Consider the following 53,176-nt stretch of genomic DNA (forward strand, 5'->3'; position numbering starts at 1 on the left):
GCGCGGAACCACTATCATGAGCAACACAAACGAGATACAGGAAGAATGGACGGAGATGGTAGCGGAGATGAACGACGCGGTCGCCGACTCGATGGAGCAGAACATGAAGGCACAGGCCGCCTTCGTCGAGTCCTGGGCTGACGCAGTCGAAGACACGATTCCCGAGGAGGACGAACTCGCCGAGGGCATGGACGGCTACAACCGCGCCTACGAGGAGTGGATCGACGCCGCCGAGCGGATGGTCGAGCGCTCGACCGACGCCGCTCAGGGCGAGGACGTCGATCCCGCCGAGTTCCGCGACATCTGGCTCCAGTCCGCCAACGAGGCGTTCAAGCACGTCATGGGCACGTCGGCGTTCGCGGCGGCCAACGGCCAGCTCGTCGAGTCGATGATGGAGATGCAACAGGAGGCCGACGACATGAGCCAGGACACGCTCGCACAGCTCGGCTTCCCCACGCGCGACGACGTGACCGAGGTCGGCGAGCGCCTCATCGAACTGGAGCGCCGCCAGCACGCGGTCGAACAGAAGCTCGACCGCATCCTCGAACAGTTAGAAGAGTAAGCCATGTCCAGTAACCCCTTCAACCCCTTCGCGGCCGCGCTCAACTGGCAGTCGAACACGCTGGAGGCGATGACCGAGGCCACCGAGACCGCACAGGTGGCCGACGAGCGCCTCGAACTCATCGAGTCGGTCGAGGTCGGTCAGACGCCGAGCGAGGTCGTCTACGAGGAGAACAAGCTGGAACTGCTACACTACGACGCCGAGGCCGCCGGCATCGAGGTCGCCGAAGAGGACAGGGAAGCGGTCCCCATCCTCATCGTCTACGCGCTCATCAACCGTCCGTACATCCTCGACCTGCAGGAGGAGCGGTCGGTCGTGCGCCGCCTGCTCGAAGCGGGCCACGACGTGTACCTCATCGACTGGAACGAGCCCTCGCGGCTGGACCAGCACCTCACGCTCGACGACTACGTCAACCGCTACATGGACAACTGCGTCGACGTGGTCCGCGAGCGCTCCGGCCAGGACGCCATCAACGTCCTCGGGTACTGCATGGGCGGCACCATGTCGGTCATGTACACCGCGCTCCACCCCGAGAAGGTCAACGCGCTCGGGCTGATGGCCGCCGGGCTATGCTTCGACCACACCGGCGGCGTCCTCGAAGAGTGGGGCTCCGACGAGTACTACGAGCCGAGCGACGTGACCGACACCTACGGGAACGTCCCCGCGGACATGCTCGACATCGGCTTCGCGCTGATGGACCCCGTCGAGAACTACGTTTCGAAGTACATCCGCCTCGCGGAGAACCTGGAGAACGAGGGCTTCGTCGAGAACTTCGGCCGGATGGAGAAGTGGCTCGGCGACGGCATCGACGTGGCCGGCGAGGCCTACGTCCAGTTCCTCGAAGACGTCTATCAGGACAACAAGCTCTACAAGAACGAACTGGAGCTGAACGGCAAGCACGTCGACCTGAACGAGATCGACATGCCCGTCCTCCAGCTCATGGGCGAGTACGACCACCTCATCCCGCCGGAGGCCTCCAAGCCGTTCAACGACGTGATCGCGAGCGAGGACACGAAGACCATCGAGTTCTCGACTGGCCACATCGGCCTCTCGGTGTCCTCGTCGACTCACGCGGATCTCTGGCCCGAGGTCGCCGAGTGGTACAGCGAGCGCAACGAGAACGGCGAGGTCGACATCGAGGTCGAGTCGCCCGAATCCGAGTCGGAGGACGACGCGGAGAACAGCGAGCAGTCCGAAATCACGGACGCGGTCGAGGAGAGCGACGAGGACGATGTCGACGTCGATGCGACCGGAGACACCGACGGCGCGGCCGGCGTCGAGACCGTCGACGGCATCGGCCCGACCTACGCGGATCGCCTGCGGGAGGCCGGCGTCGAGACCGTCGACGACCTCGCCGACCGCGACGCCGCCGAACTGGCCGACATCGCACAGACCAGCGAGTCCCGCGCGCAGGACTGGCTCGACCAGCTGTAACCGCGACCGTTTTTCTCCGTTCCGGCCGAACCGGGGGCATGCGCGTCTCCGTCATCGGCGGGTCGACAGTCACCGACGAACAGTACCGACAGGCACGCGAGGTGGGCCGCCGCCTCGCCGAGCACGACCACACGGTCGTCTGCGGCGGTCTGACCGGCGTGATGGAAGCCGCCTGCGCCGGCGCGAGCGAGGCCGGCGGCCACACCATCGGCATCCTCCCCGGCAAACGCCGGGCCGCCGCGAACGACCACGTCGAGACGGCAATCGCCACGGGCCTGGGCAGCGCCCGCAACGTCCTCGTCGTGCTGAACGGAGCGGCGGTCGTCGCCGTCGACGGCGGCCCCGGCACGCTCTCGGAACTCGGCCACGCCCTCGACGAGGGGCGACCCGTCGCCGGCCTCGGCACCCACCGGATCGACGGCGAGACTGGCGAGCGGATCGAACACGTCGAGACGCCCGCCGACGCCGTCGCGTACGTGGAGTCGGCCGTCGAGTGATGGCACCGCTCGCCCGGGACGAGGCTGCGATGGCAACAGAAACCATATACCGGGCCCGAAAGCTATCGTCACCGTATGCAGCCCTCCAGACGAGCCGCGATCAGGCTCATCGCCGCGGTTCCGCTCAGCATCGCGGCCGGATGCGTAACGCGCGACCGGGGTAGTGCCGAGACAGCAGTCCCGACGGCGGCTGGCGGTACGGAGACCCAGATCCCGACGACGGCGGACGAGTCGGTCGTCGAGGCACGACTGCACGGTCCCGAGCGGACTCGGTTCCTGTTCGACGGCAGTGACATCGAATCGGTCGGGCCGGTCACCGAGAACCGGGTCACGGTCTCACTCAGCGACGCCGCGACGACCGACGTGGCAGCGACGTTCCGGTCGGCCGGTGTCCCCGAGAACACCGACGACTTCGAAATCGTCCAGCGTCACGACGGTCGCGAAATCGGGCGCTTCGGCGTCACCCAGTCGCTCGCGTCGGCGATTGCCGACGGGGAATGGGACGGGCAACTCCAGATGCGCCTCGTGGACGCCGAGCGAGCGGCCGAGGTCAGGTCGGCGCTCACCGACGCCGTGACCGACACCGCCGAGTCGTGACGGGCAGGGCTGCCCGGAGCACGGTGCAACCGAGACAGAGCCACAACTCCGCAGTGGTTCAAAACGGATAGAGAGAAAGTCAGTCAGTTACGGTGCGGCGTCGGCGGACGGCAATCGAACCGCGCGATTGCCCTGCTCGCGGGCCAATGGCCCGCTCGCTAGTCGAGGGCCCTCACTTCGTTCGGCCCCTCGCTTACATCATGCCGCCCATGCCGCCGCCCATGCCGCCCATGCCGCCGCCCATACCGCCGGGCGCGCCGCCGGGGCCGCCGGGTCCGCCTTCGTCCTCGTCGTCGTCGCCCTGGCCACCCTTCAGGTCGCCAGCGGCGATGACGTCGTCGATGCGCAGGATCATCACGGCCGCCTCGGTGGCGGATTCGATGGCCTGCGTCTTGACGCGGAGGGGTTCGACGACGCCGTCCTCTTCCATGTCGACGACCTCGCCGGTGTAGGCGTCGAGGCCGGAGGTGACGGCACCGCCGTCGTGCTTGCTACGGAGATCGACCAGCGAGTCGATCGGGTCGTGACCCGCGTTCTCTGCGAGCGTGCGCGGGATGACGTCGATGGCGTCGGCGAAGGCCTCGACGGCGAGCTGCTCGCGCCCGCCGACGGAGTCGGCGTGGTCGCGCAGGCCGAGGGCCAGTTCGGTCTCGGGGGCACCGCCGCCGGGCAGGACCTTGCCGTCCTCCAGCGTGGCGGCGACGACGCCGAGCGAGTCCTCGATGGCGCGCTCGACTTCGTCGACGACGTGTTCGGTGCCGCCGCGGAGGATCATCGTGACGGCCTTCGCGTCCTCGACGTCCTCGACGAAGATGCGCTCGTCGCCAGCGATGTCCTTCTGGGCGACGGAGCCGGCGAAGCCGAGGTCGTCGGCCTCGATGTCGTCGATGTTGGAGATGATGCGCGCGCCGGTCGAGCGCGAGAGCGCCTCGATGTCGGACTTCTTGGCGCGCCGAACGGCCAGGATGCCTTCCTGGGCGAGGTAGTGCTGGGCCATGTCGTCGATGCCCTTCTGGCAGAAGACGACGTCAGCGCCGGCCTCGGCGAGCTTGTCGACGTACTCCTTGAGCTGGGCCTCTTCCTGGTCGAGGAACTGCTGGAGCTGGTCGGGGTCCGTGACGTTGACCTCGGTGTCGAGTTCGGTCTCCGGGACCTCGATGGCGGTGTCCAGCAGGGCGATGTCGGCGTCCTCGACGGCGAAGGGCATGTTGTCGTGGACGCGCTCCTTGTCCACGATGACGCCCTCGACGAGTTCGGACTCGTCGGTCGCGCCGCCGACGACGGTCTCGATCTGGATGTTGTCCGTGTCGACGGTGTTGCCGTCGGCGACGGACTGGACGGCGCGGACGACGAGCTCCGAGAGGACGTCCTTGGAGGACTCCGCGCCCTTGCCGGTCATCGCGGTGGCGGCGACCTTCTCGAGGGTCTCGGTGTCGTCGGCGTCGACGTCGATGGCGTTCTCGTTGAGGATCTCCTTTGCTTCCTCGGCGGCCTGGCGGTACCCCTGGGCCAGGATGCTGGCGTGGATGTCCTGGTCGAGGAGTTCCTCGGCCTTCGAGAGGAGTTCGCCGGCCATGACGACCGCCGTCGTCGTGCCGTCGCCGACCTCGTCTTCCTGGGTCTGGGCGACCTCGACGATCATGTTGGCCGCGGGATGCTCGATGTCCATCTCGTCGAGGATGGTGACGCCGTCGTTCGTGACGACGACGGACCCGGAGTTGTCGACGAGCATCTTGTCCATACCCTTCGGGCCGAGCGTGGTCCGAACGGCCTCGGCGACGGCCGTCCCGGCCGTGATGTTCATCGACTGCGCGTCTTTCCCGGATGTCCGCTGGGACTCCTCGGAAAGTACGATCATGGGCTGGTTGCCCATCTGCTGTTGAGCCATAGTCAAACGATGATTGAATGTGATTCTATATAAAGCTTGTTGTGCCGGCCGATATATCTCGACACTGCGACCCACACACGACGGTGTGACAGGCAGTAACGAGCATGGTTTATATACCGTCCGAGGGACGCTCAGCGGCCCATTCCGAAGCGACGGTGGCGGAGTTCTGGGGTGATCTGGATGCGCGAGACGTCCTGGCCCGTCCGGTACCAGACGAACGCCGCCCGCGTGAACAGTTCGCGACACTCGATGCGGACCTCTCGGGGGTTGCCATCGGTCCGCTCGTGGAGGTCTTCGATGGCGGCGCGGGTGAAGAGGTCCGGTGACTGGCCCTCGTAGGGTTCGCCACGGAAGTACGCCAGCGACCGAGCGATGTACTCGGCGATGTCGTCGGCCGAGAACGGATCGATGTTCTCGTAGTAGCGCAGCCGCGAGTCGAGCGTCCCGCGGATCTCGGCGACGCGGCGCTTCCCCTCGGGCGTCCCGGTGAGAAAGAGGCGGACGCCGGCGTCGCCGGCCACCTGCAGCGGCGACAGCAGGTCTACCTCGAGCACCTCGATCTCGTCGACGACCAGCAACAGCGTCTTTCCGTCCTCGCGCACGCGGCGGACCATCTCGTGGACGGCGTCCTTGGCCTCCGCAGTCGCCCACGGGATGCCGTTGCGGACCTGCGAGTAGTTGGCCTGGTCGACGGAGTAACCCGCCGCGTAGCCCGCGGTCAGCACCGTCTGGTACAGTTTCCGCGGCGTCGTCTCGCGAGGGTTGTCGAGGTGCGTGATGACGAATCCCTCGTGATTCGAGAGGTCACGCAGGACGATTTCACGGAACGCCGTCTTGCCCGTCCCGTAGGGGCTGACCAGCCCGATGTGCTGGTCCTGCAGCAGCCACGAGGTGACCTGATTCAGCATCTCCGTGTCGTGACGGACGTACAGCGGTTCGGGCATGTGGTCCAGCCCCGCCTCCTCGGTGAACGGCAGGTCGGTCACGGTGTCGGCCGTGCCGCCGAGGGCCTCCCCGAAGGCGAGGAGTCGCTGTTCGACCTCTTGAAGCTGGTCCAGCAACACGCCGGCGGACGCGCTCTCGGCGCGCTCTTCCTCCGCCGACCGGAGCGCTTCGAGCCGGTCCATCACGTCCGAGACCGACTGGCCCGTTTCGCCCGAGTTCGCCCGTTCTGTGTCGTCCACCACGGCTATCTCTCTCAGCGTAACCGGTCTGTCGCGTTATATGTTACGCCCGTCGTGGCCAAGGTTCGAGCCGCCTCAGAAGGGCAGCGGGAACGGGACGGAGCCGTGGGAGAAGCCCTCGACCGTCCCGTCCGGTCGGGCGCGGAAGACGACGGTCGGCGAGTAGCCCACGTCAGGCGCTTCGCCGGAGACGCGGCGCCACTCGTCGTCGCGGAAGGAGCTACAGTCGACGACGAGGACGGCCCCGGGGTGAGCCGCCAGCTGGTCGCGCGTCTTGGCGTCGCCGGAGACCTTCACCGCGCCGACGGCCGTATCGACCTGCCGGCGCGACGGCGGTCGGGGCCGCGTGACCTCGACCAGCGTGTCCTCGACGCGGAAGTCGACGGAGTGGCCCGAGTCCAGTTCGACCTCCGGTTCGATGTCGTTGCCGGCGTCCAGCAGGAGCTTCGCGACGTTGAACTCGCCCATCGTCGCCCGCATCCGCGAGAGGTCGAACCCCTGACTGGTCCCGAGCTTGCTCGCCATCGTGTAGCGGTAGTCGTCCAGCGCGCCGGTCGCGAGGAAGTCGTCGTAGAACGCCAGCCCCGCCTCCCGGTCGGCGTCGGGGAAGCCGCCGGCGTGATCCCGGAAGAACCTCCGCGTGGAGTCCCGGCCGTCCTTCGAGAGGAAGACGGGGAGGAAGAAGTGCGCGAGGTGCTCGTAGTCGGTGAGCCAGCCGTCCTCCACGTCGAGCTGGGCGAGCAGTTCGCGCTCGACCCACTCGCTGATGTCGTCCGGTGCCTCGTCGAACGTCACCTTGTTCGTCCGCCACAGCGGTTCGGGCGTCTCGGTGTTTCCGACCCAGTAGGCCCGCTGCCCGTTCCAGCAGAACAGCGCGATGTCGCCGTTGTCCATCTCCAGCCGCCGCGCGGCCCACCCCTCCGGCGGGGCGAACCAGGGACCGTTCAGTTCCGCGCCGAACGAGTTCTGGAGCGGAGTCAGCAGATCGCTGCGGACCCGGTCCTCGCTCCAGCGCTCGTTCGACTGTCGTATGCGTAAGGGACCTGCCACGGGTCACCGTAGTCGGTCAGCCGCCTTGTGCGTTCCGCTGGTGGAGCGACCGGAGGATGCCGCTTCTCAGCGCCGTTCGGCCCGCTCGAAGCGGTCGTCCGTGAGGTACACGTCACCGTCGCGGACCGAGACGGAGATTCCGTCGAGGACGTCGCCGGCGCAGGGCCCGTGCGTGCAGACGCCGTCCTCGCGCTCGAACTGCGCGCCGTGCTTGTGACACACCAGCCGGTCGCCGCGGACGGTCGCGCCGCGGCCCCTGTCCAGCGGGACCTCCGGTTGGTGCGGACAGGCGTTCTTCCAGGCGACGACGGCGTCGCCCGCGCGGTGGAGGATGCACTCGACGCCCCGTCGACCGTCGCGAGCCTCGAAAACGAGCGTGCTGTCGGACGGGACGGCGTCGAGGGCAGCGATGTGGCGCGGGTCCGCGTCGCCGGCATCGTTTCTGTCCGCCTCGTCCGCGGCGTCGTCCGAGCCGCCGGCAGAGAAACTGAACCGAACCGTCGCGTCGCCCGCTTCCACCTCGCCGTCGTCGTCGTGCACTCGGACGGACGACGACTCGTCGTCGGTGTCGACGGTCACGTCCACGGGGTCGCTCATGCCGTCCGCTCGACGGGTCAGTCACATAGCCGTGTCGGAACGACACGCGAGTGCCGCTTGCACAACGGAAATATGTCAGCCGTCCTGACTGGGTGTATGGATCGAGACGACGTAACCGTCGACGTGGAGGTAGAGGTCGAAGTGGACACAGCGGAACTGGAAGCGGAAGTCGAAGACGCCGCCGAGTTCGAGGCGGAACTGGAAGGCAACGGCATCGAAATCGAACTGGAGGCCGAGGTCGAATTCGCCGGACACGACGAGTCCGAGGACGGTGACGACGAGTCCGAGGACGAACTGACCGACGACACCGAGGACGAACTCGAAGCCGCTGCAGACGAAGACGAGGAGGAGTAACGCTACGCGTCCGGGGAGTCGTCGACGTAGAGCCCGTAGCGGTACAGCGACTTATTGTACCACAGCAACCGGCCGTTCGCCGCCGTCTCGACGCCGTCCAGTCCGAGACGGTCGAGCAGCGTGTCGAACGACTCCGACAGCGGCGTCCGCTCGGCGTACTGCCCGCGGCCGATGGCGTGGTCGAGCGTCGAGCGCACGCCCTCTGGGAGTGTCGCCGGCGCGAGTTCGGCGTCGATTCGCGAGCCGAAGACCACCTCCCGGAACGCCTCGCGCGAGTCCGCGACTTCCAGCGCCAGCGTGGCGTACTCCGTCTCTGTAATCGAGCGCGTCACCGTCTCGATGCGGTAGTTCCACGGTCCGCCGGCCTTCATCACGACGACGCGGCCGTCGAGGTCGCCGGTCGCGAGCTGGCTCTCTAGTTCGGCGGGCCTGCGGAGGACGTACGCGCCGTCCCTGAGCAGGTCCGCACTTGCGCCCTGGCCGTCCGACTGGGCGTCGCTGTGCAGGATCTTTACCACGCGGGCGCTCGGCCGGTCCAGCGCGTCGACCTGAACCGCGTCGTCGGGAACGGTCGCATCGTCCGGGAGCGGCGACGCGCTGACGAGCGTGCGCTCGACCGACTGTCGCCCGGTGACGACCGTCTCCGTCTGGTAGTATCGGCCGTCGTGTTCGAGATAGGCGTCCTCGGGGAGCGGTTCGTAGCCGTAGGTCGTGTGCCGACCCTCGGGGAGGATGTCCGAGCGGGCCGCCCGCGCCGGGTCACCGAACAGCGCGCCGTCGTTCGGTTCGTACAGTGCGTGCTCGACGGGCGAGGCGTCGACCGAGTCAACCGTGAGCGTGTACTCCGCGGCGGAGTCCGCTGAGCCGAGCGCGTCCAGCGCGGTACAGCCCGCAAGCGCGGCGGTCGCGGTCGCGCCGACGGTCTGGAGGAGCCGGCGTCGACTGGTGGAGGGGACCATAGCGGAACCAACCGGGGCTGCCGACGAAAGCCCTGTGCTCTGCGTCGGGTGACCACGATTTTACAGGTACCGTCGAGGGCAATCACGCGGTCGGAGCCGACCACGGACGACCGCTCACTCGAACCAGTCGACGAAGGTGCCGTCCAGCAGGTTCTCCTCCTGCCGGCGGATGTAGGTGGCCTGCATCCCCCAGATGGCCTCGGCCAGCGGGACGTTCTCCTCGACGCGGCGGCGGACGTAGTCGTGTTTCCACCGCGCGGGCGTGAGCCGCCGGTCGACGCGCTCTCGCAGCGGCCGGATGTACCCGTGGGCCTCCTCGGTCGAGAGCCCGCGCTGTTCGAGCCCCTCGCGCGCGTGCTCGAACAGTTCGCCGTAGATTTCGTCGGTACTGGTCGTCGTCGCGCCGTCGGCCGTGATCCACTCGATCTTCGCCTGGAGCCCGTTCCGCGCAGCGGTGTAGAAGTTCTTCTTCGCGGTCTCCCAGTCCTGGGACCGGATTGGGTGTTCCAGGCGTGGCAGGCTCTCCATCAGACCGGCGAAGACGGCCGCGAAGCCGACGGCGTCGTCGACGGTCGGTTGGGCCGCGAGCGGACGGAACTCGATGCGTGCGTTAGCCGCCGAGCGGGTCGCCCCCTCGAACACCGGCCTGACCCACCGCCAGTAGGAGCCGTGCTTGTGGCGGAGATGGATGAAGTCGTCGTCGAATCGGGTCCCCGGCTGGAGGTCCATCGGAACGATGGTGTCGTCCTCGACGATGTCGTCGATGGCCTCCTCGACGGTCTCGAAGTCCGGCGGGAAACACACCTTCGGCGGCGTCGGGTCGCTCTCGGGCGGATTGAGGACCGACTCGAAGACGCCGATGCGGTTCTCCATGTGCGCGCCGGCGACGATTTCCGAATCCGGCGTGTCGTCGTAGAGGTCGGGTGGAAAGAACGGCGAGTTGACGCCCAGCGCCAACAGCGGCGCGGCGACGCGCAGGGCGTAGCTGAAGTACTCCGGCATATCCGGCGCGTGCGGGACCTGATAGTGGGGCTGGATAGACGTGATGAGCGCCTCGGGCATCACCGTCTCGGCCTGTAGTGAGACGTTCGGGGCGTCGAGTTCGAACGCCGAAGGGTAGTCGGCGTTGGCCATCGTGTGGTACCGGACCGAGTCGGACATGTTCGTCCCGATGCGCACGCCGTCCTGCTCGACGGCGTCACAGAGGTACTCCCGGGCCGTCTCACCGGTCGGCGGCACGGTCCACATCCCGTCGGAGACGAGGCGAATGCCCTCGTTTCGCACCCGCTGCTGGGCCGGCATCAGCGACGCCTTCAGTTCGTTGCGCTGGGCGGCCAGCCCGTGGGTGTTGAGCGGCTGGGGACTGGTCTGCATCTCCGCGTTGTGCAGCCCCAGTTCCTTCTCGAAGCCGATGAGTTCCAGCAGTTGGCGGGGGACGCGCTGGAGCGCGTCGGTCCGGTCGTCGACCGCGTACAGCTCCAGTTCCATCCCGACGATGGCCTCCGTGTTGTCGAAGGTCCCGGCACGCACCTCCTCTTTGAGTCGCTCCGCCTCCTCGCGCGCCCGCTCGTTGAACTCCTCGCCGTCGACGGTCAGCGCCTCGGCCACCCGTCGGGCCAGTTCCGAAGCCGACATACGCGCGGGTTTGCGTTCCCCGGTGTTAAGGATGCCCCAGCGGAGACGAGCGGTACAGAACGTCTCACACGCTCTCCCTCACAGTAGCTCGCCGACGTCGCTCACTCGCCACGTCGCCGAGCGTTCTTCAATCTCCCACTCACAGTAGCTCGCCAACGTCGCTCACTCGCCACGTTGCCGAGCGTTCCTCGACCCATCACTCACAGTAGCTCGCCAACGTCGCTCATCGTCTCCCCCAGCGGATCACACTCCTCGGTCGCCAGTGCGCCCTCGACGGCATCGCGCGCCTCGGGCAGTGGTTCGTGGGTCTCGACGTAGGCCGCCAGCGCGAACGACCGCTCGGAGACGCCGGTGAGCGCGATGGCGTCGCTCCGTGAGAGGTCCCCCGCGAGCCAGTCGCGGACCATCTCGCGGCCCCGCGGTCCGACGGGTGACACCTGCTCGCCGACGAGATGGAGGGACTTGGCGGCGGTAACGGGCGCAACGCCGGCGGCTCGGCCGGCGTCCCCGACACTCTTGCCGGCCGCGTAGGCCTCGACGACCGTGGCCGCCGCAGACGGCGAACACGGCAGGTCGTCGCCGACGATCGAGAGTCGCTCGGCCAGCGGGGCGTCCGTGCCGTCGACGGCAGCGACGCCGCGGTCGTGCTGCTCTGCGGTGACTTCGAGCCCGGCAGCGATGTCCGACAGCGCCATTGATATTTCGTTTCTTTCGTCGTAATTTAATGCTGTCGATATCCCGAGAGTTATTCGATTTCATGGCGGCGGCCACCAACCGGTTACCGGTCGGTGAATTCTGGTTAAAACACCGCTTCACCGGCCGAAGCATCGCCTTTTTAACCTTCACCCCGGCCGTAGATCGAACCATGAGCGCGACAGCAACTGACTGTCCGGAATGTGATGGGTCGGTCGAACAGCAGGGCTGTGAATCGGTGTGTGCCCACTGCGGCCTGGTGGTCGGCGAGGACGCGATCGACCCCGGACCGGAGTGGCGGTCCTTCGAGGACGGCGACACCAATCGAGCACGTACGGGCGCGCCGCTGACGCGCTCGCGTCACGACAGGGGCCTCTCCACGGAGATCGGTCGGTCGACGCGGCTGAAGGGGCGCAAGCGCCGCCAGATTTCGCGACTCCGGCGCGAGCATAACCGGGCCCAGATCAGTTCGAAGCGCGAGCGCAATCAGGTGTACGCCTTCACCGAGATCCGCCGCATCGTCAGCGCGCTCGGGCTCTCGGAGGCCATCCGCGACCGGGCCTGCGTGCTGTTCGAATCCGCACAGAACGAGTCGCTCCTCCAGGGCCGCACGCTGGAGGGGTTCGCCGTCGCGGCCGTCTACGCCACCTGTCGGACCGACGGCGTCGCCAGGACCGTCGACGAACTCTGTGCCGTCGCTCGCGCGGACCGAGCGGAGCTTCGGGCGGCCTACGACGCGCTGAACAGGGATCTCGGGCTGCCGACGGGGCCGATCGACCCGCGCGAGTACGTCCCCCGGTTCGCGACGACGCTGGACCTCTCGACCGAGGTCCGACGGCGCGCGGAAGAACTGGTCGACGAGGCCAGCGAGCGCGGCCTCGTCAGTGGGCGCAACCCCGCGGGCGTCGCGGCGGCCTGCCTGTACACGGCGGCGAGGGAACTGGACGCGGCGCTGACACAGGCCGAGGCAGCGGACGTGGCCGACGTGACGCCGGCCACGCTCCGCGGGACCTACACCGAGCTACAGGACTGAACGGCGGCGGCGAGTTCTCGCAGTGACTTGCGAGCGGGGGACTCGGGGGCCGTTTCGCTGAGCGGCCGCCCTTGCGACTGTGCGGCGGCGAGTGCGTCGCTCTCCGGGACGGCGACCGCCGGCGCACCGAAGCGGTCGGCGACGGCGTCGGTCGCCGGCGTCGGGCCGGCGCGATTGAGAACGACGCGACAGAGGCCGGCGTCGAGTTCGCGGGCGAGCGCCCTGACCCGGAGCGCATCGGCCAGCGCCGCTCGCTCGGGGGTCGTCACCAGCACCGCGGCGTCGGCGGCCGAAAGGGGCAGTCCCACGTCCGCGTGGAGGCCGGCGGGCGAGTCGACGACGACCCAGCGGTGCGACCGCTCCAGGGCGGCGAACACGTCGGGCAGGCCGCGCAAATCGGCGCTTCGTGCGCCAGCGAGCGTCCGGCCGCAGGGAACGACCGTGACCGGCCCGTCCGTGCGGACAGCCTCGACTGGGTCGGCGCGCCCCGCGAGCACGTCGTGCAGATCGGGGCCGCGTCCCCCCGGCAAGTCCGCCATCGCGAGATCCCCGTCGACGACGACGCTGCCGGACTGCCCGCCTGTCGCTCGGCCGCCGTCAGGTCCCCGCGCGACCGCGTCGAGTTCCGCCGCGAGGTTGTAGGCGACCGTCGACTTGCCGACGCCGCCCTTGCCGCCGGTGACGGCCAGAATCATGCGAGTCGGACCAGCGTCTCGACCGGAACCGTCGCGGCGGCCCGTCGATCCGCGAGACGGTCGGCCCGGCGCGCCAGTGCCCGGAGGCACCGTTCGTCAACCGGCCCGCGAGCGGCGACGGTTCGAACGCCGGCCAGTCCGTCGACGGCCCGGACCGCCTCGGCCGCCTCGTCGAGCGAGTCGGCGGCGGCGAGATTTTCGGCGCGGTCGACCCGCCGAGAGACGGTATCGAGCCAGCGAGACACGTCGTCAGGAAGCGGCTGTGTCGCCGTTTCCGGGCGGTCGGCAGGTGAAGTCGGCGATGGGCCGGCGGCCGTCGGTTCGGCGCTCGGAGTCGCGTCCGTATCGCTCGTCGGTTCGGCACTCGGAGGCGCGTCCCCGTCGCCCTCCGGGACGGCGTCGGCGGGCGGTGACGGGTCGCCGAGTTCACGGATGAGCGCCTCGTCGGAGTCCAGTCGGTCGTCTGTCGGTGAATCGGAAACGGGTTCTGCCGACAGCAGTTCGGCCGGCGGGTCGGCCGCGGGCGCGGGCGTCGCGTACCCCAACGCACACGTCCCCGGTCCGACGACGCCCTCGAAGCCGTCGTCGGTCCAGCCGGCTTCCGGCACGCCCTGCCGACGGGGTGGGTGGACAGGGCCGTCGAGGCGGTTGGCGACGGTGAGACGCGTCGGTTCGGTGACGCCGGAGACGACGGCGGTCACGAGCGTGACCCCGTCCAGCCGTTCGGCGCGACAGTCGAAGCTAACCATACCGCAACTGGCCGCGCATTCGGATTTAAACGTCAGCAGCGGACGACCGGCGCGTCGAGCGCCTCGGACGCCGCCGTCGGCGACGAGAAGCGGTCGACTTCGAGCACGACCGGCGCGGGCGTCTCTGCGATCCGGAGGACGGCGAGCGCGGCCGTGACCGGCGACGCGTCGAAGGGATCGTCCGGCGTCGGTCCCGGAACGGCCGCGACAGCGGCGGCGAACTCGTCCGTGAACCGGTCCACGAGTGTCGCTCTGGCAGCCCGCCGGGCGTTCGCGAGGGCGTCGGCCACCTGTCGACGCCGCTCCAGTCGGTCGCGGTGGGCGCGCGCCGCCTCGCGGCGAAGTTCTCGGGTCTCCCTGGCCGCGGCCCGCCGTGTCTCCCGCTCGCTGAGGGCCGTCGCGGCGTCCCGGAGGTCGGCCCGCGCGTCGTCAGCGTCCTCGCCGACGGCGCGGCGTGCCGTGATCCGACCACGATGGGACGCAACGGTCTCCCGCAGATCGGCGATCTCCGCGTCCGGGACCGGATCGGCGGCCTCGACGAGATCGGGTGGCGACGGGTCGAATTCGGCCAGTTCCTCGCAGCGGGCGGCGATCTCGGCATCGTGTGGCGTCTCTTCGCCGCGTGTCCGAGCAGCGGCGGCCAGCGCCGTCCGCGTCCGGAGTCCCATCGTCGGGTGGACTCGGCCGGCGTACTCGTAGACGGCGGTCGGCGACGCGCAGGCGACGACCGGCAGGCACCGCTCGCCGCGGACGCTCGCGGCGACGGCGGCCCCAGAGACGCGACGACCGCGGAGGTCGACGACGGCCCCCTCGTACGTCGTCGCGCCGACCTGTACCCTCACAGGTCCGCTCCGCACATCTCGTCGGGGTCCGGCAGGTCGCGACCCGCCGCGAACTGCCGATACGGGGTCGACGGTTCGTCGCGGTCCTCGTAGCGCCGGGCGGCCTCGCGGAGGTGACTCGGCGCGTCCGCCGGCTCGAACGGCTCCACACGTCCCAGCTGGATGTCCAGGCCGTGCTTCTCGTGGAGCCGCAGCGCCTGAAACGCGCCGAACTCGGTCGCGGAGAACAGGGCGGCCCGCCCGAACTGCCGGACGACGCAGTCCTCGTGGGACCGGCAGACGTTCCGCAGGTCCCTGCGTCCAGCCCGCGAGTGCGCGACGACCAGTATCACTGAGTAGTCGTACTACATTCAGTGTATAAAATTTATCGGATAGAGTCTGTATTTTTAATCCGCGAGCCACGGCACCGAGAGGCAGAACACGGCAAAAGCTCACCGCTCACTCGACGGGTGCGACAGAGAACTCGCCGGGGTCGTCGACGAGGTCGCGGACGCGCTGGCGGGCAACCGACTCAGACGGCGCGAGGACGACGAGGCCGTCCGCGGCGGCCGCTCCGCTGGCCCGGTAGGCGCGCAGGTCGCCCTCGAACTCCGTGGCGTACGTTCGGAGGATCCCGCGCACGTCCCGTTCGAGGTCGGCCAGTGAGTGCTCGCCGTCCTCGAAGGCGGCCAGCGCCTCCTCGACGTTCCGGAGCGCGGAGATGCGGTCCATCGTCAGGTCGTCCGGAGGTGGTCGGTGCGGGGTTCGTACACCTCGCCTTTCTGTTTCAGCTTCTCGATCTCGTGTTCGGCCTTCGACTCGTCGATGCCGACCTCCTCGGCACGTTCGACCACCACGTCGACCGGCGCGCCCTCGTCGTACTCGTCCTCGATGTCGGCGATGATTCCCTTGATGTTCTGGATGCGGTCGCGCTGGCTCTTGGAGGTCCCCGTCTCGACCACGTCGGCGTCGAACTCGCCGGTCTCGGGGTCGACGCCGATCTCTTTCAGGCAGTAGTGGGCGATGTCGACCGCCCGGTCGGCGTCGGCCTCTTCGACGGTATCGGACAGGCGGATACGCGCGGAGGCCTCGGCCAGGCGGACCAGCGCCTCCAGTTTCCGGGCGGTTACCGGCACCGGTGCGTCTTCGTCCTGCCCCTTGAGTCGCAGGTCGACGTAGAAGTCCTCGATGCGGGATTTCGCCTCCTCGGTCATCGTCGGGAAGCAGTTGCGCTTCGCGTAGGCGACGTACTTGCGGAGGAGGTCCGGTTCGATGGTCGGGGCCACTTCCTCGGTGACCGTGTCGACCTCCTCCTCGCTGAAGTTCGAGGTGGGATTCTGCGTCCGGTGGGTGTGGAGTTCGCCGGCGTAGTTGGTCTGGATGATGTGCTCGGCGAGGTTGCGGTCGTCCTCCTCGTTGGGCTTGTCGGTGACGGTGAAGATGAGGTCGAACCGCGAGATGAGCGCCGGTTCGAGGTCGATCTGTTCCCCGATGGGTTCGTACTGGTCGAAGCGGCCGTACTTGGGGTTGGCCGCCCCGAGCAGCGAGCAGCGCGACTTGAGCGTGGCGTTGATCCCGGCCTTCGAGACGCTGATGCGCTGCTGTTCGAGCGCCTCGTGCATCGCCGATCGGTCCTCCGGGCTCATCTTGTCGAGTTCGTCCACCGCCGCGATGCCCTGGTCGGCGAGGACGAGCGCACCCGCTTCGAGCGTCCACTGCTGGCCGTCACCGAAGTCGTCGCGGACGGCGGCGGCCGTCAGTCCAGCCGAACTCGACCCCTTTCCGGAGGTGTACACCGAGCGCGGCGCTATTTCTCGGATATATGATAACATCTGCGAGTTGTGCGAGACGACGCCGTTGGTGAGATAATTGTGCGTCCCCTCGATTTCCAGATCGTAGACCCACTCTTCGTCCGGTTCGACGGCCTCGATACACTCGATCTTGTCCCAGGCTAGATCACCGTCAGCGAGCGAGCGAAGCCCGTCGATATCCCTGCGGAGACTATCGAGACTACCACCGTCTGTGACTGCATCCGATGTATCGGTAGCCGCTCCGTCAAGTTCAGAGAGACGGGCGTCGAACGCATTTACGACCGTTTTGAGACTTTCTCGGCTCGGATTTCGACTGCCACGTTCGTAATGCTGATACGTCGAACGCGGGAGTCCGCAATCCGACTGCGTGAGTCCGAGTGAATCGCGAATCCGTCGGAGTACGACGCCAACATCCGGGACAACATCGAGATTCGGATTCCCGTCAATCCCGTCGAAGGTATCCGCAGCCACCGTCTTCCGGTCCGTGACGAACCCAATACAGTTAACGTACGTTCTGAACGCCTCTCCGGAGATTCGCAGGCGATAGCTCCCGTTTGCGCGCGGCTGAAGCTGTGAGGGGATTCCGAGCGAGAGCAGCATCGTTCGAACGTCCTCCAGTAACTGCTCGCTCATCGAAGCCACAGTTATCTCGCGCTGCGATGCAGAGACGTGGCCCTCACCCTCGATGTATCCCTTCAGGAAGCCAGCAGTGACGTCATCGCTACCGCCCATCAGTTCCTGCGGAACGCGTCGGTTCGCCGAGGAAGACAGCAGCGACTCGTCGAGAGAGCGGAGGAAACTGACGAATTCGCCGGCAGAGCACATCAATTCTCGGGCGTCTTTCCCTTCGTGAGATTCGCGCACCGTGACGTTGAGATTGAGCGACTCCAGAATCTCGGTCGTGTCGTCGAGGACCTCGTCGTCGTTGTTCGTGATCGAGACGAAACCGGTGTTGTCCGACCGCTGTTCGACGTACCCTTCAGCGACGATGTATCCGAGGAGGCGAGCGAGAGCCGGCGTCCACACCGACGGTAACTGGAGGTCGATCCGGTTGTGGGCGTTCGACGTTCGAAACGAGACATCCAGCTCGTCGTTGCCCTCAGTCGGGAGGGTTCGCGGCACTCCGATGAACGTTCCCTCGCCAAGGTTCTCGGCCCGTTTCGCCTGGAATCCCCCGTCGGACTGGACGAACAGCGGATGGGACGGCGTGACTTCGAGTTCGCGACCCGTGGCGGTCTGTATCCGATACAGGACATCCGGTGACCCGCGCTTCCAGACCTTCGTCGCCCGTTGGGGCGCTATCGTCCCGTCGGTCGCTAGCGACGGGACCTCGAAGTCGACGCTGTCCCAGACCCCGTCGTCTATCGGTTTCGGGTCGTCGAGATTCGATTCGACGAGATCACGAATGGCCACGTCACGGCCGTCCGCGAGCGTTACGCGGGTGTCGCCGTGGACGCACTTCCCTGTACCGGGGTCCCCGATCAGCAACATATGGAGGTCCCCACGTATCCGAGATCCGTCAGGAAGGTCCTTGGTCACGCCCGAGAACAGCTGGAGCATCATCGCGAGCTTCTCCTTCTCGTAGCCGTAGATCGAGGGCGCGATTGCGCCGACCATCTTGTCGTAGATGTCGGACTCGTTGGAGAGCTCGACGATCTCCTTCTTGTCGGCGTCGGTGATCTCCATGTCCTCGAACTGCTCGTCTTCGATCTCGACGCTGACGCCCTCCATGTAGATGTCGAACATCGGGGACTTCTCGTTGTCCGATCCCCGCTGGTCGAGCTTGAGGACGCCGGTCACGCGGACGTGGTCGCCGGCGGTCACGTGGCCGGTGATGTCGTCCTCGATGTTCACGTCGATGGACTGGGGCGTCTCGCCGCCGCGCAGTCCCTCCGGGGACTCCTGGACGCGGATCTTCTGGGCGTCGATGAACTGGGACTGCTCGGTGTTGAGCCGGAACGGACCCTGGCGCTCACAGCCCTGGCAGTCGTGGGGTTCCTGGAAGTCCCCGGCGGTCTGCGGGATGCGGGTGAGCGTCCCGCAGCGCTGGCACTCGAAGGCCGCCTCGACGACCTTCGGGCGCACGTCGGTCGCCTTGCGGACGATGCCCTGGACGGCGATGAGGTTGCCGTGGTGCTCGTGGCGGATGTCGCGGATGTCCTCCGCGTCGGGGAGGTTCTGGACGCGGACGTGGGCCTGGCCGAGCGACACGTCCACGGGGAGGTCGTACAGCCGGAGCGCTTCCTCGGCGTACTCCTGGAGCTGTTCGGGCTTCGTTCGGTAGTCGTCGGCCAGGTCGGGGTCGAAGCGGTAGAGGTCGTCCCAGTCGACGTAGAGAGACTTCTGGTCGTTTGGGTACTTCTGGGCGAGCTCACCGATCTCGTTGCGGTAGTAGTTGCGGTAGAACTCCTCGAAGCGGTCGATGAGTTCGGTGTTCTCGGCGGTCGCCATCTGAGTGGACAGTGGTTGTTCCCACTCGCCTAAGAAGGTTCGCAAAGGTCGGTGAAAGTGACCGATAGGCGGACGAAAGCCGGAATCACTACCGAACAGCGGGCGGAGTACTCGGCTGTCTCGAACCGCTCTCGGGCGTCACGCACCGAGGCTTCGAATCGCCTCGTAGCACGCGCCGATGGGGTGGTAGCCCGGTTCGACCGCCGGGCCGTCGCCGGTGGGATACGCCTCGTTGTCGGCGTCGACGCGTTCGTACCAGGCGCCGGTCGGCGCGACCAGCGTCTCGACGGCGTAGTCCCAGAAGCGGTCGTACCACTCTCGGTACGTCTCGTCGCCAGTGCGTTCCGCGAGCGCGGCGGCGGCACCGATTGCCTCCGCGACTGCCCAGCCGTACCTGTCGTCGACCACCGGGGCATCGCTCTCGTCGAGAGTGTAGGAGAAGCCGCCGCGGTCGTCGTCCCAGCCGTCGAGTGCGATGTCGAACAGTTCGGTGGCGCGCTCGGCCGGCCAATCGGCGTCGTGGTGGCGGTCCAGAATCGAGAGGGGTTTCGCCCACTCGGCGTGGTGGCCGGGCTGGTAGCCCCACGGCCGGAACTGGTGAGCCGGGTCGTCGCGGTTGTATCCGAAGTCCGGCGTCCAGTCGGCGTCGTAGTGCTCCCAGAGTCGGCCGTCGGACTCGCCCGCCAGATCGACGCATATCGACTCCGCGACGGTCGCCGCGCGGTCGAGGTACCGGTCCTCGCCGGTGACCTCGTGGGCGACTAGCGCCGCCTCGCAGGCGTGCATGTTCGCGTTCTGGCCGCGGTAGGGCTCCGACTCGCGCCAGTCGGCGTCGTACGCGCTCCGGTACAGGCCGTGGTCGGGCTCGTAGAAGTGGTCGTCCAGCAGCGCCCAGCTTTCGTCGAGATACCGCTCGGCGTTCGGCACGCCCGCTTCGGAAGCGCGTGCGTACGCGAGGACGACGAAGGCGTGGCCGTAACAGACGCGCCGCGACTCGACCGGTGCGGTCCCCGAGAGCAGCCAGTGGTACCCGCCGCGGTCGGCGTCTCGAAACTCCTCGCGGAGGAACGCCACGCCGCGCGCCGCGGCCTCGGACCACCGATCGTCGCCGAATAGCTCGCTCGCCAGCGCGAAGTTTCGCGTGAAGCGCGCCGTCGCCACCAGGTGCTTGCTGTCGCGGTCGTACACCGCTCCCGTCTCGGCGTCCAGTTGCGCGACGAACCCGCCGTGACGGTCGTCGAGACAGGTCGGGTAGTAGCAGTCGAGAACGTCACGGATTCGCTCGCGGAGCCACGCGCTGTCGGCGTAGTCTGCCATATCGGTGCCTCGACGCACGGGAGTACCAAGTTTGGGGCGGTCGCTCTCGGGGCGGTCGACAGAACAGATGGGATCGCTCGGATTTGAACCGAGGGTACGGGCACCCAAGGCCCGAAGGTTACCAAGCTACCCCACGATCCCGTGCCCTATATCGTCTCGACAGTGAGTAAAGGGTTTCGTTGCCGAGCGACTGTGTCACGCGGGCGCGAGGCCCCAGAAGTACGCGATCCCGAGCGTCGTGACGACCGCGAAGACGGCCTGGAGCGGCGCGCCGGCGCGCAGGTAGTCGCTGAAGCGGTAGCCACCGGGCCCGTAGACGAGGAGGTTCGTCTGGTAGCCGACGGGCGTCATGAACGCCGTCGACGCGGCGAAGGTCACGGCCAGCACGAACGCGAAGGCGTTCGCGTTCAGTTGCCGAGCGGCCTCAACGGCGACGGGGATCATCAGGACGACGGAGGCGTTGTTGGAGATGACGTTGGTCAATAGCGCCGTGACGACGTACATGAGGCCGAGCACGACCAGCGCGGGCAGGCCCGGCGCGGCGAGGACGAAGAGTTCGGCGAGCAGGTCCGCGCCGCCGGTCTCCTGGAGCGCGATGCCCAGTGGGATGACGCCGGCGAGCAGGAAGATCACGTCCCACTGGACGGCGTCGTAGAGTTCCTGCGGGCGGAGACAGCCGGTCAGTAGCATCGCGAGCGCGCCGGCGAGCGCGGAGACGACGATGTGGATCGGCGTCAGCGCCGCGGCACCGACTACGGCGGCGACGATGCCGACGGCCACAGGAATCTTCGACCGGCGGAAGTCGGGGCGCTGGACCTCCTGAGCGACGATGAAGTCGTTGTTGCGGTTGAGGCGGTCGATGCTGTCGGCCGTCGCCTGGACGAGCAGCGTGTCCCCGATGCGGAGGCCGACCCGGTCCATGCGCTGGCGGTACAGTTCCTGCCCGTGGCGCAACGCGAGCACCGTCGCGTCGTAGCGCTGGCGGAAGTTCGAGGAGGCGAGCGTCTCGCCGATGAGCGAGGAGCCGGGCGCGATGACGACCTCGACGAGGTTCTGGCGCTCGCTGGCGGACTCGAGTTCCGCGTCGTCGACCTCCACGTCGGGGAGCAGGTCCAGCCCCTCGGCGTCCAGGAGTTCGACGAGCGTGTCGCGGTCGGTCCGGACCGCGAACACGTCGCCGCCCCGGATGGCCTTCTGACCGAACGGTTCGAGGAACGTGCGTTTGTCGCGAACCAACTGGACGATGTCCACGTCGAACTCCGACAGTCTGAGCGCCTCCTCGACGGTCTGACCGACGAGCGGGGAGTCCTCGCGGACGACGACCTCGGTGAGGTACTCGCCCATCTCGAACTCGTCGGTGAGGTCCTCGTCGGCGGGGATACGGGCCGGGACGAGGTAGCGCCCGACGGTGAGGAGGTAGACGGTGCCGACGACGGTCACGACGATCCCGAGCTTCGTGAACTCGAACATCCCGAAGGGGTGGCCGAGCAGTTCCGCCGACAGCTGGGAGGCGAGGATGTTCGTCGACGTGCCGATGAGCGTGAGCATCCCGCCGAACATCGAGGCGTACGACAGCGGGAGGAGGAGTTTCGAGGGCGAGAGCTTCCCGGAGTGGGCGATGTCGGAGACCATCGGCAGGAGGATTGCGACGGCGGCGGTGTTGTTGATGAACCCGGAGATGGGTGCGACCAGCCCGACCGTCGCGCCCAGTTGCCGCGACTCGCTCGTTCCGGTCAGGGAGGCGATCTTCGCGCCGAGGATCTGGACGATGCCGGTCCGCTGGACGCCGTCAGAGAGGATGAACATCGCGAGCACGGTGATCGTCGCCGTCGAGGCGAATCCGGAGAGCCCGCGGTCGAGCGGCGAGACGCCGTCGCCGGGCTGGTGAAGGACGTAGACGGGGTCGGCGAGCAGACCCGCGTCGGCCGCCACCGTCGTCACCGGTTCGGCGAGCATCAGCGCGACCATGACGCCGATGGCGGTCACGTCGACGGGCAGCGCCTCCGTCGCGAACAGCGCCAGCGCCGCGACGATGACGGCGAATACGAACAACATCCCCGGCGTGATCGGTGGCAGCGGCACGTCTGTGGCGTACGCAGCCAGCGGGAAAAGGGTGTGCTGTTTCCGCCAGAGACGAGACGCAACCCGAGGGCGCCCGACGTTTATCCCCGTCCGTCCCGAACGGTCACGAATGGGACTGTTCAACGATCTGGGACGAAAAGTCGAGGAGCTGAAACGGGAGGTCGAGAGCGCGTCTGACGACGAGGCGACACACCGCTGTGACGCCTGTGAAACGCTCCTCTACACGGACCACGACGAGTGCCCGGAGTGCGGCGAGTCGTCGGTTTCGCCTATCGAGACGGCGTGACCAACCGGCGGTGCTCTGCGGTGGCAAGGAGCACCTATCGCGTCGGCCCGTCGCGCCCGAGGTCGGAGAGCAGCGCGTCGTAGCTCCGTCCGAATACCGGTCGTTGCCGGAGCGACGTGATCGCCACGTCGTAGACCGGCACCGCGAACCGGCCCTCGGTCCCGCGGACGACGACGGCCGCGTCGTGGTCCGTGTCCGCGGTCCACTCGCCGTCGAGGTGGCGGACGAGCACCTCGCCGAAGTAGCTCCCGAGTTCGGTGACGACGCTCGTGAACGCCCGATCGTCGAAGGAATCTTCGCTCCCGAGCGTCGTCTCGGCGAAGCGCTCGTCGTCCCACTCCTCGGCGACGAGGTCGTCGAGTCGCGACAGGGAGTCCGGCGAGAAGTCGAGGTCGTGCTCGCCCCAGAACTCGGCGAAGTCGACGGCCGTCTCGGCGTGCTCTGTGCGGACACCGTCCCACGAGCCGTCGGACGGGGCTGACTCGGCGGCGCTCGAAGCGACGGCGTCCTCGCCTTGGCCGTCGTCGGTGGCTGCTGGCGAGCCGTCCGACGCCGCGTCGGCTTCCGATTCCGTTCCTTCAGGGCTCCGGTCCGCTTCTTGGCCGGGGTTCGGGTCTGTCTCGGTCTCTGACTCCGAGGCCGTCTCGGCTTCGGGCTCCGAGGCCGTCTCGGTCTCCGGCTCCGGGGCCGTCTCGGTCTCAGGCTCCGGGGCCGTCTCGGTCTCAGGCTCCGGGGCCGTCTCGATCTCCGACTCCGATGCGTCGACACCATTATCGACTGTCTCGGAGCCCGCGGGCGAGTCCGGTGACTGCCGGTCCGGTGACAGCTCTTCGTCGGCCGATTCAGCGGGCGTTGCGTCCGCTTCGGTGGCCGGCGCGTCCGCCTCGCCGGACCCACCCGAGCGTGTCTGCGCCGTCTCGCTCGGGTAGTCAGGGTCGTCGTCTGTCTCGGAAAGATCGTCGTCGGCACCGGGTGCGTCCACATCGGCCTCGCCGGGCTTCGACTCGGATTCCCCTCCCGCAGACTCGGCCTCGTTGTCGACGAGCCGTGTCGGCTTCGTGACGGCGTCAGCCACGTCGCTCTCGTCGGCGTCTGCCGCGTCATTCTCAACGGTGTCAGCCGGGTCACTCTCATCGGCGTCTTCCGCCGCCTCACTCTCATCCGAGTCCTCCGGCGCGTCACTCTCCTCGGTGTCGTCAGCCGCGTCACTCTCAGCGGTCGGCTCGCGCTCCTCCGCCGATTCGGGTTCGAAAGTCCCGTCCCCATCGTCGCCGGACTCGCTCGCGTCGAGGTCGAGCGTCGATTCGAGGCGCTCTATGAGCGCCGCGAACACGGGTTCGTCGCTAAACGAGCGGACGGCCACGTCGAAGACGGGAACGGTCACCTCGTCGTCCGCGCCCGAAACGACGACGCCCCAGCGCCCGTCGGTGTCGACCCACTCGGCGTCGTAGGCCCGGACGAGCACCTCGCCGAGGTAGCTCCCGAAGCGGACGGTGTTCTCGGTGTAGGCCGTCTCGCCGGCGTCCGGGCCGGCAGTCCGACCCTCGTAGTTCTCCGCGATCGCCGCGTCGAGTCGGGCGAGCGCGTCCGTCGAGAAGTCGAGCGGGGCAGCGTTCTCGACAACGGTGTCGGCGTGCTCGCGAAACGCCGCGGGGTCCATCTCGCGCGTGTCGAGCACGGTCGGCCCGTCATCGGAACTGTCGCCGGCGGACGCGCCGTCGGACGCCTGCCCGCCACCGTCAGCCACGTCGTCGGTCCCGACGGCGCGACGAATCGTATCGAACAGACCCATGGGCACCGGAAGCACGCGCCGCTACAAGAAGGTACGGCGAAAGGATACTCGGTCGACAGGTCCCGACGGCGGGATCAGTGCTCGTCTCGCAGTTCCATCTCGGCGACGATGTCGTAGGGATCGTGCCCCTTGCGGATGCCGTCGAGTAGCTGGAACGCCTCGTCGGGCGCGAGGAAGTGCCGCGTCACCGCCCGGCCGAGCGGCGTCGGGTCGAGACCGTCGATGAACTCGTATTCGAGCAGTTTGCCGAGCGCGTGCTTCGTCGGAATCTCGCCGACCATCCGGTCGTTGAGGCGCTTGGCCTGCGTGCCGGCGACGGTGACGTTGGCGAGCGTCTCCTCGACGGCCGCGCCCTCGTCGTAGCGGGTGACGACCGGTTCCATCTCGCCTTTCAGCAGCTTGAACGCCACCTCGTCCTCGGTCATCTCCATGCTGTTGTGATACGAGCAGTCCGGTTCGACCAGCAGGTAGACCGTCCCCTTGTCGTGGTAGTCCGGGCGGCCGGCGCGGCCGAGCATCTGGTGGAACTCCTGAACCGTGAGCCACTCGATGCCCATCGCCAGCGAGTCGAAGATGACCTGCGAGGCCGGGAAGTCGACCCCCGCCGCGAGCGCCGCCGTCGTCACGACGGCCGCGAGGTCCTGGTCGGCGAACTGCCGCTCGACGCGCTGGCGCTTCCGGTTGTCCAGCCCGGCGTGGTACGGCGCGGAACTGTACTCCAGCTTCCGCGAGATCTCGTGACAGCGACGCCGCGAATTGGTGAAGATGATGGTCTGGCCGCGGTAGCCCTTGCTGGATTTGTTGTCGAAGGCCCGCTTGACGAGCTTCTTTTCCGTCTCGATCTTCTCGCGGCCGTCGGCGAAGGTGACGTGGCGCTCGATGGGGACCGGGCGCTCCTCGAACTCGATGAGCGTGGCCCGGAGCTTCTCGGCCAGTTGGCCGGGGTTGCCGACGGTCGCAGAGAGGTAGATCCACTGCGTGTCGCCGCTGTCGGGCGAGCCGCCGGTTTCACAATAGTACTTCAGCCGCGAGATGAGCCCGTCCAGCCGGTGACCGCGCTCGTCCTCGCCGAGCGTGTGGACCTCGTCGATGACGACGGTTCCGACGTTGCCCAGGTCCTTGCCCGTTCGGAGCGCGTGATCGATGCCCTCGTAGGTTCCGACGATCACGTCGGCCTGGGGGTCGAAGCGGCCGCCCTCGTCGGCGATGCGGCTCGCGCCCACCCGGAGTGACACGTCGACCATGTCGCCGTAGCGGTCCCGGAACTGCTCGTACTTCTGGTTCGCGAGCGCGACCAGCGGGACGAGAAACAGCATCTTCCCCTTGTTGTTGAGCACGCGGTCGATGCCGGCCATCTCGCCGACGAGGGTCTTGCCCGTCGCCGTCGCGCTCACGACGAGCTGGTCCTGTCCCGCCGTCGCGCCGTGTTCGACCGCGAGGCTCTGGACCGGCAGCAGCGTGTCGAAGCGCGATTCGAGGTGCTGTTGCATCCCCGGGTGGAGATTCAGCGAGTCCACCGGGACCGGGTCGACCTCGTCGACGGTCGCCGAAATCTCGTCGAACTTCGTCAGATCCGGGTCGAGCTGTCCCGAAAGGAGGTTCGTGATGCGTTCGAGGTCCTGGACCTCCAGCAGGAGGTCTTCCAGTCGCTCGCGGGCGTCGGCGCTGATCGACCCCTTGAACGCGAGTTCGCGGTCCAGTTGCTCGCGGGCGCAGTCCGGGCAGATTGTCTCGTCGTCGCTCTCGATGGCCGTTTCGCTCGTTATCGGCGAGTAGCGGCCGTCGGACGCACAGAGCCGGCAGGTCCGGACGACCTTGGCGTCGAGCTGGTACCCGTCGAGCATCTCGCGGACGCGGTCGCGGGCCGGCTGACTCGTCTGCTGGGAGATGCGGATGCGGGCCGCGCGGCGGGCGAGGTCCACGAACTGGTCGGGCGAGCGCAGTTCCTCGTCCGCACCGTCCTTGACCCGGAGGCGACGCGGGCGGGGGCCGGCGTCGGTCGCTTTCAGTTCGAGGACGGCGTGGAACAGCCGGTCGCCGTCGCGCTGGGCGACGACGCGGAACTCCTCGCCGTGTTCGTGCAGGAACAGCGTCTCCACCTGCGCGGCCTGCTGTGACACAGCCGTATCGAGGGGCCTGCGCTACTTGAGCGGTTCGGACTGGTGCGGACTGCCGTCCCCGGGTCGCGCGGTGACCGGCCTGAATCGGGCCGCCGTCTCACTCCGCCAGCCGAATCTCGTCGTCGTCGCCGGTCGGGACCGCACAGATGAACGCGCCCTCCTCGTCGCCGTCGTTTCGGTACCAGTGGACGGCTCCGGCGGGGATGTGGAGGCTGTCGCCCGCCTCGACCTCGTACTCCTCGCCCTCGATGCCGACGGTGTAGCGTCCCGAGAGGACGTACTGCTCGTGTTCGACCTCGTTCGTGTGCCTCGGGACGCTGCCGCCGGGGGCGAGCGTGAAGCGCCTGATCGCCAGGTTCGGTGCGCCGTGTTCGGCTCCAACGAGAACGCCCTTCGACAGTCCCTCGGCCGCGTCGACGGCCTCGTACTCGACGTCTTCGGCTCGGCGAACGAGTGGGTCGCTCATAGACGGCGGGAGGCGGGCCGCGCGGAAAGCGGTGTCGGCGCGCCCGGAGCCGCAAGGGGGCTTAAGGCCGTCCCCCGCCAACTGTTTCGCATGCGTCGGTTTCGTATCGGGAGCGTGTTCGGGATCCCCATTCAGCTGGACCTGACCTTCCTCCTCGTGTTGCCGCTGTTCGCCTGGATCATCGGCACGCAGGTCGAACAGACGACGGAGCTGTTGAACGGGACGCTGAACGCCGGCCTGGACCCGTCGGTCCTCACCGGCGGCTCGCTGGTCTGGGTGCTCGGAATCGGCGCCGCCGTCGGGCTGTTCGCCGGCGTCGTCCTCCACGAGCTCGGCCACTCGCTCGTCGCCATCCGCTATGGCTACCCCATCGACTCCATCACGCTCTGGCTGTTCGGCGGCATCGCCCAGCTCACCGAGATGCCGGAGGACTGGAAGCAGGAGCTCGTCATCGCCATCGCCGGTCCCATCGTCAGCGTCGTCCTCGGGGCGCTGTGCTACGTCGGCTTCCTGGTCATTCCGAACACCACCACGACGGCCGTCACAGCCGTCGCCTCCGCGCGGTTCATCCTCGGCTATCTCGCCGTGATGAACCTCGCGCTCGCGGCATTCAACATGCTCCCCGGCTTCCCGATGGACGGCGGCCGCGTCCTGCGCGCGCTGCTCGCGCGCCGTCGCCCCTACGCTCGCGCGACGAAGATTGCCGCCGAGGTCGGCAAGCTCTTCGCCGTCTTCCTCGGGCTCACCGGCATCTTCGTCGTCGGCAACCTCTTTCTCGCCGGCCTCGCCTTCTTCATCTACATCGGCGCGGAGGGCGAGTCCCGACAGACGACGATGCGCGCGGCCTTCGAGGGCGTCACCGTCGCGGACGTGATGACGCCCGCCGACCGCGTGACGACCGTCTCCGAGGACGTGTCCGTCCGCGAGCTCATTCAGACGATGTTCCGGGAGCGCCACACCGGCTACCCCGTCGAGCGCGACGGCGAGGTCGTCGGCCTCGTCACGCTCGAAGACGCCCGCGCCGTCCGGGAGGTCGAGCGCGACGCCTACACCGTCGGCGACGTGATGACGACCGAGATCATCACGATCAGCCCCGACACCGACGCAATGGACGCGCTGACGACGCTGCAGGGCAACTCCGTCGGTCGCCTGCTCGTCACCGACGCCGACGGGCAGTTCCAGGGCCTGCTCACGCGCTCGGACATCATGACCGCCCTCTCCATCATCAAGTCCAGCAGCGACTACGCCGCCGTGGGCGAGGCGGAACCGGAGACCGTCCGGCCGGACTCGCGCATCGAGCGCTGAGACGGACCACCGCCTCAGCCCGCGAGGTACGACCGCGCGTTCTCGTCTGAGACCTGATCGAAACGCTCGTAGAACTGCCCGACGGCGCGAAACGAGGACGGCGTTTCGAGACAGACGACCTCCTCGACCAGCGATTCGAGTTCGGTAATCGTCCGCGGTGAGCCGACCGGCACCGCGAGGACGATTCTTGCTGGGTCTTCGCCCCGGATACGCTCGATACAGGCCCGCACCGTCGCGCCCGTCGCCACGCCGTCGTCGACGAGACACACCCGCTTGCCGCGCAGTTCCGGGGGCGACCGCGACCCGCGATACGTCGCTTCCTTTTGCCGGGCTGCTTCGGCCGTCTCCAATCGCGTCCGCTCGACGTACTCCCGACTGACGCCGCGGCCGTCGATCGCCTCGTCGTTCAGCCAGACCGACCCGTCCGAGGCGACCGCGCCGACGGCGAACTCCGGGTTGTCCGGCGCGCCCATCTTCTGTGCCACCGCGATGTCGAGCGGGACGGAGAGCGCGTCGGCGACGGCGCGACCGAGCGGCAGCCCGCCCCGCGGGATCGCGAGCACGATGTCGATGCCGAGGTCGCGCTCGCGCAGCGCCGTACCGAGCCGTTTCCCGGCGTCCTCCCTGTCCGCGAACCGGACCGGCTGGCGGTTGCTGTCCACCATATCCTGTCGTACGCTACCACGGGACAAATAGTTCCGTACCTGGGCTCTCGCTCGACCCGACACGCCCCCGTCGCGACTCGACAGCCCCGTTACTCGTCCCGGAGCGCCGCCGCGACGGCTTCGAGTTCCGCCTTCCGGAACGCGTTCGCGCTCGCCTCGGGGTCGACCTCGTCACGCTCGCCGATCCGCCAGAGGATGCCGGCCCGCATCTCCGGCTTCGACGGGAGGCCGTTCGACCCGATGTCGTACCCCACCTCCTCGCAAATCGCGGCGAGCGCCTCCTTCGTGAAGGCGGTCGACTCGACGCGTTCGTACCGGCCCACTGCCTCGCGAATCTCGTTTCGCAGGTCGTCGACGGTCGGTGACATACCCGCACTGGGGGCGGGCGGCGTCCTGTAAGTTCCGGTCAGGCCGGCGTCCCGCCGGTCGTCGAATCGAGGGGGCCGGCACGCCACCGCAACGCCGCCCGCGAGACGTGCCCGAACTCGGCCCGGCGATGACAGCCGGGACACAGCGACACGACGTTGTCCATCGTGTGTGCATCCCGGACGGTGAGCGCCGGCACCGCGGCGAACAACCGCACGGGAAGGATGTGGTGCACGTCCGGATTCCGCCCCAGGTCGTCCGCGTCGGTGCCACACAGGACGCAGGCGTGGCCGTCGCGTTCGAGCGCTCTCTCGCGGACCGCCTTCCATCCCGGCCCGTAGTCGCCGACGCCGCCACCGCGCCAGTTCGGATGCCCGTCACCGGTGAACGCCTCCGAGAGCCACTCGGCGTGGCAGTCGCGGCTGCAGAGGACGATTTCGCTCTGGATCTGACTGGGGTACCGTTCGACGTGGGAGTCACAGTTGTCACAGGAAAAGGATAGTTTGCCGCCCTTCCAAGCGGGATGGGAAGCACCGGTCTGTTGCGGCGGGTCGCGCCAACTGCGATGTTCGACGCACTCAGAACAGTATCGACCCGACTTGTTCGATGGATAATAGTCGAAGGGTGCCTGACAGATGTCGCACGTCGTCTGCTCCATCGCGTCGGAGTAGTTCGGATTCGCCGCGCCTTCGTATGTTACGGCGTCATCGTGGCACGATTGCGAACAGTACGCCCGGTCGTAGTCACAGTAAAACTCGTCTCCGCAGTGATTACATTCCCTGTTCGGTAATCGCCGGTCGTGAACCCGGCTATGATGGACTCCCAATCCGCGACGGCTATCGAATGTCCGTCCACAGGTGGGGCAATTATGTTCAGACATACCCCAGAGTCCATCCCGATATCGAGTAAAACTGAGCCCCCCGAACTGAAAGTGAAAGTGACGCCGCTACGATATCACAGAAGATGTTAGAATTATTATACAGTCCGGGTGCGGGAATTGAACCCACGTCTCAGCCACCACAAGGCTGAAGGATACCACTACCCCAACCCGGACGCGCCTGCTGAAGCAGTCATAGCTATTCCGCTGGAACGGAAATACGTTACGAATCTGGGGGCGGTGTGCCGTGAGAGCGCGTGACAGCGGTGGAACGCGCGGGGAGCCGCCGCGGTGACCAAGCGCTTCGAGACGCTTTTGGGCGGGCGGCCCGTACGACGCGATACGCGTGGCCATCACGGACAAGATCTACGTCAAGAACCACCAGCAGCTCGCCTCCCAGCTGGAGACGAGCTTCCCGAAGGGGGCGTTCAAGGGGGCGACGCTGGACATCCTCTTTCAGGGCGAGGGGCTGGCAAAGCTCGACGAGGCCTCCCGAGATCGAGTGCTCGACTTCGCCGAGGACTTCCTCGACTGCGACTGCGAGGCCAACCCCCACTGTGGCTGTGCCGAGCGGAAGTTCATCGCCTATCTGCTGGAACTGCGCGAGCAGGGCATGGGTCCCGACGCCATCGTGGACGTGATGAGCGACGAGTACATGCTATACGCGTATCCTGGCGACGTGCTCTCGTTTCTCGACAACTCCGTGCGGACGCTCGAAGCGGTCGAGACGCTGGCCGACGTCGACGGGCGCGACGACGTGGCCGAAACAGTCCAGCGGCGGCGAAACCACCTGATGTAACGGCCTCGAAGGAAGCGGCCGAACGTTCTGGAGACCGTCACTCGCGCCGAACGAGCGAATCGTCGGCGAGGTATCGCTGTAGCACGTGCGCGTCTTCTTCCAGCGTCTTGAGATGGCCACGCAGGAGTTCGCTCGTGGCCTTGTCGCGAGCCTGCTCGGCCAGTTCGACGTGTTCGCGCAGCTGGACGGCGAGCGTCGCGTAGCCGTCGAGGTCCCGTTCGAGCGACGACCGCACGTCGAAGCGGTGGGGCGTCTCGATGGTCATCGGGGCGTGCTGGCGGACGCCCATCGGCCCACAGACCGGCACGCCGCCGAGCGCGTGGACGCGAATCGCGACGTCGTCGGTCATCTCGGCGATGCGGTCGGCGGCCGCTTCGAGGAACGCGGCGACGTCGCCGAACTCGGCCCCCTCGACGGTCCAGGCGTGTTTCCTGACCTGATTGAACAGGAGGTAGAACCCCGAGAGATCGGCGTTCAGGGCCGTCACCAGTTCTTCCGCCGCGGCCCGAGTCATCCGCAGTTCGTTCTCGCTGACGGTTCCCCACGCCTGTCGGAGGTGCTCGTCGTCGGGCTTCCGAAGGTGTGGTCGACTCGTCATGGTCGGTCGACCTCCTCGGGCCGGGCGAGCGCGTCGTCTTCGAGGAACTGCTCCAGCACGTGCGCGTCGTCTTCGAGCGTGGTCAGGTGGTCCCGCAGGCGCTCCGTCGTCCCCGAGTCGCCCACGTCCGCGGCGACGTCGACGTGTTCGCGCATGCCCGCGACCAGCGTCGCGTAGCCGTCGAGGTCGCCCGCGAGCGAGCGCCGGAGGTCGTACAGACCCTCCGCCTCCAGGTGGACCTCGGCGTACTCCTGTATCGTCGGGGGCGTGTTCGGCGGGATGCCGCCGAGTTCCACGATGCGGACCGCGAGGTCGTCGTTGATATCGCGGACGCGCTTGTAGGCGTCCTCGAGGAACGCGGCGACGTCGCCGAACTCGGCACCCTCGGCCGTCCAGTAGTGCTTTCGCAGCAGGTAGAAGAGATTGAACGATCCCGCGTAGTCGACGGTGAGGGCCTCCACGACCGCTTCGGCGTCGGCACGGTCGAGTCGCTGGCCGGTTTCCTCGACCGTGCCCCACTCTTGGCGGCGGTCGCCGCGTTCCGGCTCGCGGATGATTCCGAGTTGGTCCTCCGTCATCCGTGCACCTCACCCACCGCTCCCGTGAAACTCACAGTCATGTGTCGACCTTGGTGAGCGCGCCAGATAAGTATTGTCAGCACGGCAATGGTTTAGGGCAGCCCAAAGTGCGAGACTGGAGGGAGGGGATAAACCGCCTTGGTGGTCGTTCGTTCGCTACGCTACTGGTAGTGAGATTCGATACAGGAGAAATAGTCAATATAGCTAGAGGAATCGCGGGCGACGCGGTGGGCGACCGTGTTCAGGTGTCGTCGAAGCTACCGATTCGGTACGAGGCGTCCTCGTCTTCGCTCTGGTCGAGGTCTTCGAGGTGGATGACCTCGTCCTGGTCCATCTCGTCCAGTTGCTGGCGGAGCTTCGTGACGTAGCGCTTGTGCTCTTCGAGCTGTTCACGGAGGTGTTCGGCTTCGAGTTCGAGCCGTTCGTGCTCGCGGACGAAGCTCTTCGGGACTTCGACCTTCGGCGGGAAGCTCTCGGCGCTGCGCTCCGTGCTCTCGTCGTCGAACTCGTGTTCCGGCGCGACTTTCACCTGGCCGTCGTGGGAGACGAGCGTGTCGACGTAGTCTCGAAAGACCGCGGACAGCGAGATGTCCCGCTCCTCGGCGATCTCGCGGAGGGTCTCGAACTTGTCCTCGCTGACGCGAAAGGAGATGGTCTTGTTTTTGTTACCCATAGTTGTGTGATATTCACCGAGCATCGTATTTAATCGTTTGTCAGACATTCACCCTATCGCCGGTCGGCGGACCGACGCAGTTTATGTGGACGGGGTTCGGGGACCCCGACAGACATGGCGACAGATTTCGACGCGACCGCGCACCACCACGGCCTGATCGTGAGCGACCTCGACCGAGCGATCGAATTCTACCGAGACGTCCTCGGTCTCGACGTGCTGACGCGCTTTACCGTCGGCGACGAGGCGTTCGGGACCGCCGTCGGTATCGACGGTGCCAGCGCCGAAATCGTCCACCTGGACGCCGGCGGCGCTCGGCTGGAACTGGCGACCTACGAGCCGGAGGGGGAGGCGATAGACCCGGCGCTCAATCAGCCCGGATCGACCCACTTCGGACTCGCGGTCGACGACCTCGACGCGGTCGCCGCGTCGCTTCCGGACGACGTCGAGACGATCAGCGGCCCGCAGACCACCGAGAGCGGGACGACGATCATGTTCCTCGCGGACCCGGAGGGGAACCTGGTCGAACTGCTAGAAACGTGAGAAAATCGCCGGCCGGTCAGTCGGCGCTGGCTTCGGCCTGCTCGTCCTGCAGGCTTTCGAGCGCGCCGACGACGGACTGCCGGTAGTTCTCGATCGAGAGCTGGTCGTACTCCTCGTCGGCCATCGCGATGTACTCGTCGACGGCCGGGTCCTCGAGGTCGGCGTCGCCGTAGCGCTGGATGCGGTCGAGCGTCCGCTCTGCCGTCTCGACGACCCAGCGGTCACGCGTCGCCTCGTCGACCTCCGAGATGGACTCGGGGCGGATGGAGACGTTCACGTCGCCCTCGTCGGTCTCGTAGGTCCGCGGTTTGCCCACGACGGCGACGTACGCCGGCGGCTCCAGTTCGCGCAGCATCGAGGCCGCGTCGGGCTGGTACTGCCCGGCGTACATGAAGAACGTGTCGCCGTTGGGGTCGACGACCCGTCCCTGCCAGTACTCGCTGTCCTCGCCCACGTCCTCGGTCTCGGTGAGCGTGCCGACGACGAAGACGCGGTTCGCCCGCTGTCCGGTCGGCAGGAGGACGTACACCGGCGCGCGGTCGTCGTCCGACTCCTTGAACGTGTAGCTCGCGTCGTTGAACTCGCGTGCGAAGACGCGCCGGGCGACTTCGCGGGTGGGTGTGCTCGCCATCTAGATCGACCTCGCTTTGATGAGAATCTCGTCTGCATCCACCGGCCCGGTGAGGCGCTCCTGCTCGTCGGCGAGCAGGTAGCGGCCGAACGTCGGCCCGCGGACGCGGTAGTACCGCCCCATGATCTTCTGTCGCATCTCGTCGGCGACGACGGTCGTGTCGAGCGCGTCCATCGCCATCTCCTTGCCCTCTTCGAGCGAGATGCCGGTCAGTTCCTCGGTCGCCTCCTCGTCGAAGATGACCTCGGTGACGTCCTCGCCGTCGTCCAGGACGCCCTTGATGCGGAGGTCGAACTCGCCTTCGACCTCACCGTGTTCGCTACAGCGGCCGTTCTGGAGGACGCGGGTGCACTCGTCCTCGGGGCAGCGCTTGATCAGGCCGGACCCGGACTGGATGTCGACCAGCGCGCCCTCGGCCTCGACGCTGTCGTCGCCGACCTCGATCGCCTCGTCGAGTTCCTCGATGGTCGTCGTCCGGTTGAGCTTCACGGAGAAGCGGCCCTGGTACTCGTCGGTGACGACGTTGCGAAGGGCGTAGGATTTCCCCTCTTCGAGCGAGGGGAGGTCGGACTTCGACCACTTGGTGAACTTGATCGTCCCCGTCTCGTCGCCCAGCAGGCCGACCTGAGCGACCGCGTCGGCGCGGGGGTCCCAGAGCTCGACCACGGTGACGCGCATGTCGACCCACTCCTCGGGGGCGTCGACGTCAGCGACGTTCACCTGCTCGTTCCCGCCGCCACCGCCGCCGAGCTGGTCGCGGTCCATGCCGGCCTCGTCTAAGTACGTGTTGACGACGCTCCGGCGGGCCTCGCTGATCGGGACCTGGTAGTCGTTGACCAGCGTGTCGAGCCTGTCGACGACGTCGTCGACATCGATCTCGAGCTGGTCGGAAAACTGCTCGTGTATCTCTTCCGCGTGTGTACGCAAATCTGACTCAGTCATTGGCTGTCACTGTCTCCGCCTGGTTTTCGTTGGGAGACAGGTGACGGTTGGTCGGCTTCGGTTATAAACACTCGGCTGGCGGGGTGAAAGTGAAACCGATCCAGGGAGTGGGGCCGAGCCGCCGAGCCTCGCGCGAACGGTGTAGAGAGGGGATCTATGTGCGAAAATTAATACTCATGCGACAGTATTCAGACACGTGGTGGGTTCATGACCGAGACGGGCGGCCGGATTCAGGTGCTGCACGTGGACGACGAACCGGACTTCGCGGAGACGGTCGCCGCCGTCATCGAGCGCGAGAACGAGCGCTTCAGCGTCGCGACCGCGACGAACGCTCGCGAGGGACTGTCCCGGCTCGCCGAGGGCGGCGTCGACTGCGTCGTCTCCGACTACGACATGCCCGAGATGGACGGCATCGAATTCCTCAGGACGGTCCGCGACGAGTATCCAGAGCTCCCGTTCATCCTGTTCACTGGCAGGGGGAGCGAGGCGGTCGCGAGCGAGGCCATCTCGGCCGGCGTCACCGACTACCTCCAGAAGGAGCGCGGGCTCGAACAGTACTCGCTGCTCGCCAACGACATCGAGAACGCCGTCGAGCGAGCGCGCGCCGAGCGAGCGCGCGAACGGCACCTCGAAGCGATCGAGACCGCGCGAGAGGGCATCAGCATCCTCGACGAGAACGGCACGTTTCGGTACGTCAACGAAGCGTACGCGGATCTCTACGGGTACACGCCCGAGGAGATGCACGGTGAACACTGGGCGCTCATCTATCCGGACGACGAAGTCCACCTCGCGACCGAGGAGATCCTCCCGGCGGTCGCCGAGGAGGGGTACTGGCACGGCGAGAGCACGGGCCTGCGGGCCGACGGGAGCACGTTCACCGAGGACCACGTCGTCTCCCAGACGGCGAGCGGCGACCTGGTCTGTACGGTTCGGGACCTCACGGACCGACGCGAGCGCGAGGACGCACTCCAGCAGCGGACGCGAATGTTGGAGGAAGCCCCCGTCGGCATCACGCTCAGTGACCCCTCACGCGAGGACAACCCGCTCGTGTACGCCAACGAGCGGTTCGAGGAGCTGACGGGCTACGACGCCGAGACAGTCCGGGGCCGCAACTGCCGGTTCCTGCAGGGCGAGGACACGGCTCCCGAGACGGTCGCGGAACTGCGCGCGGGCATCGCCGACCGGGAGCGCGTCACGGTCGAACTCCGAAACTACCGCGCGGACGGCTCGGAGTTCTGGAACCGGGTCACGGTCGCACCCCTCAGAGACGCGTCCGGCGAGGTCACGAACTTCGTCGGCTTCCAGGAGGACGTCACCGAGCGCAAGCGCCACGAACGACGGCTCGAAGCGAAGACGGAACGGCTCGAACGGCTGGCCAGCGCCTTCAGCCACGACCTGCGCAATCCGCTGGACGTCGCCCGCGGCAACCTGCGGCTGGCGCGGGCGGAGTGCGACAGCGACGCCCTCGACGACGTCGAGCGCGCTCACGAGCGGATGGCCGCGCTGATAGACGACCTGCTGACGGTCGCCCGCGGCGGCGACCCGGTCGACGACGGGGACCAACTTGACCTCGGCGCGCTCGTCGCCGAGTGCTGGCAGGGCGTCGCGACGAAGGACGCGACCCTCGACATCCAGGCCGACCGGACGGTCGAGGCCGATCGGAGCCGCCTGCGCCAGTTGATCGAGAACCTCCTGCGGAACGCCGTCGAACACGGCGGCGAGGGCGTGACGGTGACCGTCGGCGACCTCGAAGGCGGCTGGTACGTCGAGGACGACGGGCCGGGCATCCCCCCGGGCCATCGCGAGGAGGTGTTCGAGGCCGACTTCTCGACGGGAGAGACGGGGACGGGATTCGGCCTGCGGATCGTCGAACAGGTGGCAGGCGAACACGGCTGGTCCGTCCGGGTGACCGAGTCCGATGCCGGCGGTGCGCGCTTCGAGATTACGGGCGTGACGGGCGAGGAGTGACCGTGCGGCGGCCCGCGCGAGAAGATTGATTTGTCGCCGGGCACAACGGACAGTATGGCCGACGACGAACGCCTCGGGCGGTTTATCAAGAGCACGCTCCAGTCGGCCGGCCGGCAGCTCTCGGACGCCAAGCGCGCCTACCGGAACGGGAAGCGCTCGGCCCGGGCCGGTCTCCCACGGGACGACGAAGGGCGGGCGCGAATCGTCTGTCGCCGCCACGCCGAGTACCGAGCCACCGCGATGGACGAGGAGTCCCGGCCCGTCTGTTTCGACGCCGATCACCCGGACTGTCAGGGCTGCGTCGAGGACATCCGCGACGGGACGATCGAGACCTGGTGATCGGGTCCGGGAGCTGTCGAGGGGCGGGACCCGCGACGGAACCGCCTAGCTCCGCATCGCGCCGCCGTCGACCGGGATGGCCGTCCCGGTGACGTACGACGAACGCGCCGAGGAGAGGTACGCCACCACGTCGCCGAGTTCCTCGGGCTGACCGACGCGTTCGAGCGGCGCGTCCGACCACGACTCGATGCCCTCCTCGTAGGAGTCGTACTCGCCGCGCTCGACGGCGGCCTCGACCAGTTCCTCGATCCGCGGCGTCTCGTGTGCGCCCGGCAGGACGGCGTTGACGCGGACCTCCGGCGCGAACTCCCGGGACTGGGTCTTCATCAGGCCGATGACGGCCCGCCGGACGGCGTTCGACAGCACGAGGTCGTCGATGACCTCCCGCACCGACCGGGACGTGATGTTGACGATGGTCCCGGCGTCGGAGTCGCGGAGGTGCGGGTAGGCGGTCCGCGTGGTCCAGACGGCGCTCATCACCAGCAGGTCGTAGGCACTGTACCACTCGCGCTCGGTCGTCTCCATGAACGGGCCGGGGGCCGGGCCGCCGGCGCTGGTGACGACGTGGTCGAGGCCGCCGAAGGTGTCGACGGTCTGCTCGACGAGCGCCTCGATCTGATCGGGGTCTGTGATGTCCGCCTCGACGGCCAGCACGTCGCCGTCGCCGACCGATTCGAGTCTGTCGCGGGCCGCGTCGACGTGGTCCGGCGTCCGGCCGCAGATCGCCACGTTCGCGCCCTCGGCGGCGAGGGCTTCGGCGCTCGCGAGTCCGAGTCCGCTCGTCGCGGCGGTACACAGCGCTGCGTTGCCTTCGAGTTCGAAGTCCATACCCGCAGAAAGAACCGACTGTCCCAAAGGTCTCCCGGCTAGCGCTTAGCTTCCCCAGAAGTTGTCCCGGCTCCCCAGCCGGCGGTCGTCCTCCTCGTCTTCGCCGTCCGCCGTCGACGCCTCGGGCTCGTCGTCTTCGGCGTCGTCCTCGTCCAGTTCCAGGCGCTCGATTTCGTCGGCGCGCGCGTGGTTCGAGTGGACGTTCGTGACCTTGACCAGCGACCGCGCCGGTGGGAGCACGCCGTCGACCATGATGATGAAGCCGTCTTCGGTCCGACCGACGCCGGCGCCGCTCTCGTGGATGTCCTCGACCGTGACCTCGACCTCCTCGCCGATCTTGACCGGCTGGCTCTTGAGGTCGGAAATTGGCTGGTTGTAGTGGTTGCACCACTCGGCACCACCCCGGTCGCCGTAGTGCGTACAGCCCATCCCCTCGATCCGTTCGGTGAAGCTGGGACAGTCGTCTGCGAGCGGACAATCGGGCATGACTCAGCGTAGAGTGGCCGCTGGCAAAACGCTTGCGACCCCGCGTTCCCGGCGCTCACCGCAGTATTACGTTTGATATTTTTGCCGACACACACTTTACGCCGAGCGGCTGGGTGTCGCGTAGGAACCCGACGAGACATGAACTCCCGGCCGCTGACAGCACTGTGGTGCCTGTTTCTCATCTGTAGCGCCGCCGCCGGGACGGCCCAGGGCGCACCCGCACCGCAGTTCGCAGACCCCGACACGAGGACGATCGACGCTCGGTACACGGTCGACCGGCTCCCGGACCGACCCGGCCTCGTCCGCGTGACCGCCCGGATCGACCGGCCCCGACAGGTGACGACGCTCTCGGTCCGTCCGCCGTCGAGTGCGACCATCGAGCGCGCGACCGGGCTCGACCCTGACGGAGCCCGGTGGCAGTTCACCGGCGAGACCGATTCCGCACGGCTGGTCTACACCGTCCCGGTCGGCCTGACGACGACGTTCGGCCGCCGGACCGCCGACACGGCCAACTGGACGCTGCTGGCCCGCCAGGAGGTGTCCCTGCGCGCCCGGTGGCGCTGGCACCTCGGGCCACGGCCCGTGTGGAACGAGACGCTCGCGCTCGCGCCCGGTCAGGACGGCGTCGCCGGCGAGACGGCCGCCTACATCGGCCCCCACGAGACGGCGACCAGAACGGTCGACGGCGACCGCATCACCCTCGTCGTGCCCGAGAGCGCCGACCTCCGTCCCAGTCGGACGGCCGTCCTCGACACCGTGAGCCGCGCGAAGCTGGCCTCGCGGGCCGGCCCGGACCACGACCACGTCCGCGTGTTTGTCGCCCCGAACGCGCTGGCCGCCGGCGGCTACACCCCGTCGAACGGCGAGCCCGACGTCATCGTCAACGCCGGCGAGCCGGTCCGCTCCCCGATCAACGTCTGGGTCCACGAGTACCGCCACACCCGCCAGACGTTCGAGACGACGCCCGAGATGGACTGGCTCGACGAGGGCAGCGCCGAGTACCACACCGCCGCCCTGACCTACCGCCAGGGCGCGATCGACGCCGAGCGGTTCCGAGACCGGGTCACGTCGGACCGCCACGCGTCGGCGGACCTGACCCGTCCCGAGGAGTGGGCCAGCCCCGCCGTGCCCTACGACAAGGGCACCCGCACCGTGGCCGCCATCGACGCCCGCGTCCGACTGGCCACCGACGGCGAACGGACCTTCGAAGACGTACTGGTCCGGCTCGTGGCGCGCGACGAGCGCGTCTCGCTCGATGCGTTCGCCGAGACCGTCTCCGCCGTCGCCGACGACGACCTCGACGCCTTCGTCCGGCAGGCTGTCACCGGCCCCGCGCCGTCCGTTCGGACCGACGCGCTCACCGACAGCGAATCGACGCGGCGCGGGTCCGCAGACACCGCACCGCGAGCGACGAACGCTGCACCCGTGTCGAGCGAGCCGAGCGCCACCTCGACCGCTGCCATCGACGGTGACGCCCAGCGCTTCGGGCCGCCGGTCTCGGGCGAGCGCACCGTCAGTCCTGGCGGGTGGCTCGCGCTCGTACTGGTCGTCGTCACGGCGCTGGTCGGGCGTCAGTTGTAAACACCGGGATTGCCTCGGTGGACTGCTGAAACCGTCGGCAATGGAGTCTCCGTTATCGCGGAGAGAGGAAGCGCCCCTTGTCGGCGATTTGGATTCACACGAAGACGCTCCCGAAGAGGAGCTAGACGGGACGGGGAATGGTGCGAACGACGCGGAATCTACGGGGAACTCGTGAATACTGCGCAAGAATGCTTACTGGATGAAGCAACAGGACGATAGAATACTCGAATATCTCGACGAAGAAGGCCGGGTGTCGCCCTCGATCATCGCCTCACAGGCCTGCATCGACATTTCAGAGGGGCACGTCCGCGACCGACTGCTGATGCTCTGGTACGTCGACTTCGTGAGTTCGATGCACGGTGATCTGTTCGAGATCACGACGGACGGGATGCTGTATTTAGACGGTCGGATTGATGCCGCGAATCGGCCGGTGCCGACGGTTGACAGAGTATTTCGGAATAGAAGGAGTCAAGCGATCTGATCAGACCCACACAAATGGTGGGTGGGTCGGTGGGTGGGAATCTCAAGTCGGTTGATAGGCAGTAGAAGTATTATTTTTAATATCAAAGTTGATTATTTAATGTGGCAGGATAGATTCTGACAACTCGCTCTTGACCGCGATCCAAGTTTTCGTAGTCAACAGTGGGATATTGATCTTCTAATTCTTCGACAAACTCATCAATTGTGCTCTGGCAAACACTCCCAAATCCACAAATATCAACAAAGTCCAATCTTAAGTTATATCTTTGCTGTTTATAAGCAGCTGCTCGGAAATCTTGCTCTACTTCATAGGTAGAATCATCCTCATTTACGAAGACAGCAATCAATTTCTCGCCAACAGTAATTTCGAATTCCCTACGATAGCTTTCAGGAGTGTTACCCGTTCTAGATTCCAACACGTCATGTAGGTTTTGAAAATATCGGTCTTGATCAAAATACCCAGAAGATGCCAGATGGGCAACGTAGTAGGCCTCATATCCATAGCGATCTTTCAATTCTCGTTTTTCCTCATTAATATCGAAGTCAGGATATTGATGGTTATTTTCTGATATTTGTCTTAGATATAAAGAGCTTCGTAACAGCGAGAGATAGTGTTCTGAGATAATTCCATCAAAAAATCCGACAATGTCGTCAATAGTCACGGTATCGGTCGCTTCTAGAGCCCTTGTCTGTTCATGTTCTATAGTCCGATCTACAGATCCACTTTCTCGTTTAATCTCTCTAGCTAATTGGTTAAATAAGGCATATTCATCACCCTGTAATTGGTCAGGATAGATAACACAGCGATCCTGTTCAATTAGAAGCTTATCACCCTGTTCCCCTGACTCCACAGACAGCTCACTATTCTCAAGGTCTCCGACATCAATATCATCACCAATAGTTAAATCAATATCATTCCCAATGTTTACTTCATCAGGGGATAATGCGGAGATTAAAGCAACGAGGGTTTCACCAGCGCCCATATTTTCCTCTATGAACGCTGCCTTTCAACGTGCTTCACCAGAGAGTCGAAATTATCGTCAACGAAGATTGTAGATCCCTCTTCAATGATTGCAACATTTTCAGCCTTGATTTCTTCCCCATCGGGGTTAGTGACTCGCTCTCCGGAATCATCAACTACATATCCTTCATTATCAATGGAGGCCCCAAAGCTCGCTAATATGTGTTCTGTCGCATCAGGTTCAAAGGTCATCTCCATTGTAGTTTTCGCCTCTGGTTCTCAGCGTGAGTGGCACTAGTAGACCGGAGGGTTATAATATTATGGTTCATACTGGCAGACTAGTTTGAAATAAAGCTATCAGTAGGATAGCTTCCTGTTCAAGGCTAAGTATAGTCTTAGTATGGAGAGATCACTCTGGTCCACAATTTTGTAGTAGACTGAGGAGTTCGGACCATTCAATATCTTTCTCGAATAGCCCTGCTCGAAGGTTCCACGACCACGGCGCGGCGTCATCAGGATCATAGCCAGTTGCCTTTTCAATCTCTTCGAGGCTGCCACCGAATAGCCGGTCAGTCGGCGCGTCAGCATCAGCAGGCCACGTCTCGAAGAACTCCGCGCTCTTCTTGGCCGCTTTGTACATCGCCAGTGTCGAGAGGCGCTTCCGCTCGGGATGGAGGTCCTTGCCGGTGTGGACGACGACGGCCTCCATATCGACGCCGATCTTCGCGTAGCGCTTCGCCAACGGCGTGTACTGTTCGGCAACCTCTCGGCGGTTCGTCCTGGCGTCGAAGTACGTCGAGCCTTCGTCGATTAGTACGGCCTTCGCCGGTCGCGGTGTTCGAGCAGCTGTACGGTGGACCGACGTGACGACGATATCTAACTCACGCTGACCACCTCACGGGGCACGCGAAACCGGGACTGAAATTCGCCAGACGGCGGCGGGGGCCGTTCAGATGATGAACGGGCACCAAATATCGAGCCTGAAACCGAAATTCAGACTCGGAAGTAGAGCGTTTGAGGGCCTGAGAAATCGGATATGAACGAGAAGGTTCGTATCCGACGGTTTCGGGACGGGCACGGTGGGATTCGAACCCACGACCGTCGGATGTCTTCCCCCACCGGCGGGGCCGGCGAGGATAGAAGTCCGACGCTCTATCCGGACTGAGCTACGTGCCCTCGCCGGCGTCTAATCCGGGTAGCGTCAAAAGAAATGCGAATCGCCGCGGGGTCACTCGTCGAGGTCCACGTCTTCCTCGACGTCGTCCACCGAGGTGATGGCGATGGCGTCGCTCGTCTGGACCGCATCGAGGCCGTCCAGGGCACAGAGTGCGTCGATGCGCTCCTGCGGGGCGGTGACCAGCAGGTCGTCGAACTGGAGGTGTCGGTCGACGGTCGCACCGGCGGCCCGCGCTCGGTCGGCGACGGACGCCGGGTCGGCGTCGGGGGCGGTCTCCAGCACGAGGGCAACGGACTCGCCCTCGATGGGGTCGGCGCGCATGGACTCGACGGCGCGGGAGACGTACATCACTCCGAGGAGGGGCCGCCGGGGCCTTGGTTGTGCTGGTCGGGGCGGTCGAAGCGGGCCTCGGCGACGGCGAAGGCGAGCGTGCTGACGAGGCCGAGCAGGGTCCCGCCGGTCAGCATCACCGCGAGGTACTGGAGGTCCTGGTTCCCGAGGAAGAACGCGCTCACGGCGTGGAGGACGGCGGCGATGGCGAGGACGTAGAACGGGGCGTTGAGGTACCGCCAGCGGAAGGTCCCGTCGAGGTACTCGTCGGTGACGCGGCCGAGGCTGGAGGTGATGCCGGCGGCGGCGAACCACTGGATGGCCCCGGCGACGAGGGACGCCAGCACCTCGACGACGGTGTGCGGTTCCGGCTGGGCGTCGAGGCGCTGGACGCCGCTGACGCCGCCGATGACGAGCAGCGCCGCCGCGACGACGTACGTGATGATGGTCACGCGGCCGGCGTACAGCCCCGACGTCACGCGCTCGGCGGCTTCGTCGAGGATCTCCTCGGCTCCCAGGCCGCGGGCGAGGATGTAGAGGCCAAGCAGGCCGGAGATGACGCCCAGCGCCGACCCGGGGTAGCCGAGCAGTTCGACGGCGATGGTCAGCGGGTAGATGAGCAGGAGGATGCCGAGCGGGACCAGGATCGTCCCGCGGGTCTCGGGGTCGTCGAGCACCTGCTTGATGGTGTAGTACATCGATTCGAGGTTCTGGGCCTGGCGGACGACGACGCGGCGGACGCCGTCGATGCGGACCCGCGAGCGGATGACGGGGACGACCGACTCGTCCTGCGCGCCGTCGGTGACGATGAGCGCGCGCACGTCGTCGCTCGCGGCCAGCGACGCGAGCACCGTGTCGACCTCCTCGCCGACGGCCCGGTTGGCGGCAACGTCGCTGCCTTCGAGGCCGGTGACGGCCGCCACCTCGACCTCCTCGTCGTCGACGTCGTCGTAGATGTGGACCCCCTCGAACAGGACGTTCACGTCGGAGTCCTCGGGGTCGTTCGAGGCCAGCGCGACCGCCGCGTCGACGACTTCGTCGCGCCCGATGACCGGCGTCTCGATGCCGGTCTTGCGGCCGAGGTCGTCGTCGAGGTCGATACACAGCACCAGCAGCATCTACGGGCGCTACGCCGTCTGTGTTTAACTTCTTTCGGGGAGGGTCGGGCTATCGGACGTGGCCAGGGTCGGCCGGGTGGGCGTCGACCGGGTCCGCAGAGTCGCCCAGCCGCGAGACGAGCCACAGCACCGGCACGAGCAGCGCGCCCCCGACGACGAACGGCGACCAGTAGCCGACGGCGTAGTAGAGCCCGCCCATGACCGGCGGGCCGACGGTGCGGGCGAGGCTACCGGCCCCCTGCGTGATGCCGAACGCGCTCCCCTGGACGGCCGCGCCGGCCCGCTGGGAGACGAGCGCCGTCAGCGTGACCGAGAGGACGCCGTTCCCCAGCGGCAGCAGCGTCAGCAGCACCAGCAGGCCGAGTAGCTCCGGCGTGAGGAAGGGAACGACGGCGGTCAGGTCCGGCAGGACGGAGCCGAGCGACCGGGAGGCCGGAATCGCGCCGACGCCGACGACGAGCAGGGCGGTCCCGAACAGCGAGAGCCTGACGGGACTGTACCGGGCCGAGAGCCGGCCGACGAGGACGCCCTGCGTGAGGACGGCCACCACGCCGATGTACGTCAGCAACAGCGCGCTCTGGGCGGCGGTGTAGCCGTAGATGTCGGCGACGTACGGGACGAACATGACCTGCACGCCCGAGAAGGCAAAGGAGACGAGGAAGAACGCGCCGAGCAGGTCCCGGAGGCCGGCGGTCGCAACCGCCGCGCGGAGCTGTGCGACCATCGACGGCCGCCCGTCGGCCGACGCGGACGACGACGGGCGATCGGGCTCCGGGAGGAACAGGAGGGCGACGACGACACCACAGAGGCTCGCGAACGCGGCGGCGAAGCTCGGCAGCGAGAATCGGGTGATCGGCACGGCGGCCGGCAGGAGGGCGTCGACAGCGGCGACCGTGGCGTCGAAACTCAGCACCGCGCCGATGCCGGGGCCGAAGATGAACCCCAGGCCGAAGGCGGCCCCGATGAATCCCAGCGCGGCGGCCCGCCGCTCCGGCGGCGTCACGTCGGCGACGTAGGCCTGCGCCGTCGAGAGGTTCCCGCCCATCGCGCCGGCGAGCATCCGGGAAACGAAGAGGACCCAGAGCGCGGTCGCCAGCCCGAACACCGTCCAGGCCACCACGGAGCCACACAGCGACACCACCAGGACGGGTCGGCGGCCGACGCGGTCCGACAGCGACCCCAGCAGCGGCGCGAACGCGAACTGCATCGCGGAGTAGGAAGCGGCGAGCAGCCCGATGACGAACTCCGTCCCGCCGGGGAACGAGCGCGTGTAGTACGGGAGAATGGGGATGACGATGCCGAACCCAAGCAGGTCGAGGAAGACGACGAAGAAGACGATGGCGAGACCGCGGCGACGGTCGGCAGCGGACATGGCCACACATGCGCGTGGAGTGAAGATAAGACGTTGGGGTGTGACGGGCGGTGTTCCGACAGCTCGGCCCCTGAGATGCCCGAAAGGCTATATATACAAAATGTATACTAACAGTCAGGATGTTGTACTCCCTGTTGCAGTACGGGCTAGAGGGGACCGGAACCGCCTCCGACTTCCTGCTCGCAGTGGGGCTGCTCGTCGGTGTGCTGCTCGCCACCCGCCTCCTGGGTGGGGTTTTCGACCGGCTATTCTGAGGGGGATAGCCGGGCCGTGTCGACCAACACCACACCGATGCAGATGCGCACGCTTTTTCCCGGTGGGAGGAGTCACTAGGCACACACGATGATCTCCGAGGGCTGCGAACAGTGCGCCAAAGGCGGCAAGATGGTGCTGTTCGTCTACGGCTACTGCGACCAGCGCGACTGCTTCTACTGTCCCCTCGGGGAGAACCGCAAGAACGTCACCCAGATGTACGCCAACGAGCGGCCCGTCGAGTCCGACGCGGACGTCATCGAGGAGGCAAAGCGCATGGACGCGCTCGGCACGTCCATCACTGGTGGCGAACCGCAGGAGGCCCTCGACCGGACCTGTCACCACCTCGAACTCCTGAAAGACGAGTTCGGCGAGGACCACCACACCCACCTCTACACCGGCATTCCCGGCGGCCGCGAGAACATGCGCCGCCTCTCGGAGGCCGGCCTCGACGAGATTCGGTTCCACCCGCCACTGGAACAGTGGGGCGACCTCCACGGCACGGAGTGGGAAGACATCCTCTACATCGCCCGCGAAGAGGGGCTGACGCCGGCCTTCGAGATTCCCGGCATCCGCGCCGAGGAGGAGTTCCTCGAATTCTTAGACGAGGGCGCGGCCGACTTCTGTAACATCAACGAGTTCGAGATGTCCGACGGGAACTACCGCCGGATGCAGGAGGAGGGCTTCGAGCTGAAGGAGGACCACATGAGCGCCGTCGAGGGGTCCCACGACATTCTGGAGACGATGGGCGACCACGAGAAGGTGTACTTCTGTACGAGCGTGTTCAAGGACGCCGCACAGCACCGCTCGCGGCTCAAACGGATGGCCCGAAACATCGGCCGAGAGTTCGACGAGGTCACCGAGGACGGCACGCTGGTCTACGGCAAGGCCTGGGTCTCGGAGGCGCACCTCGACGCACTGGGCGTCCCCGAGGAGTTCTACGCCGTCAAGTCCGAGCACGTCGAACTCGCCTGGTGGCTCCTCGAAGAGATGGTCGAGGAGGGCGACGTGCCCAAGGGCGAAATCGTCGAGCAGTACCCGACCTACGACGGGACCGTCGTCGAGCGGACGCCGCTGTCCGGTGGTGCCGATAGCGACCGAGCACCTGCCGACGACTGACCGTACGGCGACCGTAGGGAGCCGTTTCACCGTGACGAGCGACGCGAGTCACGGCCGTTTTGGTCCAGATTTTTCAACGAGCGGTGTGCGAGCGGAGCGAGCACACCCGAGGCAGAAAAAGGTGGGATGCGGACCGTCGTCGAGCGGACGCCGCTGTCCGGTGGCTCAGGTAGCGATCGAGCACCTGCCGACGACTGAGCGGTCGGCGACGACCGACGAGTGACCGCACGGCGACGCACCGCTGCACGGCTAAACGGACGGCGATCCGGTACTCGAAGCGCTTCGCTGGGGTTCTCACTGGACGGGAACAGCCACGGCGACTGACTGGGCTGGACGGCGTATCTTCACGTATGAGTCACACAGAACCGACCGCCGAAACCGAACAGGTCTGGATGGTCGAGCGGACGTTCTCCGCGGACTCGCCGCACATCCTCGTGCTCGTGTACGCGACGCCCGACGGGGCGCGCTACCTCCAGAAGGAGCGTGCGTTCAACCGATTCGGCGGCAGCGCCCCCGAGGTCACCGCGGCGATCGAGGCGTCATCGGACGAGTTGCGGCCGGTCGAGACGACCGAGCGGCGAGAGCGCTACGCGACAGAATCCGAGCGGATGCGTGACCGCCACGAGCCAGATGACGCGGTGTGAGGGACTGAGACCGTCGAACGTGCGTTTTCGTGCGGCAGCCCGGCCTGTGCCGTGGCGAGCGATACCCAGCCGCCAATTTGATAATCAGATGATGAGAAGGTGCGATCGAAGCCCTCCATGCGATTCGCTATCGACAGCGGCAAACTGTTGTACGCACTCGGTGTCCTGTTCGCCGCGGCAGCGCTCCTGTACTTCGTCCGCGACGTGGTGTTCGACCTCTCGATAACGGTGAAGGCCGCGCTGCTGTTGCTCGGGTTCGTCGCGTTCGTCCTCGCCGGCGTGGCCCTGGAACAGGACGTGCTGGACGTGGTCGCCTTCGCGCTCGCCGGCGTGACCTACGTCGTGTTCGTCGGCTACGTCGTCGTCCGCTACGGCCCCGGCGAGACGGGGACCTTCCTCCTGCTCGCCGCGTCGGCGGTGCTGTTCGTCGGACTCGGCTACGCGCTGCGCCGGGGACTCCCGTCGCTGTCGCGGCGGCCGGCGGCCTACGCCCTCGGCGCACTCGTCGTGCTGAGCGTCCTCCTCGTGGGGGCGGACGCGGCCACCGGCGGGGTGCGCTACGACGTGCAGACGAACGAGTCGGTCACTGTCACGATGCCGGCGGGCGAGCAACACGGCGGAAACTACGTGTCCGTCACGCGCGATATCGGGGCGATCACCGCCGCGAACCCGTCGCCGTTCACCCGTGCGCTCTCGCTGCCGGACGTCTCGGGCTGTATCGTCGGGGAGACCGCTCTCCGTGAAGATCTGTGGGTGAGCACCGACATCGAGTGGGACGAGGACACCATCGGCGGGTCGACGACGCGGACCTACGCCCTCACCGGCGAGTTCACGCTCGACGCGAACCGGACGGAGCCGACAACCTACGCCGTCGAGCGGGGCATCGAATGCGACGCCGAGCGGTCGGAGCCGACCATCGCGATCACCATCGACGAGAACGACCGGTCCGACTGACCGTCACGTTCCCACGAGTTCGGCCAGGCACTCCTGACAGTACGTGGCGTCGCGCATGTTCCGCGTCCCGCAGGACGGACACCGCACGACCGACGGAGCGGACGGTGCGGACGCGTGGCGTCCCGGTGAGGGCGCGACCGACGGCGACCCCGCCGGCGACTGCTCCAGCGTCTCGGCGCGCTGTTGGGCCTGCTCGATGAGTTCGTCGTCGCGCATCGCCTCCAGGCCGCGCCAGAGGCCCAGGAACAGGAGCGCCGGAGCGACGATGACGAACAGCCCCGTGAGGACGCGGAACGCCAGTTCGACCTGCCCGATTGGCATACGTTCACGTGGGTCTGGACGACCGTGTATCCTTCGCCGGTCAGTAGTGATACAGCGAGACGACCCACGGGAGGCGGTTGTACATCCAGATCGCCAACGGGAGGCCGACGACGGTCACCGAGAGGGCGTAGGCGACGCCGGTCCAGACGCCGCTGGCCCACCAGCCGACGAAGATGAACCAGACGGCGCGGACGAGCAGCGAGTGCTGTCTCCCGCCGTCGCTGGACTCCACGAGCGGGTCGCGGCGCTTCAGCGACAGGACGAACGGCACCCTGTTGATCATCTTGATGCCGAGCGGGATACCCACGATCGTGACGTTCAGCAGCCACGCGACCGAGAGCCAGAGACCGGTCGCCCACCACCCGACAAGCAGGAACCACGCCGCGCGGACGAATAGAGACGGCTGGTCGCTCATACCCGATCTACCCGGTCTGTCGGCATAAGTTTCCGGTCCGAGAGCGTGTCGGCACCGGACGACAGGGTTGATTCCCGGTCGTTAGCCCTCGAACCCGTCTTCGAACCGGAAGGTTCCGTTCCGCTGGACGACCTGCCCGTCCACCTCGATGAACGACTCCTCGCTCATGTCGACGATCATGTCGACGTGGACGGCGGACTCGTTTCGCTCGTTGTCCTCGCCCACAGTCTCCTCGTAAGCCCGTCCTACCGCCATGTGAACGGTGTCGCCCATCTTCTCGTCGAACAGCATGTTGTAGGTGAACTGGTCGATGTCGCGGTTCATCCCGATGCCGAGTTCGCCCAGTCGGCTCGCGCCGTCGTCGGTCGAGAGGACCTCGTCGAGCAGGTCCTCGTTCTTCCCGGCGCTGTACTCGACGACCTCGCCGCCCTCGAATTCGAGGGCCACGTCGGTCACCTCCCGACCCTGGTGGTACAGCGGCTTGTCGAAGAGGACTTCGCCCTCGACGCTGTCGGCGACCGGGGCGGTGAACACCTCGCCGCCGGGGAGGTTCTTCTCGCCGTAGTCGTTGAGCGTCCGGTTGCCGGCGACGGACATGGTCACGTCCGTCGTCTCGCCCGAGACGATGCGGACCTCGTCGGCGGGGTCGAGGATGTCGACCATCTGAGACTGGTGCTCGCGGACCGCGTCCCAGTCCTTGAGGACGGCGTCCCAGACGAAGTTCTCGTAGCCCTCCGTGGAGGTCTGGGCGAGCTGGGCGTTGGCGGGCGCGGGGTACTGGGTGAGACACCAGGTCTTCGACAGCCGCTCGGTGAGGAGCGGCTGCTGGGCCTGCTGGTAGGCCGCCGTGATTTCGGGGTCCACGTCGCTCGTCTCCGTGACGTTCTCGCTGCCCTTGATGGCGACGTAGGCGTCCATCTCCTCGTACAGCGCCTCGACGTGGCTCGGCGTCTCGAACTCCTCGCGGTTCCGCAGGAAGGCGCGGCGGAACCGCTCGCCGAGTCGATCCTGGACGACGAGCGGGTTCGCGCCGCGGTCGGCGGCGAACTCGTGAAGCGCGACGACGAGGTCCTCGGCGACGGGGTGGGCGTCGATGACGAGGTTGTCGCCCTCGCTCAGGTCGATGGAGTGGTCGACGATGACCTCTGCGTGTTCGCGGATGCGCGGGTCCATACCGCTAGGGGCCGCCGGCGGGCCTTACCCGTTGCCCTCCCGGCTACTTCTTCTTGCTCTGTTGGAACCCCTCTTTGAATCCCTGAAAGGTCCGGCGGAGCATCAGGTACATGAAAAAGAAGAACAGGAGGACGGCGGCGAGGACCCCGTACATGAGCCAGTTTTCCATACCGGCGGCTTGTCGAGCGGCGCTCAAAGTCCTTTCGGGGGCTGGCGGTTCCGGCCCTGAGACCGGCGAAATCGAAGTGTAAAATCCCGGTTTGACCGATAGCTACAATGACGACTGTGCATTGGCAAACACTCATAATCCCATAGAACATATTGATTATCATGTCGCTGCTGCCTTCTCGGGACCCGGCGACCCCGGACGCCGAACCCCGAGTCATCGGTGTCGACAGTGACGACGCGGACGACGTGCTGTCGGCGCTCTCGGCAGAGACGGCCCGTAATCTGCTGTCGGAACTGAACAAGGAGCCAGCGCCGCCCTCCGAGTTGGCCGATCGCGTCGACACGTCGCTCCAGAACGCACAGTACCACCTCAAGAAACTCAAGAACGCCGGCGCGGTCGAGGTAGTCGACACGGCGTACTCCGAGAAGGGCCGCGAGATGGACGTGTTCGCGCCGGCCAACCAGCCGCTGGTCATCTGCGCCGGGGACGAACAGGAGACCTCGGGGCTGCGGGCGGCGCTCGCGAACCTCATCGGCGGGCTCGCGATCATCGGCTTTGCCAGCCTGCTCGTCCAGCAGGTGTTCGGGAACTCGCTGTTCGGCGGCCCGACCGTGTCCTCCGGGAGCGCGGACACGGCCGCCCGCGACCCGAACCTCTACGTCGACAACGGGACCGTCGCCGACGGCGGGTTCGAGACGGCCGCAGGGGTGTTCGACACGGCCGCACAGGGCGGAGCGGAGGCCGCGTCGGCCGTGATTCCGCCGGGACTCGCCTTCTTCGCCGGGGGCGCGTTCGTCCTCGCCGGGATGGCCGCACTGTGGTACGTGCGCCAGTAACGATAGCAGCCAGCAGTTTTTTCGGCGAATTTCAGCGTTCGACGACGGCCGTCGAGAGCGGCGTCCCGTCGGGCGACCGGAGACGGATCCGAACCGCGCCGGCGTCCGTCGTGAGTTCCGCGTGGGCCGGCCGGTAGCGTCGCGGGTCGGCGTAGCTTCCAGGGTTGACAAGCGTCCAGCCGCCGAATTGGGTGATGGTGGGCTTGTGCGAGTGGCCGACCACGACGATGTCCGCGTCTTCCTGTCGCGCCAGCAGTCCCAGGGACGTCTCCGTGTGTTCGTGCCCGTGGGCGGCGACGATTCGGAGGCCGGACCACGACAGCGTCGCCAGGTCGGGGAGACGGGCGCGGACCGTCGGCGTATCGTTGTTGCCGATCACGGCCGTCAGCCGGTCGCATTCGGCCTCGACGGCGTCGAGGACCGCTTCCGTCGTGAAGTCGCCGGCGTGGACGACGTGGTCGGCCTCTCGGACCGCGTCGAGCGTCCGACCGGTCAGGCGGTGGCCGTCGGTCCCGTGCGTGTCTGAGATGACGGTGAGCATACGGGCCGTTGTGGTGCCAGCTATAAATCCAGAAGCATTTTGCGTTCTGGTCGTGACGGAAAAATAATGGCAGGCAGTAAATCAGTCGTCATCGCCGCCCTGATCGCGAACGGTGCGATTGCCATCCTCAAGTTCTTCGGCTTCCTCCTGACCGGCAGCGCCGCGATGCTATCGGAAACGTACCACAGCATCTCGGACACCGGGAACCAGGTGTTCCTCCTCATCGGGATCCGGTTCAGCGGTCGCGACCGCGACCGAACACACCCGTTCGGGTACGGCAAGGCACAGTTCTTCTACAGCTTCCTGGTCTCCGTGTTCCTGTTCGGCATCGCCGGGTGGGAGAGCGCGAAGCACGGCTGGAGCCAGCTCACGGCCGGCGGTCACGGCGGCGGCGGACACGCCGGCGAGGGCGTCGAGTTCCTCTTTTTCTCCTTTACGCCGCCCACGTGGCTCGATCCGCTGTGGGTCAACTACACCGTCCTGCTCGGCGCGTTCGCCTTCGAGACGTACGCGCTCGTCAAGGCCCGCGCGGAGATGAAACGTCAGATCGACCGCAACGACTGGTCGGGCTATCGCGAGGCGTTCCGCAAGACCAGCGACGTGACGACGCTGACGGCGCTGACCGAAGACACCATCGCGCTGGCGGGTATCGTCATCGCGCTGGTCGGCCTGTTCCTCGAACAGATGACCGGGAACCCGTTCTTCGACCGGATCTCCGCGCTCCTCATCGGCATCATGCTGATGGGCTTCGCGCTGGCGCTGGCCTGGGAGAACAAGCGACTGCTCCTCGGCGAGAGCCTCCCGCAGGACGAGGAACGCCGGCTCCGCGAGGTCGTCTCGCGACAGGACCACGTGACGGACATCGTCGACTTCCGAACGGTGTACTTCGGCCCGAACGAGGTCATCATCTCGGCCGACGTGGCCCTCGACCCCGGCCTCGACACGGAGTCGGTCGACGACGCGATCAGTGCCATCGAGGCGGCGATCAAAGCGGCCAACGGGGACGTCAAGAAGGTCTACATCGAGCCCGAAGTGTAGGGGTCGTTCTCTTTGAGCCACCACGGA

The 53,176-nt window shown here is 66.7% G+C and carries 60 protein-coding genes and 3 tRNA genes (1 of these 63 cut by a window edge); 20 read left to right on the plus strand and 43 right to left on the minus strand.

The features are described 5' to 3' along the window. Nucleotides 1–16: 16 nt before the first annotated feature. The 4 genes from ACOZ4I_RS16650 to ACOZ4I_RS16665 all read left to right on the plus strand — a co-directional run bounded on the left by ACOZ4I_RS16650 (nt 17) and on the right by ACOZ4I_RS16665 (nt 3,090). Complete coding sequence (locus ACOZ4I_RS16650; RefSeq protein ID WP_162413443.1) at nt 17–562, plus strand: poly(R)-hydroxyalkanoic acid synthase subunit PhaE; 546 nt, start codon at nt 17–19, stop codon at nt 560–562. Between the two features lie 3 nt (nt 563–565). Continuing rightward, nucleotides 566–1,996 (plus strand): poly(3-hydroxyalkanoate) polymerase subunit PhaC, encoded by a 1,431-nt coding sequence (phaC, locus tag ACOZ4I_RS16655; RefSeq protein ID WP_424001533.1) that lies wholly within the window; start codon nt 566–568, stop codon nt 1,994–1,996. Nucleotides 1,997–2,034: 38 nt separating this feature from the next. Further along, nucleotides 2,035–2,493: a TIGR00725 family protein gene (locus tag ACOZ4I_RS16660; protein ID WP_424001535.1), complete on the plus strand. Its 459-nt coding sequence runs from the start codon at nt 2,035–2,037 to the stop codon at nt 2,491–2,493. Nucleotides 2,494–2,568: 75 nt separating this feature from the next. Further along, complete coding sequence (locus ACOZ4I_RS16665) at nt 2,569–3,090, plus strand: hypothetical protein (RefSeq protein ID WP_424001537.1); 522 nt, start codon at nt 2,569–2,571, stop codon at nt 3,088–3,090. A 193-nt stretch (nt 3,091–3,283) separates the two neighbouring features. On the opposite strand, the gene thsA is transcribed toward ACOZ4I_RS16665, so the two are convergent. The 4 genes from thsA to ACOZ4I_RS16685 form a co-directional block, all read right to left on the minus strand. Beyond that, nucleotides 3,284–4,963, minus strand: a complete 1,680-nt coding sequence (gene thsA, locus ACOZ4I_RS16670) for a thermosome subunit alpha (protein ID WP_424004827.1) — start codon at nt 4,961–4,963, stop codon at nt 3,284–3,286. A gap of 146 nt (nt 4,964–5,109) precedes the next feature. After that, nucleotides 5,110–6,105 (minus strand): AAA family ATPase, encoded by a 996-nt coding sequence (locus tag ACOZ4I_RS16675; RefSeq protein ID WP_424004828.1) that lies wholly within the window; start codon nt 6,103–6,105, stop codon nt 5,110–5,112. 132 nt (nt 6,106–6,237) lie between these two features. Further along, on the minus strand, nt 6,238–7,212 hold the full coding sequence (locus tag ACOZ4I_RS16680; RefSeq protein WP_424001539.1) for a DUF5784 family protein: 975 nt from the start codon (nt 7,210–7,212) through the stop codon (nt 6,238–6,240). Between the two features lie 66 nt (nt 7,213–7,278). Next, complete coding sequence (locus ACOZ4I_RS16685) at nt 7,279–7,809, minus strand: Rieske (2Fe-2S) protein (RefSeq protein ID WP_424001541.1); 531 nt, start codon at nt 7,807–7,809, stop codon at nt 7,279–7,281. Nucleotides 7,810–7,905: 96 nt separating this feature from the next. On the opposite strand from ACOZ4I_RS16685, the gene ACOZ4I_RS16690 reads away from it, so the two are divergent. Continuing rightward, a complete protein-coding gene (locus ACOZ4I_RS16690) occupies nt 7,906–8,163 on the plus strand; it encodes a hypothetical protein (RefSeq protein WP_424001543.1) in 258 nt (85 codons plus the stop codon). A gap of 2 nt (nt 8,164–8,165) precedes the next feature. On the opposite strand, the gene ACOZ4I_RS16695 is transcribed toward ACOZ4I_RS16690, so the two are convergent. The 3 genes from ACOZ4I_RS16695 to ACOZ4I_RS16705 all read right to left on the minus strand — a co-directional run bounded on the left by ACOZ4I_RS16695 (nt 8,166) and on the right by ACOZ4I_RS16705 (nt 11,452). Beyond that, nucleotides 8,166–9,122, minus strand: coding sequence for a hypothetical protein (locus ACOZ4I_RS16695; RefSeq protein ID WP_424001545.1), 957 nt, complete (start codon nt 9,120–9,122; stop codon nt 8,166–8,168). A gap of 114 nt (nt 9,123–9,236) precedes the next feature. Then, complete coding sequence (locus tag ACOZ4I_RS16700; RefSeq protein ID WP_424001547.1) at nt 9,237–10,757, minus strand: hypothetical protein; 1,521 nt, start codon at nt 10,755–10,757, stop codon at nt 9,237–9,239. Nucleotides 10,758–10,957: 200 nt separating this feature from the next. After that, complete coding sequence (locus ACOZ4I_RS16705; RefSeq protein ID WP_424001549.1) at nt 10,958–11,452, minus strand: hypothetical protein; 495 nt, start codon at nt 11,450–11,452, stop codon at nt 10,958–10,960. Between the two features lie 170 nt (nt 11,453–11,622). Between ACOZ4I_RS16705 and ACOZ4I_RS16710 the strand changes: the two genes are divergently transcribed. Then, nucleotides 11,623–12,483 carry a transcription initiation factor IIB gene (locus ACOZ4I_RS16710; RefSeq protein ID WP_424001551.1) on the plus strand — a complete coding sequence of 287 codons (861 nt, stop codon included), beginning with the start codon at nt 11,623–11,625 and terminating at the stop codon, nt 12,481–12,483. Here ACOZ4I_RS16710 and ACOZ4I_RS16715 read toward each other — a convergent pair. The 9 genes from ACOZ4I_RS16715 to ACOZ4I_RS16755 all read right to left on the minus strand — a co-directional run bounded on the left by ACOZ4I_RS16715 (nt 12,462) and on the right by ACOZ4I_RS16755 (nt 22,382). Continuing rightward, entirely contained in the window at nt 12,462–13,178 is a 717-nt protein-coding gene (locus ACOZ4I_RS16715) for a MinD/ParA family ATP-binding protein (RefSeq protein ID WP_424001553.1), read from the minus strand. The genes ACOZ4I_RS16710 and ACOZ4I_RS16715 overlap by 22 nt on opposite strands. Next, nucleotides 13,175–13,927: a hypothetical protein gene (locus ACOZ4I_RS16720; RefSeq protein WP_424001555.1), complete on the minus strand. Its 753-nt coding sequence runs from the start codon at nt 13,925–13,927 to the stop codon at nt 13,175–13,177. The genes ACOZ4I_RS16715 and ACOZ4I_RS16720 overlap by 4 nt, the downstream gene beginning before the upstream one ends. Nucleotides 13,928–13,959: 32 nt before the next feature. Next, nucleotides 13,960–14,769: a hypothetical protein gene (locus ACOZ4I_RS16725; RefSeq protein ID WP_424001557.1), complete on the minus strand. Its 810-nt coding sequence runs from the start codon at nt 14,767–14,769 to the stop codon at nt 13,960–13,962. Beyond that, complete coding sequence (locus ACOZ4I_RS16730; protein WP_424001559.1) at nt 14,766–15,101, minus strand: hypothetical protein; 336 nt, start codon at nt 15,099–15,101, stop codon at nt 14,766–14,768. Before ACOZ4I_RS16730 ends, ACOZ4I_RS16725 begins: the two co-directional genes overlap by 4 nt. A gap of 106 nt (nt 15,102–15,207) precedes the next feature. Next, the gene (locus tag ACOZ4I_RS16735; protein ID WP_424001561.1) at nt 15,208–15,480 is read right to left on the minus strand and encodes a hypothetical protein; all 273 of its coding nucleotides are present in this window, start codon (nt 15,478–15,480) and stop codon (nt 15,208–15,210) included. A gap of 2 nt (nt 15,481–15,482) precedes the next feature. After that, nucleotides 15,483–19,010 (minus strand): LAGLIDADG family homing endonuclease, encoded by a 3,528-nt coding sequence (locus tag ACOZ4I_RS16740; protein WP_424001563.1) that lies wholly within the window; start codon nt 19,008–19,010, stop codon nt 15,483–15,485. Nucleotides 19,011–19,148: 138 nt separating this feature from the next. Next, nucleotides 19,149–20,327 carry an AGE family epimerase/isomerase gene (locus ACOZ4I_RS16745; RefSeq protein WP_424001565.1) on the minus strand — a complete coding sequence of 393 codons (1,179 nt, stop codon included), beginning with the start codon at nt 20,325–20,327 and terminating at the stop codon, nt 19,149–19,151. A 68-nt stretch (nt 20,328–20,395) separates the two neighbouring features. Beyond that, nucleotides 20,396–20,468, minus strand: a tRNA-Pro gene (locus ACOZ4I_RS16750). A 54-nt stretch (nt 20,469–20,522) separates the two neighbouring features. Continuing rightward, nucleotides 20,523–22,382 carry an SLC13 family permease gene (locus ACOZ4I_RS16755; RefSeq protein ID WP_424004829.1) on the minus strand — a complete coding sequence of 620 codons (1,860 nt, stop codon included), beginning with the start codon at nt 22,380–22,382 and terminating at the stop codon, nt 20,523–20,525. 136 nt (nt 22,383–22,518) lie between these two features. Between ACOZ4I_RS16755 and ACOZ4I_RS16760 the strand changes: the two genes are divergently transcribed. Next, nucleotides 22,519–22,695 (plus strand): hypothetical protein, encoded by a 177-nt coding sequence (locus tag ACOZ4I_RS16760; protein WP_424001567.1) that lies wholly within the window; start codon nt 22,519–22,521, stop codon nt 22,693–22,695. 34 nt (nt 22,696–22,729) lie between these two features. Here the strand turns inward: ACOZ4I_RS16760 and ACOZ4I_RS16765 are convergent, their stop codons facing one another. From ACOZ4I_RS16765 to ACOZ4I_RS16775, 3 genes are all read right to left on the minus strand, one after another. Beyond that, entirely contained in the window at nt 22,730–24,487 is a 1,758-nt protein-coding gene (locus tag ACOZ4I_RS16765; RefSeq protein WP_424001569.1) for a hypothetical protein, read from the minus strand. Between the two features lie 74 nt (nt 24,488–24,561). Continuing rightward, complete coding sequence (locus tag ACOZ4I_RS16770; RefSeq protein WP_424001571.1) at nt 24,562–26,607, minus strand: DEAD/DEAH box helicase; 2,046 nt, start codon at nt 26,605–26,607, stop codon at nt 24,562–24,564. 97 nt (nt 26,608–26,704) lie between these two features. Further along, on the minus strand, nt 26,705–27,073 hold the full coding sequence (locus tag ACOZ4I_RS16775; RefSeq protein ID WP_424001573.1) for a cupin domain-containing protein: 369 nt from the start codon (nt 27,071–27,073) through the stop codon (nt 26,705–26,707). A gap of 90 nt (nt 27,074–27,163) precedes the next feature. Between ACOZ4I_RS16775 and ACOZ4I_RS16780 the strand changes: the two genes are divergently transcribed. Continuing rightward, the gene (locus ACOZ4I_RS16780) at nt 27,164–28,378 is read left to right on the plus strand and encodes a site-2 protease family protein (RefSeq protein WP_424001575.1); all 1,215 of its coding nucleotides are present in this window, start codon (nt 27,164–27,166) and stop codon (nt 28,376–28,378) included. Between the two features lie 14 nt (nt 28,379–28,392). Here ACOZ4I_RS16780 and ACOZ4I_RS16785 read toward each other — a convergent pair whose 3' ends face one another. From ACOZ4I_RS16785 to ACOZ4I_RS16800, 4 genes are all read right to left on the minus strand, one after another. Further along, complete coding sequence (locus ACOZ4I_RS16785; RefSeq protein ID WP_424004830.1) at nt 28,393–29,040, minus strand: phosphoribosyltransferase; 648 nt, start codon at nt 29,038–29,040, stop codon at nt 28,393–28,395. A gap of 92 nt (nt 29,041–29,132) precedes the next feature. Further along, nucleotides 29,133–29,411, minus strand: a complete 279-nt coding sequence (locus ACOZ4I_RS16790) for a hypothetical protein (RefSeq protein WP_424001577.1) — start codon at nt 29,409–29,411, stop codon at nt 29,133–29,135. Between the two features lie 38 nt (nt 29,412–29,449). Beyond that, on the minus strand, nt 29,450–30,067 hold the full coding sequence (locus ACOZ4I_RS16795) for an HNH endonuclease (RefSeq protein ID WP_424001579.1): 618 nt from the start codon (nt 30,065–30,067) through the stop codon (nt 29,450–29,452). Nucleotides 30,068–30,391: 324 nt separating this feature from the next. Beyond that, nucleotides 30,392–30,462 (minus strand) — tRNA-His (locus ACOZ4I_RS16800). A gap of 170 nt (nt 30,463–30,632) precedes the next feature. On the opposite strand from ACOZ4I_RS16800, the gene ACOZ4I_RS16805 reads away from it, so the two are divergent. Continuing rightward, complete coding sequence (locus ACOZ4I_RS16805) at nt 30,633–31,085, plus strand: DUF5814 domain-containing protein (RefSeq protein ID WP_424001581.1); 453 nt, start codon at nt 30,633–30,635, stop codon at nt 31,083–31,085. Between the two features lie 37 nt (nt 31,086–31,122). Here ACOZ4I_RS16805 and dpsA (ACOZ4I_RS16810) read toward each other — a convergent pair whose 3' ends face one another. The 3 genes from dpsA (ACOZ4I_RS16810) to ACOZ4I_RS16820 form a co-directional block, all read right to left on the minus strand. Then, on the minus strand, nt 31,123–31,683 hold the full coding sequence (gene dpsA / locus ACOZ4I_RS16810) for a DNA starvation/stationary phase protection protein DpsA (RefSeq protein WP_424001583.1): 561 nt from the start codon (nt 31,681–31,683) through the stop codon (nt 31,123–31,125). Beyond that, on the minus strand, nt 31,680–32,261 hold the full coding sequence (gene dpsA, locus ACOZ4I_RS16815; RefSeq protein WP_424001585.1) for a DNA starvation/stationary phase protection protein DpsA: 582 nt from the start codon (nt 32,259–32,261) through the stop codon (nt 31,680–31,682). Before dpsA (ACOZ4I_RS16815) ends, dpsA (ACOZ4I_RS16810) begins: the two co-directional genes overlap by 4 nt. A 241-nt stretch (nt 32,262–32,502) precedes the next feature. Beyond that, nucleotides 32,503–32,934: a CopG family transcriptional regulator gene (locus ACOZ4I_RS16820; RefSeq protein WP_424001587.1), complete on the minus strand. Its 432-nt coding sequence runs from the start codon at nt 32,932–32,934 to the stop codon at nt 32,503–32,505. Nucleotides 32,935–33,048: 114 nt separating this feature from the next. On the opposite strand from ACOZ4I_RS16820, the gene ACOZ4I_RS16825 reads away from it, so the two are divergent. After that, nucleotides 33,049–33,474 carry a VOC family protein gene (locus ACOZ4I_RS16825; protein ID WP_424001589.1) on the plus strand — a complete coding sequence of 142 codons (426 nt, stop codon included), beginning with the start codon at nt 33,049–33,051 and terminating at the stop codon, nt 33,472–33,474. Between the two features lie 16 nt (nt 33,475–33,490). On the opposite strand, the gene ACOZ4I_RS16830 is transcribed toward ACOZ4I_RS16825, so the two are convergent. Both ACOZ4I_RS16830 and ACOZ4I_RS16835 read right to left on the minus strand, forming a co-directional pair. Beyond that, complete coding sequence (locus ACOZ4I_RS16830) at nt 33,491–34,105, minus strand: RPA family protein (RefSeq protein ID WP_424001591.1); 615 nt, start codon at nt 34,103–34,105, stop codon at nt 33,491–33,493. Beyond that, nucleotides 34,106–35,047 (minus strand): replication factor A, encoded by a 942-nt coding sequence (locus ACOZ4I_RS16835; protein ID WP_424001593.1) that lies wholly within the window; start codon nt 35,045–35,047, stop codon nt 34,106–34,108. It abuts the gene before it with no gap. Between the two features lie 207 nt (nt 35,048–35,254). On the opposite strand from ACOZ4I_RS16835, the gene ACOZ4I_RS16840 reads away from it, so the two are divergent. Then, a complete protein-coding gene (locus ACOZ4I_RS16840) occupies nt 35,255–37,015 on the plus strand; it encodes a PAS domain S-box protein (RefSeq protein ID WP_424001595.1) in 1,761 nt (586 codons plus the stop codon). A gap of 54 nt (nt 37,016–37,069) precedes the next feature. Continuing rightward, nucleotides 37,070–37,354 carry a DUF7091 family protein gene (locus tag ACOZ4I_RS16845; protein WP_424001597.1) on the plus strand — a complete coding sequence of 95 codons (285 nt, stop codon included), beginning with the start codon at nt 37,070–37,072 and terminating at the stop codon, nt 37,352–37,354. A gap of 45 nt (nt 37,355–37,399) precedes the next feature. On the opposite strand, the gene ACOZ4I_RS16850 is transcribed toward ACOZ4I_RS16845, so the two are convergent. After that, nucleotides 37,400–38,182 carry an SDR family oxidoreductase gene (locus tag ACOZ4I_RS16850; RefSeq protein WP_424001599.1) on the minus strand — a complete coding sequence of 261 codons (783 nt, stop codon included), beginning with the start codon at nt 38,180–38,182 and terminating at the stop codon, nt 37,400–37,402. Nucleotides 38,183–38,227: 45 nt separating this feature from the next. Then, nucleotides 38,228–38,668: a TRAM domain-containing protein gene (locus ACOZ4I_RS16855; RefSeq protein WP_424001601.1), complete on the minus strand. Its 441-nt coding sequence runs from the start codon at nt 38,666–38,668 to the stop codon at nt 38,228–38,230. 138 nt (nt 38,669–38,806) lie between these two features. On the opposite strand from ACOZ4I_RS16855, the gene ACOZ4I_RS16860 reads away from it, so the two are divergent. Both ACOZ4I_RS16860 and ACOZ4I_RS16865 read left to right on the plus strand, forming a co-directional pair. Further along, nucleotides 38,807–40,249, plus strand: a complete 1,443-nt coding sequence (locus ACOZ4I_RS16860) for a hypothetical protein (protein WP_424001603.1) — start codon at nt 38,807–38,809, stop codon at nt 40,247–40,249. A gap of 199 nt (nt 40,250–40,448) precedes the next feature. Continuing rightward, nucleotides 40,449–40,730 (plus strand): hypothetical protein, encoded by a 282-nt coding sequence (locus ACOZ4I_RS16865; protein WP_424001605.1) that lies wholly within the window; start codon nt 40,449–40,451, stop codon nt 40,728–40,730. 82 nt (nt 40,731–40,812) lie between these two features. Here ACOZ4I_RS16865 and ACOZ4I_RS16870 read toward each other — a convergent pair whose 3' ends face one another. The 7 genes from ACOZ4I_RS16870 to ACOZ4I_RS16900 all read right to left on the minus strand — a co-directional run bounded on the left by ACOZ4I_RS16870 (nt 40,813) and on the right by ACOZ4I_RS16900 (nt 45,687). Then, the gene (locus tag ACOZ4I_RS16870; RefSeq protein ID WP_424001607.1) at nt 40,813–41,712 is read right to left on the minus strand and encodes a hypothetical protein; all 900 of its coding nucleotides are present in this window, start codon (nt 41,710–41,712) and stop codon (nt 40,813–40,815) included. Nucleotides 41,713–41,720: 8 nt separating this feature from the next. Continuing rightward, nucleotides 41,721–41,942, minus strand: coding sequence for a hypothetical protein (locus ACOZ4I_RS16875; RefSeq protein ID WP_424001609.1), 222 nt, complete (start codon nt 41,940–41,942; stop codon nt 41,721–41,723). A gap of 157 nt (nt 41,943–42,099) precedes the next feature. Further along, complete coding sequence (locus tag ACOZ4I_RS16880; RefSeq protein WP_424001611.1) at nt 42,100–42,399, minus strand: hypothetical protein; 300 nt, start codon at nt 42,397–42,399, stop codon at nt 42,100–42,102. Nucleotides 42,400–42,761: 362 nt separating this feature from the next. Next, a tRNA-Arg gene (locus ACOZ4I_RS16885) sits at nt 42,762–42,866 on the minus strand. Between the two features lie 52 nt (nt 42,867–42,918). Further along, a complete protein-coding gene (locus ACOZ4I_RS16890; protein ID WP_424001613.1) occupies nt 42,919–43,215 on the minus strand; it encodes a hypothetical protein in 297 nt (98 codons plus the stop codon). Further along, nucleotides 43,215–44,315, minus strand: a complete 1,101-nt coding sequence (locus tag ACOZ4I_RS16895) for a DUF373 family protein (RefSeq protein ID WP_424001615.1) — start codon at nt 44,313–44,315, stop codon at nt 43,215–43,217. Before ACOZ4I_RS16895 ends, ACOZ4I_RS16890 begins: the two co-directional genes overlap by 1 nt. A gap of 49 nt (nt 44,316–44,364) precedes the next feature. Next, nucleotides 44,365–45,687, minus strand: coding sequence for an MFS transporter (locus tag ACOZ4I_RS16900; RefSeq protein WP_424001617.1), 1,323 nt, complete (start codon nt 45,685–45,687; stop codon nt 44,365–44,367). A 119-nt stretch (nt 45,688–45,806) separates the two neighbouring features. Here ACOZ4I_RS16900 and ACOZ4I_RS16905 point away from each other — a divergent pair, with 119 nt between their 5' ends. From ACOZ4I_RS16905 to ACOZ4I_RS16920, 4 genes are all read left to right on the plus strand, one after another. Next, complete coding sequence (locus ACOZ4I_RS16905; RefSeq protein WP_424001619.1) at nt 45,807–45,941, plus strand: hypothetical protein; 135 nt, start codon at nt 45,807–45,809, stop codon at nt 45,939–45,941. An 88-nt stretch (nt 45,942–46,029) separates the two neighbouring features. Then, nucleotides 46,030–47,058 carry a radical SAM protein gene (locus ACOZ4I_RS16910; protein WP_424001621.1) on the plus strand — a complete coding sequence of 343 codons (1,029 nt, stop codon included), beginning with the start codon at nt 46,030–46,032 and terminating at the stop codon, nt 47,056–47,058. 350 nt (nt 47,059–47,408) lie between these two features. Next, nucleotides 47,409–47,702, plus strand: a complete 294-nt coding sequence (locus tag ACOZ4I_RS16915; RefSeq protein ID WP_424001623.1) for a hypothetical protein — start codon at nt 47,409–47,411, stop codon at nt 47,700–47,702. A gap of 117 nt (nt 47,703–47,819) precedes the next feature. Continuing rightward, on the plus strand, nt 47,820–48,656 hold the full coding sequence (locus tag ACOZ4I_RS16920) for a DUF1109 domain-containing protein (RefSeq protein WP_424001625.1): 837 nt from the start codon (nt 47,820–47,822) through the stop codon (nt 48,654–48,656). 3 nt (nt 48,657–48,659) lie between these two features. Here ACOZ4I_RS16920 and ACOZ4I_RS16925 read toward each other — a convergent pair whose 3' ends face one another. The 4 genes from ACOZ4I_RS16925 to ACOZ4I_RS16940 form a co-directional block, all read right to left on the minus strand. Beyond that, complete coding sequence (locus ACOZ4I_RS16925) at nt 48,660–48,977, minus strand: DUF7577 domain-containing protein (protein ID WP_424001627.1); 318 nt, start codon at nt 48,975–48,977, stop codon at nt 48,660–48,662. A gap of 40 nt (nt 48,978–49,017) precedes the next feature. Next, nucleotides 49,018–49,392, minus strand: a complete 375-nt coding sequence (locus ACOZ4I_RS16930; RefSeq protein WP_424001629.1) for a YccF domain-containing protein — start codon at nt 49,390–49,392, stop codon at nt 49,018–49,020. Nucleotides 49,393–49,473: 81 nt separating this feature from the next. Then, nucleotides 49,474–50,565 carry an aminopeptidase gene (locus ACOZ4I_RS16935; protein ID WP_424001631.1) on the minus strand — a complete coding sequence of 364 codons (1,092 nt, stop codon included), beginning with the start codon at nt 50,563–50,565 and terminating at the stop codon, nt 49,474–49,476. A gap of 43 nt (nt 50,566–50,608) precedes the next feature. After that, nucleotides 50,609–50,734: a hypothetical protein gene (locus ACOZ4I_RS16940; protein ID WP_277815050.1), complete on the minus strand. Its 126-nt coding sequence runs from the start codon at nt 50,732–50,734 to the stop codon at nt 50,609–50,611. A 161-nt stretch (nt 50,735–50,895) separates the two neighbouring features. Between ACOZ4I_RS16940 and ACOZ4I_RS16945 the strand changes: the two genes are divergently transcribed. Next, entirely contained in the window at nt 50,896–51,570 is a 675-nt protein-coding gene (locus ACOZ4I_RS16945) for an ArsR/SmtB family transcription factor (RefSeq protein WP_424001633.1), read from the plus strand. Between the two features lie 31 nt (nt 51,571–51,601). Here the strand turns inward: ACOZ4I_RS16945 and ACOZ4I_RS16950 are convergent, their stop codons facing one another. Further along, on the minus strand, nt 51,602–52,111 hold the full coding sequence (locus tag ACOZ4I_RS16950; RefSeq protein ID WP_424001635.1) for a metallophosphoesterase: 510 nt from the start codon (nt 52,109–52,111) through the stop codon (nt 51,602–51,604). 66 nt (nt 52,112–52,177) lie between these two features. Here ACOZ4I_RS16950 and ACOZ4I_RS16955 point away from each other — a divergent pair, with 66 nt between their 5' ends. Further along, nucleotides 52,178–53,149, plus strand: coding sequence for a cation diffusion facilitator family transporter (locus ACOZ4I_RS16955; RefSeq protein ID WP_424001637.1), 972 nt, complete (start codon nt 52,178–52,180; stop codon nt 53,147–53,149). Here the strand turns inward: ACOZ4I_RS16955 and ACOZ4I_RS16960 are convergent. Then, nucleotides 53,128–53,176 carry the final stretch of a hypothetical protein gene (locus ACOZ4I_RS16960; RefSeq protein ID WP_424001639.1) on the minus strand. Its footprint extends 704 nt past the window's final position, so 49 of the gene's 753 nt are visible here — the last part of the coding sequence; the start codon falls outside the window, past its right edge; the stop codon is at nt 53,128–53,130. The two genes, ACOZ4I_RS16955 and ACOZ4I_RS16960, sit on opposite strands and share 22 nt — an antisense overlap.

It is taken from the genome of Haloarcula salina, from assembly GCF_049603855.1.
In the GTDB taxonomy this organism is placed as follows: domain Archaea; phylum Halobacteriota; class Halobacteria; order Halobacteriales; family Haloarculaceae; genus Haloarcula; species Haloarcula salina_A.

Excerpts from the sequence above, each read along its gene's own strand:
- ACOZ4I_RS16890 (WP_424001613.1), bottom strand. The coding sequence starts at position 43,215 with ATGTACGTCTCCCGCGCCGTCGAGTCCATGCGCGCCGACCCCATCGAG.
- ACOZ4I_RS16915 (WP_424001623.1), top strand. The coding sequence starts at position 47,409 with ATGAGTCACACAGAACCGACCGCCGAAACCGAACAGGTCTGGATGGTC.
- ACOZ4I_RS16690 (WP_424001543.1), top strand. The coding sequence starts at position 7,906 with ATGGATCGAGACGACGTAACCGTCGACGTGGAGGTAGAGGTCGAAGTG.
- ACOZ4I_RS16720 (WP_424001555.1), bottom strand. The coding sequence starts at position 13,927 with ATGGTTAGCTTCGACTGTCGCGCCGAACGGCTGGACGGGGTCACGCTC.
- ACOZ4I_RS16710 (WP_424001551.1), top strand. The coding sequence starts at position 11,623 with ATGAGCGCGACAGCAACTGACTGTCCGGAATGTGATGGGTCGGTCGAA.
- ACOZ4I_RS16740 (WP_424001563.1), bottom strand. The coding sequence starts at position 19,010 with ATGGCGACCGCCGAGAACACCGAACTCATCGACCGCTTCGAGGAGTTC.
- ACOZ4I_RS16775 (WP_424001573.1), bottom strand. The coding sequence starts at position 27,073 with ATGAGCGACCCACTCGTTCGCCGAGCCGAAGACGTCGAGTACGAGGCC.
- ACOZ4I_RS16870 (WP_424001607.1), bottom strand. The coding sequence starts at position 41,712 with ATGGGCGCTGGTGAAACCCTCGTTGCTTTAATCTCCGCATTATCCCCT.
- dpsA (WP_424001585.1), bottom strand. The coding sequence starts at position 32,261 with ATGACGGAGGACCAACTCGGAATCATCCGCGAGCCGGAACGCGGCGAC.
- ACOZ4I_RS16760 (WP_424001567.1), top strand. The coding sequence starts at position 22,519 with ATGGGACTGTTCAACGATCTGGGACGAAAAGTCGAGGAGCTGAAACGG.
- ACOZ4I_RS16845 (WP_424001597.1), top strand. The coding sequence starts at position 37,070 with ATGGCCGACGACGAACGCCTCGGGCGGTTTATCAAGAGCACGCTCCAG.
- ACOZ4I_RS16840 (WP_424001595.1), top strand. The coding sequence starts at position 35,255 with ATGACCGAGACGGGCGGCCGGATTCAGGTGCTGCACGTGGACGACGAA.
- ACOZ4I_RS16905 (WP_424001619.1), top strand. The coding sequence starts at position 45,807 with ATGTTGTACTCCCTGTTGCAGTACGGGCTAGAGGGGACCGGAACCGCC.
- ACOZ4I_RS16825 (WP_424001589.1), top strand. The coding sequence starts at position 33,049 with ATGGCGACAGATTTCGACGCGACCGCGCACCACCACGGCCTGATCGTG.
- ACOZ4I_RS16765 (WP_424001569.1), bottom strand. The coding sequence starts at position 24,487 with ATGGGTCTGTTCGATACGATTCGTCGCGCCGTCGGGACCGACGACGTG.
- ACOZ4I_RS16795 (WP_424001579.1), bottom strand. The coding sequence starts at position 30,067 with ATGGAGCAGACGACGTGCGACATCTGTCAGGCACCCTTCGACTATTAT.
- ACOZ4I_RS16735 (WP_424001561.1), bottom strand. The coding sequence starts at position 15,480 with ATGGACCGCATCTCCGCGCTCCGGAACGTCGAGGAGGCGCTGGCCGCC.
- ACOZ4I_RS16900 (WP_424001617.1), bottom strand. The coding sequence starts at position 45,687 with ATGTCCGCTGCCGACCGTCGCCGCGGTCTCGCCATCGTCTTCTTCGTC.
- ACOZ4I_RS16700 (WP_424001547.1), bottom strand. The coding sequence starts at position 10,757 with ATGTCGGCTTCGGAACTGGCCCGACGGGTGGCCGAGGCGCTGACCGTC.
- ACOZ4I_RS16835 (WP_424001593.1), bottom strand. The coding sequence starts at position 35,047 with ATGACTGAGTCAGATTTGCGTACACACGCGGAAGAGATACACGAGCAG.
- ACOZ4I_RS16910 (WP_424001621.1), top strand. The coding sequence starts at position 46,030 with ATGATCTCCGAGGGCTGCGAACAGTGCGCCAAAGGCGGCAAGATGGTG.
- ACOZ4I_RS16940 (WP_277815050.1), bottom strand. The coding sequence starts at position 50,734 with ATGGAAAACTGGCTCATGTACGGGGTCCTCGCCGCCGTCCTCCTGTTC.
- ACOZ4I_RS16930 (WP_424001629.1), bottom strand. The coding sequence starts at position 49,392 with ATGAGCGACCAGCCGTCTCTATTCGTCCGCGCGGCGTGGTTCCTGCTT.
- ACOZ4I_RS16855 (WP_424001601.1), bottom strand. The coding sequence starts at position 38,668 with ATGCCCGATTGTCCGCTCGCAGACGACTGTCCCAGCTTCACCGAACGG.
- ACOZ4I_RS16850 (WP_424001599.1), bottom strand. The coding sequence starts at position 38,182 with ATGGACTTCGAACTCGAAGGCAACGCAGCGCTGTGTACCGCCGCGACG.
- ACOZ4I_RS16745 (WP_424001565.1), bottom strand. The coding sequence starts at position 20,327 with ATGGCAGACTACGCCGACAGCGCGTGGCTCCGCGAGCGAATCCGTGAC.
- thsA (WP_424004827.1), bottom strand. The coding sequence starts at position 4,963 with ATGGGCAACCAGCCCATGATCGTACTTTCCGAGGAGTCCCAGCGGACA.
- ACOZ4I_RS16650 (WP_162413443.1), top strand. The coding sequence starts at position 17 with ATGAGCAACACAAACGAGATACAGGAAGAATGGACGGAGATGGTAGCG.
- ACOZ4I_RS16880 (WP_424001611.1), bottom strand. The coding sequence starts at position 42,399 with ATGGAGGCCGTCGTCGTCCACACCGGCAAGGACCTCCATCCCGAGCGG.
- ACOZ4I_RS16860 (WP_424001603.1), top strand. The coding sequence starts at position 38,807 with ATGAACTCCCGGCCGCTGACAGCACTGTGGTGCCTGTTTCTCATCTGT.
- ACOZ4I_RS16865 (WP_424001605.1), top strand. The coding sequence starts at position 40,449 with ATGAAGCAACAGGACGATAGAATACTCGAATATCTCGACGAAGAAGGC.
- ACOZ4I_RS16820 (WP_424001587.1), bottom strand. The coding sequence starts at position 32,934 with ATGGGTAACAAAAACAAGACCATCTCCTTTCGCGTCAGCGAGGACAAG.
- ACOZ4I_RS16715 (WP_424001553.1), bottom strand. The coding sequence starts at position 13,178 with ATGATTCTGGCCGTCACCGGCGGCAAGGGCGGCGTCGGCAAGTCGACG.
- ACOZ4I_RS16945 (WP_424001633.1), top strand. The coding sequence starts at position 50,896 with ATGTCGCTGCTGCCTTCTCGGGACCCGGCGACCCCGGACGCCGAACCC.
- ACOZ4I_RS16660 (WP_424001535.1), top strand. The coding sequence starts at position 2,035 with ATGCGCGTCTCCGTCATCGGCGGGTCGACAGTCACCGACGAACAGTAC.
- ACOZ4I_RS16695 (WP_424001545.1), bottom strand. The coding sequence starts at position 9,122 with ATGGTCCCCTCCACCAGTCGACGCCGGCTCCTCCAGACCGTCGGCGCG.
- ACOZ4I_RS16875 (WP_424001609.1), bottom strand. The coding sequence starts at position 41,942 with ATGACCTTTGAACCTGATGCGACAGAACACATATTAGCGAGCTTTGGG.
- ACOZ4I_RS16685 (WP_424001541.1), bottom strand. The coding sequence starts at position 7,809 with ATGAGCGACCCCGTGGACGTGACCGTCGACACCGACGACGAGTCGTCG.
- phaC (WP_424001533.1), top strand. The coding sequence starts at position 566 with ATGTCCAGTAACCCCTTCAACCCCTTCGCGGCCGCGCTCAACTGGCAG.
- ACOZ4I_RS16950 (WP_424001635.1), bottom strand. The coding sequence starts at position 52,111 with ATGCTCACCGTCATCTCAGACACGCACGGGACCGACGGCCACCGCCTG.
- ACOZ4I_RS16790 (WP_424001577.1), bottom strand. The coding sequence starts at position 29,411 with ATGTCACCGACCGTCGACGACCTGCGAAACGAGATTCGCGAGGCAGTG.
- ACOZ4I_RS16935 (WP_424001631.1), bottom strand. The coding sequence starts at position 50,565 with ATGGACCCGCGCATCCGCGAACACGCAGAGGTCATCGTCGACCACTCC.
- dpsA (WP_424001583.1), bottom strand. The coding sequence starts at position 31,683 with ATGACGAGTCGACCACACCTTCGGAAGCCCGACGACGAGCACCTCCGA.
- ACOZ4I_RS16665 (WP_424001537.1), top strand. The coding sequence starts at position 2,569 with ATGCAGCCCTCCAGACGAGCCGCGATCAGGCTCATCGCCGCGGTTCCG.
- ACOZ4I_RS16895 (WP_424001615.1), bottom strand. The coding sequence starts at position 44,315 with ATGCTGCTGGTGCTGTGTATCGACCTCGACGACGACCTCGGCCGCAAG.
- ACOZ4I_RS16920 (WP_424001625.1), top strand. The coding sequence starts at position 47,820 with ATGCGATTCGCTATCGACAGCGGCAAACTGTTGTACGCACTCGGTGTC.
- ACOZ4I_RS16925 (WP_424001627.1), bottom strand. The coding sequence starts at position 48,977 with ATGCCAATCGGGCAGGTCGAACTGGCGTTCCGCGTCCTCACGGGGCTG.
- ACOZ4I_RS16955 (WP_424001637.1), top strand. The coding sequence starts at position 52,178 with ATGGCAGGCAGTAAATCAGTCGTCATCGCCGCCCTGATCGCGAACGGT.
- ACOZ4I_RS16755 (WP_424004829.1), bottom strand. The coding sequence starts at position 22,382 with ATGTTGTTCGTATTCGCCGTCATCGTCGCGGCGCTGGCGCTGTTCGCG.
- ACOZ4I_RS16705 (WP_424001549.1), bottom strand. The coding sequence starts at position 11,452 with ATGGCGCTGTCGGACATCGCTGCCGGGCTCGAAGTCACCGCAGAGCAG.
- ACOZ4I_RS16830 (WP_424001591.1), bottom strand. The coding sequence starts at position 34,105 with ATGGCGAGCACACCCACCCGCGAAGTCGCCCGGCGCGTCTTCGCACGC.
- ACOZ4I_RS16780 (WP_424001575.1), top strand. The coding sequence starts at position 27,164 with ATGCGTCGGTTTCGTATCGGGAGCGTGTTCGGGATCCCCATTCAGCTG.
- ACOZ4I_RS16675 (WP_424004828.1), bottom strand. The coding sequence starts at position 6,105 with ATGGACCGGCTCGAAGCGCTCCGGTCGGCGGAGGAAGAGCGCGCCGAG.